Annotated in this window: 51 protein-coding genes (1 of these 51 running past the window's edge); 11 read left to right on the forward strand and 40 right to left on the reverse strand. The window is 63.6% G+C overall.

Annotated features, from left to right (window positions below):
• The 8 genes from AWB80_RS35825 to AWB80_RS35860 all read right to left on the reverse strand — a co-directional run.
• A partial coding sequence (locus tag AWB80_RS35825) for an adenine nucleotide alpha hydrolase family protein (RefSeq protein ID WP_482764100.1) occupies positions 1-239 on the reverse strand: 239 nt, incomplete at its 3' end.
• A gap of 22 nt (positions 240-261) precedes the next feature.
• A complete protein-coding gene (locus AWB80_RS35830; protein WP_061179375.1) occupies positions 262-1,011 on the reverse strand; it encodes an electron transfer flavoprotein subunit beta/FixA family protein in 750 nt (249 codons plus the stop codon).
• A 30-nt stretch (positions 1,012-1,041) separates the two neighbouring features.
• A complete protein-coding gene (locus AWB80_RS35835) occupies positions 1,042-2,001 on the reverse strand; it encodes an ABC transporter permease (RefSeq protein WP_061179376.1) in 960 nt (319 codons plus the stop codon).
• Positions 2,002-2,008: 7 nt separating this feature from the next.
• Positions 2,009-3,508, reverse strand: coding sequence for a sugar ABC transporter ATP-binding protein (locus tag AWB80_RS35840; protein ID WP_061179377.1), 1,500 nt, complete (start codon positions 3,506-3,508; stop codon positions 2,009-2,011).
• A 16-nt stretch (positions 3,509-3,524) separates the two neighbouring features.
• Positions 3,525-4,544, reverse strand: coding sequence for an ABC transporter permease (locus AWB80_RS35845; RefSeq protein WP_087131856.1), 1,020 nt, complete (start codon positions 4,542-4,544; stop codon positions 3,525-3,527).
• Complete coding sequence (locus tag AWB80_RS35850; RefSeq protein ID WP_061179378.1) at positions 4,541-5,620, reverse strand: sugar ABC transporter substrate-binding protein; 1,080 nt, start codon at positions 5,618-5,620, stop codon at positions 4,541-4,543. The genes AWB80_RS35845 and AWB80_RS35850 overlap by 4 nt, the downstream gene beginning before the upstream one ends.
• Before the next feature lie 81 nt (positions 5,621-5,701).
• Positions 5,702-7,375 (reverse strand): GMC family oxidoreductase, encoded by a 1,674-nt coding sequence (locus AWB80_RS35855; RefSeq protein ID WP_061179379.1) that lies wholly within the window; start codon positions 7,373-7,375, stop codon positions 5,702-5,704.
• 71 nt (positions 7,376-7,446) lie between these two features.
• On the reverse strand, positions 7,447-8,955 hold the full coding sequence (locus AWB80_RS35860) for an aldehyde dehydrogenase family protein (RefSeq protein ID WP_087131862.1): 1,509 nt from the start codon (positions 8,953-8,955) through the stop codon (positions 7,447-7,449).
• A 169-nt stretch (positions 8,956-9,124) separates the two neighbouring features.
• Here AWB80_RS35860 and AWB80_RS35865 point away from each other — a divergent pair, with 169 nt between their 5' ends.
• Positions 9,125-9,808, forward strand: coding sequence for a TetR/AcrR family transcriptional regulator (locus AWB80_RS35865; protein WP_061179380.1), 684 nt, complete (start codon positions 9,125-9,127; stop codon positions 9,806-9,808).
• 25 nt (positions 9,809-9,833) lie between these two features.
• Here AWB80_RS35865 and AWB80_RS35870 read toward each other — a convergent pair whose 3' ends face one another.
• Positions 9,834-11,354 carry an acyl CoA:acetate/3-ketoacid CoA transferase gene (locus AWB80_RS35870; protein WP_061179416.1) on the reverse strand — a complete coding sequence of 507 codons (1,521 nt, stop codon included), beginning with the start codon at positions 11,352-11,354 and terminating at the stop codon, positions 9,834-9,836.
• Between the two features lie 214 nt (positions 11,355-11,568).
• Between AWB80_RS35870 and AWB80_RS35875 the strand changes: the two genes are divergently transcribed.
• The 6 genes from AWB80_RS35875 to AWB80_RS35900 are packed head-to-tail and all read left to right on the forward strand — an operon-like array spanning position 11,569 to position 16,800.
• Positions 11,569-12,714 (forward strand): acyl-CoA dehydrogenase family protein, encoded by a 1,146-nt coding sequence (locus tag AWB80_RS35875; protein ID WP_061179381.1) that lies wholly within the window; start codon positions 11,569-11,571, stop codon positions 12,712-12,714.
• Complete coding sequence (locus AWB80_RS35880; protein ID WP_061179382.1) at positions 12,711-13,490, forward strand: 3-ketoacyl-ACP reductase; 780 nt, start codon at positions 12,711-12,713, stop codon at positions 13,488-13,490. The genes AWB80_RS35875 and AWB80_RS35880 overlap by 4 nt, the downstream gene beginning before the upstream one ends.
• Before the next feature lie 7 nt (positions 13,491-13,497).
• Entirely contained in the window at positions 13,498-14,667 is a 1,170-nt protein-coding gene (locus AWB80_RS35885) for a dihydrodipicolinate synthase family protein (protein ID WP_061179418.1), read from the forward strand.
• A 2-nt stretch (positions 14,668-14,669) separates the two neighbouring features.
• Complete coding sequence (locus AWB80_RS35890; RefSeq protein ID WP_061179417.1) at positions 14,670-15,521, forward strand: sugar phosphate isomerase/epimerase family protein; 852 nt, start codon at positions 14,670-14,672, stop codon at positions 15,519-15,521.
• A gap of 18 nt (positions 15,522-15,539) precedes the next feature.
• Entirely contained in the window at positions 15,540-16,523 is a 984-nt protein-coding gene (locus AWB80_RS35895; RefSeq protein WP_061179383.1) for a Gfo/Idh/MocA family protein, read from the forward strand.
• Between the two features lie 28 nt (positions 16,524-16,551).
• Positions 16,552-16,800 (forward strand): hypothetical protein, encoded by a 249-nt coding sequence (locus tag AWB80_RS35900; protein WP_061179419.1) that lies wholly within the window; start codon positions 16,552-16,554, stop codon positions 16,798-16,800.
• Here AWB80_RS35900 and AWB80_RS35905 read toward each other — a convergent pair.
• The 10 genes from AWB80_RS35905 to oxlT form a co-directional block, all read right to left on the reverse strand.
• Positions 16,770-17,228: a ribonuclease gene (locus AWB80_RS35905; RefSeq protein ID WP_061179384.1), complete on the reverse strand. Its 459-nt coding sequence runs from the start codon at positions 17,226-17,228 to the stop codon at positions 16,770-16,772. The two genes, AWB80_RS35900 and AWB80_RS35905, sit on opposite strands and share 31 nt — an antisense overlap.
• 163 nt (positions 17,229-17,391) lie before the next feature.
• Positions 17,392-19,977 carry a bifunctional aconitate hydratase 2/2-methylisocitrate dehydratase gene (gene acnB / locus AWB80_RS35910; RefSeq protein WP_061179385.1) on the reverse strand — a complete coding sequence of 862 codons (2,586 nt, stop codon included), beginning with the start codon at positions 19,975-19,977 and terminating at the stop codon, positions 17,392-17,394.
• A 208-nt stretch (positions 19,978-20,185) separates the two neighbouring features.
• Positions 20,186-21,202 (reverse strand): 2-dehydropantoate 2-reductase, encoded by a 1,017-nt coding sequence (locus AWB80_RS35915; protein ID WP_061179386.1) that lies wholly within the window; start codon positions 21,200-21,202, stop codon positions 20,186-20,188.
• A 6-nt stretch (positions 21,203-21,208) separates the two neighbouring features.
• Complete coding sequence (gene pntB / locus AWB80_RS35920) at positions 21,209-22,606, reverse strand: Re/Si-specific NAD(P)(+) transhydrogenase subunit beta (RefSeq protein ID WP_061179387.1); 1,398 nt, start codon at positions 22,604-22,606, stop codon at positions 21,209-21,211.
• 10 nt (positions 22,607-22,616) lie between these two features.
• Complete coding sequence (locus AWB80_RS35925) at positions 22,617-24,176, reverse strand: Re/Si-specific NAD(P)(+) transhydrogenase subunit alpha (protein WP_061179388.1); 1,560 nt, start codon at positions 24,174-24,176, stop codon at positions 22,617-22,619.
• Positions 24,177-24,233: 57 nt separating this feature from the next.
• Positions 24,234-25,043 (reverse strand): fumarylacetoacetate hydrolase family protein, encoded by an 810-nt coding sequence (locus AWB80_RS35930; RefSeq protein WP_061179389.1) that lies wholly within the window; start codon positions 25,041-25,043, stop codon positions 24,234-24,236.
• A 244-nt stretch (positions 25,044-25,287) separates the two neighbouring features.
• Positions 25,288-25,719, reverse strand: a complete 432-nt coding sequence (locus AWB80_RS35935) for a PAS domain-containing protein (RefSeq protein WP_061179390.1) — start codon at positions 25,717-25,719, stop codon at positions 25,288-25,290.
• A gap of 143 nt (positions 25,720-25,862) precedes the next feature.
• The gene (gene frc, locus AWB80_RS35940) at positions 25,863-27,116 is read right to left on the reverse strand and encodes a formyl-CoA transferase (protein ID WP_061179391.1); all 1,254 of its coding nucleotides are present in this window, start codon (positions 27,114-27,116) and stop codon (positions 25,863-25,865) included.
• Between the two features lie 28 nt (positions 27,117-27,144).
• Positions 27,145-28,887 carry an oxalyl-CoA decarboxylase gene (gene oxc / locus AWB80_RS35945; protein WP_061179392.1) on the reverse strand — a complete coding sequence of 581 codons (1,743 nt, stop codon included), beginning with the start codon at positions 28,885-28,887 and terminating at the stop codon, positions 27,145-27,147.
• 161 nt (positions 28,888-29,048) lie between these two features.
• Complete coding sequence (gene oxlT, locus AWB80_RS35950; protein ID WP_061179393.1) at positions 29,049-30,401, reverse strand: oxalate/formate MFS antiporter; 1,353 nt, start codon at positions 30,399-30,401, stop codon at positions 29,049-29,051.
• Positions 30,402-30,752: 351 nt separating this feature from the next.
• On the opposite strand from oxlT, the gene AWB80_RS35955 reads away from it, so the two are divergent.
• Positions 30,753-31,187, forward strand: coding sequence for a hypothetical protein (locus tag AWB80_RS35955; RefSeq protein ID WP_061179394.1), 435 nt, complete (start codon positions 30,753-30,755; stop codon positions 31,185-31,187).
• A gap of 65 nt (positions 31,188-31,252) precedes the next feature.
• Here AWB80_RS35955 and AWB80_RS35960 read toward each other — a convergent pair whose 3' ends face one another.
• Genes AWB80_RS35960 through hpsN form a run of 4 tightly spaced genes read right to left on the reverse strand, consistent with a single transcriptional unit; the run spans position 31,253 to position 35,807 of the window.
• Positions 31,253-32,263 (reverse strand): alcohol dehydrogenase catalytic domain-containing protein, encoded by a 1,011-nt coding sequence (locus AWB80_RS35960; RefSeq protein ID WP_061179395.1) that lies wholly within the window; start codon positions 32,261-32,263, stop codon positions 31,253-31,255.
• A gap of 21 nt (positions 32,264-32,284) precedes the next feature.
• The gene (locus AWB80_RS35965; RefSeq protein WP_087131858.1) at positions 32,285-33,676 is read right to left on the reverse strand and encodes an MFS transporter; all 1,392 of its coding nucleotides are present in this window, start codon (positions 33,674-33,676) and stop codon (positions 32,285-32,287) included.
• A gap of 21 nt (positions 33,677-33,697) precedes the next feature.
• Positions 33,698-34,465 carry an SDR family NAD(P)-dependent oxidoreductase gene (locus tag AWB80_RS35970; protein ID WP_061179396.1) on the reverse strand — a complete coding sequence of 256 codons (768 nt, stop codon included), beginning with the start codon at positions 34,463-34,465 and terminating at the stop codon, positions 33,698-33,700.
• Positions 34,466-34,493: 28 nt separating this feature from the next.
• On the reverse strand, positions 34,494-35,807 hold the full coding sequence (gene hpsN / locus AWB80_RS35975; RefSeq protein WP_061179397.1) for a sulfopropanediol 3-dehydrogenase: 1,314 nt from the start codon (positions 35,805-35,807) through the stop codon (positions 34,494-34,496).
• Between the two features lie 244 nt (positions 35,808-36,051).
• Between hpsN and AWB80_RS35980 the strand changes: the two genes are divergently transcribed.
• A complete protein-coding gene (locus tag AWB80_RS35980; protein WP_061179421.1) occupies positions 36,052-37,089 on the forward strand; it encodes a LacI family DNA-binding transcriptional regulator in 1,038 nt (345 codons plus the stop codon).
• Between the two features lie 13 nt (positions 37,090-37,102).
• Here the strand turns inward: AWB80_RS35980 and AWB80_RS35985 are convergent, their stop codons facing one another.
• From AWB80_RS35985 to AWB80_RS36005, 5 genes are all read right to left on the reverse strand, one after another.
• Entirely contained in the window at positions 37,103-38,377 is a 1,275-nt protein-coding gene (locus tag AWB80_RS35985; protein ID WP_087131859.1) for a cation:dicarboxylate symporter family transporter, read from the reverse strand.
• A 71-nt stretch (positions 38,378-38,448) separates the two neighbouring features.
• Complete coding sequence (locus AWB80_RS35990) at positions 38,449-39,483, reverse strand: Ldh family oxidoreductase (RefSeq protein ID WP_061179399.1); 1,035 nt, start codon at positions 39,481-39,483, stop codon at positions 38,449-38,451.
• A complete protein-coding gene (dctA, locus tag AWB80_RS35995) occupies positions 39,480-40,781 on the reverse strand; it encodes a C4-dicarboxylate transporter DctA (RefSeq protein ID WP_244206917.1) in 1,302 nt (433 codons plus the stop codon). The genes AWB80_RS35990 and dctA overlap by 4 nt, the downstream gene beginning before the upstream one ends.
• Positions 40,782-40,977: 196 nt before the next feature.
• A complete protein-coding gene (locus tag AWB80_RS36000; protein WP_061179400.1) occupies positions 40,978-42,153 on the reverse strand; it encodes a UxaA family hydrolase in 1,176 nt (391 codons plus the stop codon).
• A 48-nt stretch (positions 42,154-42,201) separates the two neighbouring features.
• Complete coding sequence (locus AWB80_RS36005) at positions 42,202-42,471, reverse strand: UxaA family hydrolase (protein WP_061179423.1); 270 nt, start codon at positions 42,469-42,471, stop codon at positions 42,202-42,204.
• A gap of 246 nt (positions 42,472-42,717) precedes the next feature.
• Between AWB80_RS36005 and AWB80_RS36010 the strand changes: the two genes are divergently transcribed.
• The gene (locus AWB80_RS36010) at positions 42,718-43,476 is read left to right on the forward strand and encodes a GntR family transcriptional regulator (RefSeq protein WP_061179401.1); all 759 of its coding nucleotides are present in this window, start codon (positions 42,718-42,720) and stop codon (positions 43,474-43,476) included.
• 19 nt (positions 43,477-43,495) lie between these two features.
• On the opposite strand, the gene AWB80_RS36015 is transcribed toward AWB80_RS36010, so the two are convergent.
• From AWB80_RS36015 to AWB80_RS45475, 9 genes are all read right to left on the reverse strand, one after another.
• The gene (locus AWB80_RS36015) at positions 43,496-44,641 is read right to left on the reverse strand and encodes a lactonase family protein (RefSeq protein WP_061179402.1); all 1,146 of its coding nucleotides are present in this window, start codon (positions 44,639-44,641) and stop codon (positions 43,496-43,498) included.
• Between the two features lie 109 nt (positions 44,642-44,750).
• Positions 44,751-45,698: a helix-turn-helix domain-containing protein gene (locus AWB80_RS36020; RefSeq protein ID WP_061179403.1), complete on the reverse strand. Its 948-nt coding sequence runs from the start codon at positions 45,696-45,698 to the stop codon at positions 44,751-44,753.
• A gap of 174 nt (positions 45,699-45,872) precedes the next feature.
• Positions 45,873-46,898, reverse strand: a complete 1,026-nt coding sequence (locus AWB80_RS36025; protein ID WP_061179404.1) for a porin — start codon at positions 46,896-46,898, stop codon at positions 45,873-45,875.
• An 89-nt stretch (positions 46,899-46,987) separates the two neighbouring features.
• Complete coding sequence (locus AWB80_RS36030; protein ID WP_061179405.1) at positions 46,988-48,289, reverse strand: MFS transporter; 1,302 nt, start codon at positions 48,287-48,289, stop codon at positions 46,988-46,990.
• A gap of 34 nt (positions 48,290-48,323) precedes the next feature.
• Positions 48,324-49,298 (reverse strand): hypothetical protein, encoded by a 975-nt coding sequence (locus tag AWB80_RS36035; protein WP_143328199.1) that lies wholly within the window; start codon positions 49,296-49,298, stop codon positions 48,324-48,326.
• A gap of 292 nt (positions 49,299-49,590) precedes the next feature.
• A complete protein-coding gene (locus AWB80_RS36040) occupies positions 49,591-51,534 on the reverse strand; it encodes a PD40 domain-containing protein (protein WP_087131861.1) in 1,944 nt (647 codons plus the stop codon).
• Positions 51,531-52,517: a DODA-type extradiol aromatic ring-opening family dioxygenase gene (locus AWB80_RS36045; RefSeq protein WP_061179407.1), complete on the reverse strand. Its 987-nt coding sequence runs from the start codon at positions 52,515-52,517 to the stop codon at positions 51,531-51,533. The genes AWB80_RS36040 and AWB80_RS36045 overlap by 4 nt, the downstream gene beginning before the upstream one ends.
• 47 nt (positions 52,518-52,564) lie before the next feature.
• Positions 52,565-53,164, reverse strand: a complete 600-nt coding sequence (locus tag AWB80_RS45470) for an MFS transporter (protein WP_341866857.1) — start codon at positions 53,162-53,164, stop codon at positions 52,565-52,567.
• A 23-nt stretch (positions 53,165-53,187) separates the two neighbouring features.
• Entirely contained in the window at positions 53,188-53,844 is a 657-nt protein-coding gene (locus tag AWB80_RS45475; RefSeq protein WP_341866858.1) for an MFS transporter, read from the reverse strand.
• A gap of 271 nt (positions 53,845-54,115) precedes the next feature.
• On the opposite strand from AWB80_RS45475, the gene AWB80_RS36055 reads away from it, so the two are divergent.
• Positions 54,116-55,141 (forward strand): porin, encoded by a 1,026-nt coding sequence (locus AWB80_RS36055; protein ID WP_061179408.1) that lies wholly within the window; start codon positions 54,116-54,118, stop codon positions 55,139-55,141.
• On the opposite strand, the gene AWB80_RS36060 is transcribed toward AWB80_RS36055, so the two are convergent.
• The 3 genes in view from AWB80_RS36060 to AWB80_RS36070 are tightly spaced (at most 19 nt apart) and all read right to left on the reverse strand, a layout consistent with a single transcriptional unit that may run on beyond the window.
• Positions 55,138-56,376, reverse strand: coding sequence for a M20 family metallo-hydrolase (locus AWB80_RS36060; protein ID WP_061179409.1), 1,239 nt, complete (start codon positions 56,374-56,376; stop codon positions 55,138-55,140). The two genes, AWB80_RS36055 and AWB80_RS36060, sit on opposite strands and share 4 nt — an antisense overlap.
• Positions 56,373-57,254 carry an alpha/beta fold hydrolase gene (locus AWB80_RS36065; protein ID WP_061179410.1) on the reverse strand — a complete coding sequence of 294 codons (882 nt, stop codon included), beginning with the start codon at positions 57,252-57,254 and terminating at the stop codon, positions 56,373-56,375. The genes AWB80_RS36060 and AWB80_RS36065 overlap by 4 nt, the downstream gene beginning before the upstream one ends.
• A gap of 19 nt (positions 57,255-57,273) precedes the next feature.
• On the reverse strand, positions 57,274-57,671 hold the 3' portion of the coding sequence (locus AWB80_RS36070) for a pyridoxal phosphate-dependent aminotransferase (RefSeq protein WP_061179411.1). Its footprint extends 736 nt past the window's final position; only the last 398 of its 1,134 coding nucleotides appear in the window; its start codon lies beyond the right edge, outside the window; its stop codon occupies positions 57,274-57,276.

A 57,671-nucleotide genomic window follows, 5' to 3' on the forward strand; every position in this document is an offset into this window, starting at 1 on the left:
ATGTTCAGCACCGTCGCATCGATGTTTTCCGCGAGGCCTTCGGCGAGTTGGGGCGCATCGGCGAGCAGCACTTTGCTGACGCCCGCGATCTTCGCTGCCGCATCCGCCGCGCCTTGCGCGTTCGAACCTGCAACCAGCACATGCACATCGCCGCCGATCTTCGCGGCCGCTGCCACCGTGTTCAGCGTCGATGCCTTGATCGACGCGTTGTCGTGTTCCGCAATTACCAGAATCGTCATGTTGTCTCCGCGTGTGTGGCGATCAAAGCACCTTGGCTTCGGTCTTGAGCTTCTCGACCAGCGTCTTCACGTCCGGCACCGTGATGCCCGCGCTGCGCTTAGGCGGCTCGACCACTTTCAGCGTCTTCAGACGCGGCGCGACATCGACACCCAGATCGGCGGGCTTCACCGTCGTCAAAGGCTTCTTCTTCGCCTTCATGATGTTCGGCAGCGTCACATAGCGCGGCTCGTTCAGGCGCAGGTCCGTCGTCACGACTGCGGGCAGCTTCAGCGACAGCGTTTCCGCTCCGCCGTCGACTTCACGCGAAACGGTTGCCTTGCCATCCGCGACCACGACCTTCGATGCGAACGTCGCTTGCGGCAAGCCCGCCAGCGCCGCGAGCATCTGACCGGTCTGATTCGAATCGTCGTCGATGGCTTGCTTGCCGAGGATGACCAGTTCCGGCTTCTCCTGATCGACGAGCGCCTTCAGGATCTTCGCCACCGCCAGCGGCTGCAGTTCATCGGCGGATTCGACGAGAATCGCGCGATCCGCGCCGATGGCCAGCGCCGTGCGCAACGTCTCCTGACACTGCGTCACGCCGCACGATACGGCGATCACTTCCGTCGCAACACCTGCTTCCCTCAGACGCACCGCCTCTTCCACGGCGATTTCGTCGAACGGGTTCATCGACATCTTCACGTTGGCGATATCGACACCCGTGTTATCCGATTTCACTCGGACCTTCACGTTGTAATCCACCACTCTTTTCACCGGCACCAGAATTTTCATGACCCAACCTTCCCTCGACGAAATCAATACTCACTTGATGATCAACACCTTCGAACGATCGAACGCCACCGTGACAGCGACGATCAGAATCAGCCCGAACACGATCTGCTGCGCGAACACGCTGATGCCGACGAAGGTCATCCCCACGCGCGCCACCGACACCAGCAGCGCACCGACCAGCGTCCGGCCGATGCCACCCGCGCCGCCCGTCAGCGCCGTGCCGCCGACGATCACGGCCGCAATGGCTGGCAAAAGGAATTGATCGGCGAGCGTGGGCGAACCGCTTCCCAGCCGCCCCGCCATCACCACGCCCGCGAGCCCGGCAAAGAACGACGACGTGCCGAACACGAGGCACTTCGTGACCGACACGCGCACGCCCGATGCGATCGCCGCCGGCTCGCCCGCGCCGATCGCATCGGTACGCCGGCCGAACACCGTCGAGCGATGCAGGAACACGCAGAACAGAAACACCGCAACGCCGAGCAGGATTTCATGCGGTACGCCGAACGAGGTGCCCGTCGTCCAGCCGAGCGACGCATTGCGCATCTCGTCGCTGATGCCGATGGAGCGCGTGCCGGACAGCGTCAGCGCCGCCGCCGATGCAATTCCGCCGACCGCGAGCGTCGCGATGAACGAGGGAATGCGCAACACGGTCTGGATCACGCCGCTCAACAGCCCGATGCCGAACGATGCCGCAAGCGCAACGACCGCCGCCATCGCGCCATAGCGCGGCAGCAACATCGCGACGATCACGCTCGACAGCGACGCCACCGCCTGCAACGAAAGATCGATGCTGCCGAGCAGAACGACGAAGGTCGTGCCCGCCGCCATGATGAACAGGGTCGAGCTATCGGCGAGCAGGCCGAGTTGCGTCGATGGCGCGAAAAAGCCCGGCTGCGCGATCTCGATCAGGACATAGAGCACGATGAGTGCGAGAAACGGCGCGTTGTCGCGCAACTTTGCCGCGAGGGGTGCGTTCAGTTGTGGCATGTTGACCTCAGACCATGTGTTCGACGATTTCGACCTGCGAAGGCTTATGGCCGACTTCGCACGGCAGGATCTTTTCGGCGCGGCCATCGCGCATCACCATCACGCGATGACTGAGGCCGAGAATCTCTTCCAGCGTGTCGCCGGTCAGCACCACCGCCACGCCTTCCGCCGTCAGTTCGCGGATGAGTTGATAGACCTCTTCTTTCGCGCCGACATCGAGTCCGCGCGTCGGATGATCGAGCACGAGAATCCGGCTGCCCGCGAAGCGCCATTTCGCCAGCACCACCTTCTGCTGATTGCCGCCCGAGAGATTGCGGCAGGAAGCATCGGCGCCCGGTGTCTTGATGTGCAGGCGTTCAATCCACTCGTTGGCGAACGCGCGCTCGCTCGCCTTCTTCACGATGCCGCCACGGCTGACCGCGCCAAGACGCGGCAGCGTGAGGTTCTGCGCGACGCTCATCTGCGTGACGAGACCTTCGACCTTGCGTTCGCGCGGCACGTAGCCGATACCCAGCGCGACGGCATGGTTCGCCTGCGGCTTCAGACGCGTGGCGCCGACCAGCACTTCGCCGCGATCGAGCTTTTCGAGTCCGGCGATGACGCGGCACAGTTCCTCGCGCCCCGACCCGACCACGCCCGCGACGCCGAAGACTTCGCCGCAGCGGACATCGAAGGACACGTCGTCGAGCACATGACCGAGCGATGCGTGACGCACCGACAGCGCCACTTCCTCTCGACACGGCTTCTGAAGGTTTTCGCGGTAGTACTCGCCATGCAGCGAGCGGCCCACCATCAGTTCATGCAGCTTCGTCACCGACGCCGTGCCCGACGCCATCTCCGACACGACCTTGCCATCCTTCATCACATACACGCGATCGGAGAGCGACAGCAATTCATCGAGCCGATGCGAGACGAACACGAACGAGGCGCGCGATCTCAGCTCACGCACCAGCCCGAAGAGAATCTCGATCTCGCCCGCTTCGAGCACGGAGGTCGGCTCGTCGAGCAGGATGATCGGCGTGCCGCCGGTGCGGCTCGCGAGCGACAGCGCACGCGCGAGTTCGACCATCTGCCGCTGACCGAAGGACATGTCTTCGCAGAGCGTCAGCGGATCGATGTCCAGACGCACGGTCGCCAGTTCCTTTCTCGCCGCCTGCTTGAGCTTCTTCCAGTTCATGCGGCCGAAGCTGACGAACGCCTCCTCGCGGCCGAGGAAAAGGTTCTCGGCAACGGTCAGGTTCGGCAGGATCGACTGCTCCTGATACACCATCGCGATGCCTTTGGAGGTTGCATCGCGCGGATTGCGGATCGCAAGCGGCTTGCCGTTGAGCGTGATATCGCCCGCATCCTGGCGATACGCACCCGTCAGCAGCTTCATCAACGTGGACTTGCCCGCACCGTTCTCGCCGATCAGGCCGACGATCTCATTGGGCCGCACGTCGATCGATACGTCGTCCAGCGCGAGCACGCCTGGAAAGCGCTTGGTGACATTCCTGAGTGACAGCATGTTGATCTCCTCACGCTTACTTGACGATGCGGCGGCGCGAGCGATTCAGCGCGAGCGTCACCGCCGCGATGATCAGCACGCCCTGAATGCCCTGCTGCACATACGGCGGAACGCCGAGCAGCACCATGCCGTTGCCGAGCACGATGACGATGAGCGTGCCGATCAGCGTGTTCATCGGGCTGCCGTTGCCGCCCGCGAGCGACGTTCCGCCGACCACGATCGCGGTGATGGCGACGAACAACTGCCCATCGGCGATGCGCGCGTGGCCCTGTCCGTATTGCGCCACCGCGAGAATGCCCGCGACGCCATAGAACGCACCGGCCAGCGCGAACACCGCGATACGCACGCGCGACACGCGCACGCCGCTCAGACGCGCGAGGTCCTCGCCGCCGCCGATTGCGAGCGTATGGCGGCCGAGCAGCGTGTGTTGATAAACAAACCACGCGATTCCCAGCATCAGCACCGCGATCCACACCGACAGAGGCAGGCCGAAATAGCGCGTGATCGAGATCGCGCGCAGCATCGGATCGCTGACGCGGATCGTGTTCCCGGACAGCCACGCGGTCCCGATGCCCGTCGCCACGAAGCCGATGGACAGCGTCGTGATGAACGAGGGAATCCGCAGGAACACATGCAGCGCGCCATTGGCGAAACCCAGCAGCACGCCCGCCGCGATCGCCACGGCGAGCACCCATAACCCGTAGTGGTTGTCGTTGTACGAGTTCTCGACGAGCATCGACACCGCAATCGCCGCCACGGCGACGATGCCTTCCGCGGACAGATCGATGCTGCCGAGCTGAATCACGAACGCGGCGCCCAGTGCGATCGTCAACGGAATCGCCGCGCCTACCGCGATGCGCGACAGGTTCATCGGATCGAAGAAGTCGTGGTTCAGCGCGCCGATGCAAAGACCGAGCGCCACCAGCACCAGAACGGGTGCGAATCGTCGCAGCAAGGCGCGCGTCGATACCTTCGGAGTCCCGGTTGTTGTTATGCGTACGGCCTGCCGGGTGGGCGCTACGGTCAGCTTGTTCATCGATACACCACCGGACCCGAAACGCGGGCATAGAGGTTGTTCCAGTCACCGCCGGGTGCGGCGGCACGCTTGATCACGTCCTGCACGTTCGCCTTGGTCACGAACGTGGCCTTGCAATAGGATTCGCGCCGATCCTTCGGCAGGGCCGCCACGTCGATCTTCTTGTCCTTCGCTTGCAGGCCCATCGACAGGCCGATGCCGCCGAGCCAGTACGGGTCCCAGTCGACCGATGCGATCAGCTCGCCCGCCTTGATCGCAGCGAGCCCGGGCGGCGTGCCGTCCATGCCTGTCACCGGCATCTGGCCGGCCAGCCCTTCCGCGCGCAACGCCTCGATCGCGCCGAGCGCCATGTCGTCGTTCGCGGCCCATACGCCCTTGATCTTCGCGTTGAAGCGCGTCATCCAGGCCTGCATGATCGGGAACGCCTTCTGCGAGTTCCAGTCGGCGACCTGGAAGTCGAGCAACTGGATGTCGGGAAACTTCTTGAGCGCGGCATCGAGACCCGCCTTGCGCTCGATCGCGGGGACATTGCTGAAGATGCCGCCGAGCGCGACGACGCCGCCCTTGCCACCCATCGCCTTGAAGAGTTGCGTCGCGGCTTCCTCGCCGTAGGCGACGCCATCGTAGGAAAGATGCGCAACGTAATTCGGGTTGTGGTCCCACGGATGCAGATCTTTCGGCTTGTTCCAGATCGTCGTCACGAACGCGCCCGCCTTCGAGCAGGCTTCGACGATCACGCGCGCATCGGCGGAATCGTTGGGATCGACGTTGAGCACGAGATTGCCGTTGGTTCGTTGCAGCAGCGCGCGAATATCCGCGATGCCTTTCTCGGAACTGCCTTCGGTCGTGAGCGGCACATAAGGCAGACCCACGCTCGCGGCAAAGCTCTGCGCGCCCTTGTTGAACGCGGCGTGGTACGGATTGGTCAGCGAGCGAAACGAACAGGCCAGCGTCGTCTTGTCCGCGCCGAGCGACAGGCACGAGAGGCCGCCGCCGGCCGCCGCGAACGCCGCACCGGCGCCGAGCTTCATGAAATCCCGGCGCGAAAAGACCGCGCGTTGATCTTGATTCGACATGATGTCTCCTACCAACGAAATAAATATACGGATAGTTATTTACCGCCTGAAGGATCCGGTGAAGCCGGACCCTTCGGGCGCCTACGCCACGGTCGCGCTGGCGTCGCGCATCGAGCGGCCAGCGTGCGCCGCCAGTTGACCCGTCACCGGCATCGGCGCCGCGACCAGTCCGCGAATCAGGTCGGAGGCCTTCTCCGCGATCATCAGCGTCGGCGCATTCGTGTTGGAGCTGACGATGCGCGGCATCACCGATGAATCCGCCACCCGCAAGCCTTCGATGCCATGCACGCGCAATTGCGGATCGACCACCGACATCTCGTCGATCCCCATCTTGCAGGTGCCGACCGGGTGATAGCCCGTGCGCCCGTACTGCTTCGCGTATTCCTCGTATTGCGCCTGCGTGCGCACCGTGCCGCCCGGAAAGTGCTCGCTCCTGATGTACTTGCTGAACGCCTTCTGGCTCATGATTTCGCGGCTCTGACGGATGCCTTCGACCGCCACCTTGAGATCGTAAGGATCACGAATGTAGGCGGGATCGATGACCGGCGCGTCGGCGGGATCGGCGCTGTTGAGCGTCACGCTGCCGCGGCTTCTCGGGCGCAGGAAGTACGAGTTAAGCGTGCAGCCCGAACCGGAAGGCACCGGCGGCACGCCCGCTTCCACGCCGGCGCCGGGCAGGAAGTGGAACTGCAGATCAGGCGTCGGCACATCGCTGCCGGAGTACCAGAACGCGCCGCCTTCCGCGATGTTCGACGTCACCGGTCCCTTGTTGAACATTTTGTATTCGAGGCCGGCGAGCAGCATCATGTGCTTCTTCGCGTACTTGTCGAGACTGTACGGGCCGTTGAGCTCGTACACGATATCGATGTCGAAGTGATCCTGCAGATTCGCGCCGACGCCATCGAGCGCGTGCAAGGGTTTGATGCCCGCACGCTCGAGATCCGCTGCGCGCCCGATGCCCGAGAGCATCAGTATCTTCGGCGAGCCGATCGCGCCGGCCGTCACGATCACTTCGCGCTCGGCGCGCGCCACGATCACATTCGAGCGCGCGTTCTGATCGGCATATTCGACGCCCACCGCGCGCCCGTTCTCGATCACGATGCGCGCTACGAGACAGTTCGTCTTCACGGTGAGATTGCTGCGCGAGCGCGCCTGTTGCAAATAACCGACCGCCGCGCTGCAGCGCCGTCCGCCGCGTTGCGTGACCTGATACACGCCGACGCCTTCCTGCTGTGCGCCGTTGAAATCGCTGTTGTACGGCAGGCCCGCTTCCTGACCGGCGAGCACGAAAGCCTTGGTCAGTTCGTTGACGCTGATCAGATCGGACACACCGAGCGGTCCGCCAACGCCGTGATATTCGTTGCACAGGCGCTCATTGTCTTCCATGCGGCGCAGATAGGGCAGCACGCCGTCGCGAAAGCCCCAGCCAGTGCAGCCTTCGCGTTCCCAGCCGTCGTAGTCGGCGGGCTGACCGCGCGTATAGACCATCGCGTTGATGGAACCGCCGCCGCCGAGCACACGCCCCTGCGCGAACGGAATCTCGCGCCGTTGCGTTTCCGCCGCCGCCACCGTGCGATAACCCCAGGTCAGCGGGCCGCCGGTCATCTTGAAGAAGCCGACCGGCATATGGATGTAGGGGTCGGTATCAGCGGGACCCGCTTCGAGCAGTAGCACACGGCTGCTTGCGTCTTCGCTCAGACGCGCCGCCAGTGCACAGCCCGCCGCGCCACCGCCCACGATCACATAGTCATACATTGCTGTCTCCGATTCCTTGTTTGCCACGAGTCGCGCGTGGCCTTTGCGCGTCGCTCTCTCCGGAACGTGCCCTACGCGATCCAGCGCGGCCGCTTGCCGAGCTGGACATGTACGGACTTGATTTCCGTGTATTCCTCGACGCCATAGCGCCCCGTCTCGCGACCGATGCCCGATTGCTTGAATCCGCCGATGGGCATTTCCGGACCGCCGGTGATCGTGCAATTGACCCAGATGCGGCCCGCCTGCACGTCGCGCAAGCTCTTGAACGCGCCTTGCAGATCGCGCGTCCAGATGCTTGCGGCGAGACCGTACGGCACGCCGTTCGCGAGTCCGATGGCTTCATCGAAGCTGTCGAAGGGCATGACCGACAGAACCGGCCCGAAAATCTCGTCCTGCGCGAGCGCGCTGCCGGGCTGCACGTTGCGAAACACCGTCGGCTGGATGAAGAAGCGTTCGCCTTCGCTCCTCGTGTCGCCGCCGCATACGAGTTGCGCGCCGTCCCGCGTGCCCGCATCGATGAAGCCGCGAATCTTGTCGAACTGACGCGCCTCGACGATCGCCCCGACATGATTGGACGCATCGAGCGGATCGCCCGTGCGCACGCGGGCGAGCACCGCGCGGATACGCTCGACGAGTTCGGCTTCCACCGACCGGTGCACGACGAGCCGGCTACCCGACACGCAGCACTGACCCGCATTGAACGCGATGCCGAACGCGATGGCGTCGGCGGCGTCGTCGAGATCGGCATCGGCGAAGACGATCTGCGGATTCTTGCCGCCGAGTTCGAGCCCGACCTTCTTCATGTTGCCGCCCGCCGCTGCGAGCACCGCGCGGCCCACTTGCGTCGAACCGGTGAACGAGATCATGTCGACGTCCATGTGCTCGGCGAGCGCCTGGCCGACCACCGAACCGAGACCCGTGACCACGTTCACCACCCCATCGGGCAGACCGGCTTCGGTGAGGAGCGCGGCGAGTTTGAGTGTCGTGGTCGAGGTCAGCTCGGCAGGCTTCACGACCACCGTGCATCCCGCGGCGAGCGCGAACGGCAGACGTTCGGAAAGAATGAAGAACGGAAAATTCCATGGCGTGACGATGCCCACGACACCCACCGGCTGCCGCAGCACCAGCCCGAGCATGTCGGGGCCGAGCGTGTCGTGCGAATCGCCATGCACCACGCGCGCAAGCCCCGCCGCGTATTCCCAGATGCCCGCGGCCGCCGTGACTTCGCCGCGCGACTGGCCGATCGGCTTGCCGCTTTCGAGCGTTTCCAGATACGCCAGCGTCTCCACGTTGTCGCGGATCAGGCGCGCCGCTTTCAGCAGGACCGTCGCGCGCTGTTCGCCGGAAAGCCGTGACCAGCGGCCGTCGTCGAACGCGCGGCGGGCGGCGGCCACCGCTGCGTCGAGATCGCCGGCTGACGCGCGCAGCGTAGCCGTGACGCCCACGCCGTGCCCCGGACTCTTGCGCGTCACCCATTCGGCGGATGAACCCGTATGGTCTTTTCCGTCGATGAACATCGGCGTGCGCAACGGTTCGTCGGGAAGATGCAGCGAGGCTGCGAGTTTGCTCAGGTCACTCATATCCGTCTCCATTCAACATTCTCATGGTGCGTTCGACATCCACGCCGCCCCGCGTCAACGGAACGCATTCTGCACCATCCGGTTACTTCCGTACAAGCCGATTTTTGGTTTATAGTCGCTAACATCCTGATCGCCTGCCGGCATTCCAATTTTTCTTTCGACGACGCACATGACCCTCGCCACCACCACGCAGAAACGCGCATCCAAGACCGCCGAGGCCGACGTCACGCGTCAGCCCAGACAACGGGACCCGGAGGTGACGAAGGCCCGCATCCTCGAAGCCGCGAAAAAGGAATTCGCCAAGCTCGGCATGGCGGGCGCGCGAGTCGAAGCCATCGCGACACGCGCGAAGGCCAACAAGCGGATGATCTATCACTACTTCGGCAGCAAGGAGGAACTGTTCGTCGCGGTCCTCGAAGACGTCTACGCCGACATCCGCTTTGCCGAGCAGAAGCTCGATCTCGACCATCTCTCCCCCGAGGACGCGATCGTCGCGCTCACCACGCACACCTGGAACTACTACCTGAAGAACCCCGAATTCATGACGCTCGTGAACAGCGAGAACCTGCATCGTGCGCGGCATGTCAAGAAGTCCGCGCGCTTCAAGGAACTGCATCAGGGTTTCATTTCGATGCTCCAGCGCATCCTCGACCGCGGCGTCGCAGCAGGCGTGTTCCGTAGCGGCGTCGATGCGCGGCAACTGCACATCACCATGGCCGCGATCGGCTATTACTACCTCACGAACCGCTTCACGAGCGGTGTGATCTTCGACATCGACTTCATGGACAAGGCGGCGCTCAAGAGCCGCCTCGACTTCAACATCGAGACCATCCTGCGGCTCGTACGGCCGTGAAGCTTGCGCGCGCAGTGGCGTCATCTCACGCCACCTTCTCTTGCGATGCCGACATCCGCGCGAACAACGCTTCATCGACGAGCGGACGGAACGCCATGCGCGCGAGCACGTCACGCTCGATATCGACGCCATCCGCAACCTCGATCAGACGCACGCCTTCGGCTTCGAGTCGAAACACCGCGCGCTCGGTCACGTAAAGCACTTCCTGAGCGCTGCGCAACGCCTGCTCGCCGCTGAACGTGATGTGCTGCACGCGTTCGACGAGCTTCGGCACGCTGCCCGGCGACACGATGTTCAAACGCGTCCCTACCTGTTCGACTGCCAGCCCCTTCGCCTCGAAACTGCCGCAGAAAACGATCTTGCGCGCGCCCTGCGTGATGTCGATGAAACCGCCCGGCCCGACCACCGTCGAACCGAGCTTCGACACGTTGATATTGCCCGCGCCATCCATCTCGCCCATGCCGAGGAAGGAAACATCGACGCCGCCGCCGCTGTAGAAATCGAACTGGTCGACGCTCGACAGGATCGCGTGTGCATTGCGCGCCGTGCCGAACATGGGGCCATCGAGCATGGCGCCGTTGTGGATGCCCTGCTCCACCGATCCCCAGAACGTGCCCATGCGCCCCTGCTCCGCAAGCAACGCCGGAATGCCGCCCGGAATGCCGAAACCGAAATTCGCCGACTGTCCCTCATGCAGTTCGAGCGCGGCGCGCGCCGCGATGATGCGGCGGATGCCCGTCGGCGCTTCGTAGAACCCGTCGCCGATGGCGCACTGCGCTTCGCCGCTCAGCGCCGGATCGTAGTCCGACACCACGCATTGCACCTGCCCGGGTGTCTCGACGAGCGTATCGACGAGAATGCCCGGAATGCGTACGAGGCGCGCCGGCACATAGCCGTCAGGCTCGCGCTCCTTCACCTGCACGATGACGCGGCCCGCGCTGTTGTGCGCGGCCAGCGCGGCGGCGTAGACATCGAGGTCGGCCGGTTCGCGTCGCAGGGTGACATTGCCGCTTTCATCGGCGGATGAGCCGCGCACGATCGCGAAATCGACCTTGAACGGCTTGTAGCGCAGGTACTCACGGCCGTCGAGTTCGATCAGCTCCACCAGGTCTTCGCTGGCGCGTTCGTTGATCTTGCCGCCATCGATACGCGGATCGACAAAGGTTCGCAGTCCCACATGCGTGACGAGTCCCGGCCGGCCCGCGCCGATCTCGCGCAGCAGCGTGGAGATGACGCCCGCCGGAAAGCTGTACGCCTCGAACGCATTCTCGCGGGCGAGCTTCTGCATCGCGGGCGCCCAGCTCCAGTGGCCGCCGATCACGCGCCTGACCATGCCCGCATGCGCGAACCGGCCCAGCCCGCTGCCCTTGGCGTCGCCGATACCGAGCGCGTGGACGATGGTCAGGTCGCGCGGATGCCCGGTTTCGAGAAAGCGCCGTTCGAGCTGCGCGAGCACGGCGTCCGCTTCGAGCAGCCCGCCGCCGGAACCCGCGAGCGCGATCGTCGCGCCATCGAAAATCTGCCCGACCGCAGCGGCAGCGTCCATCCACTTGTTCACTGAAAGCTCCTTTGAGAATCCGCCGCGAAAGCCATTGACAGCGGCCATTCGTTGGTCTTAAATAACCCACCAGATGGTTACTTGTTGCGAATGTTGGCACACGAAACCTCTGAATTCAAGCGGTATTTCGACGGTCTGCGGGTATACCTTCAAGACAAGTCCTGCCGCAAATATCTGGTCTGACGAATGGCATGGAGACAGCATGAGACTCTCGGAAACACACGAGCAAATCCGCGACACCACGCGGCGTTTTGCGCAGGAAGTCATCCGGCCCCTGGCCGAGGAACTGGATCGCGAAGAGCGCTTTCCGGCGGAGATCTACAAGCAGATGGGCGAGCTCGGGCTATTCGGCATCACCGTGCCGGAGGCATTCGGCGGCGCCGGGATGGATGTCACGGCGTATGCGCTCGTGATGGAGGAGTTGTCGCGCGGTTACGCGTCGGTGGCGGACCAGTGCGGCCTGCTCGAACTCGTCGGCACCTTGCTGAGCGTGCACGGCAGCGATGCGCAGCGCGCAAGGTATCTCGAATCGCTGCTGCGCGCGGAGCTGCGCCCGGCTTACTGCATCACCGAATCCGACGCGGGGACGGACGTCTCCGGCATCCGGACCACCGCCACGCGTACGGCCGATGGCTGGGAACTCAGCGGCGCGAAGCTGTGGATTCATAACGCGCCGGTCGCGGACCTCGCCTTCGTGCTGGCGCGCACCGACCCGGCGGCGGGCAAGCGCGGCATGAGCATCTTCATCGTCGACTGTCATTTGCCAGGTGTATCGAAGGGGCCGAAGGAGCACAAGATGGGGCAGCGCGCGTCGCAGGTCGGGGAGCTTCATTTCGATCGCGTGAAGCTTGCCGAAGACGCGCTGCTCGGACAGGAAGGCCGCGGCTTTCACATGATGATGAGCGCGCTCGACAAAGGCCGCGTGGGCATTGCCGCGCTGGCGGTCGGCATTGCGCAGGCGGGTCTCGAAGCCGCGCTCGACTACGCGCAGACCCGCAAGCAGTTCGGCACGCATATCGCCGAGTTTCAGGGCGTGCAGTGGATGCTCGCCGACATGGCGAAGGATATCCAGGCCGCGCGCCTGCTGGTGCACGATGCCGCCGCGCGTCTCGAAGCCGGTGAGCGTGCGAGCATCGCATGTTCGATGGCGAAATGCTTCGCGGGCGATACAGCGGTCAAGCACAGCGCGAATGCCGTGCAGATCTTCGGCGGCAGTGGCTACATTCGCGGCTATGAAGTGGAACGCCTCTATCGCGATGCGAAGATCACGCAGATCTACGAAGGCACGAACCAGATTCAGCGCACGATCATCGCGCGCGATCTGATCGCCAACGGAGCATCGTTATGAGCGCGCGCCCCGTTGCGCTCGTCACGGGCAGCCGGCGCGGCATCGGGCGGGCGATTGCAATCGAACTCGGCCGCGCGGGATTCGATGTCGCGCTCACCGACGCCGTGGCCTCCGATGAACTCGATCAGGCCGCCGCCGAAGTCGCACGGACCGGCGCGCGGGCGATCGCCGTCGTCTCCGATCTCGCCGATATCGCCTCGCATCACGCCACGCTGCTCGATGTCGAAACGCGTCTCGGCGGTCCGATCGATTGCCTCGTGAATAACGCGGGCGTGTCGGTAATGTCGCGCGGCGATCTGCTCGACGTGACGCCCGAGAGCTTCGACCGCTGTATCGCGATCAATACGCGCGGGACCTTCTTTCTGACGCAGGCGTTCGCGCGGCACTTTCTGTCGCGTACGCGCAAGAGCGTGGCGGCACATCCGAGCGTCATCACGATCACCTCGTCGAATGCGGTCGCCGCTTCGCCATTGCGCAGCGAGTATTGCGTGTCGAAGGCGGGGTCATCGATGGCCACGACGCTGTTTTCGCTGCGTCTCGCGGAGCACGGCATCGGCGTCTATGAAGTGCAGCCCGGTCTGATCGAGACCGAGATGACCGCGCCTTCCCGCGCGCGCTATGACGCGCAGATGGAGCAAGGTCTCACCGCCATCAGGCGCTGGGGCACGCCACTGGAAGTCGCGACCGCCGTGCGCACGCTCGCGACCGGTGGCTTGCCCTATAGCGTAGGACAGGCGATCCGCGTCGATGGCGGCTTACTCGTCAACAAATACTGACATGCACATGACCTCAACGCTCAAGCTGCCGACTACCCTCGGCACGATGGAAAGTTATCGCCTGCAAGGCACGCCGCTCGATGTGCGAACGCCCGCTCGCGCGTTCAACCGCATCACCTATTCGGCCGCGCACGTCGTGGCCGATCCGCTGCGCGCCGCTGAACTCGGCGCGCCGCCCGCCATCGACTGGGAGCGCACGCTCGAATATCGGCGCTATCTGCTCAGGCAAGGTCTCGGCATCGCCGAGGCGATGGACACCGCGCAACGCGGCATGGGTCTTCCGTGGCATAGCGCGCTGGAACTCATCACGCGCACCATCGAAGGCACGCGCGATATTCCCGGCGCATTGATTGCGTCGGGCTGCGGCACGGATCACGTCGCGCTGTCATCGATCACGAACTGCGATCAGGTGATCCGCGCCTACGCCGAACAACTCGAAGCCGTGCAGCGCGTGGGCGGACGCGTCATCCTGATGGCAAGCCGGGCGCTTGCGCGGGTCGCGCGCTCGCCGGATGACTATCGGCGGGTCTATCGTGAAGTCCTGGCAATGTGCGATCGGCCGGTGATCCTGCACTGGCTCGGCGAGATGTTCGATCCCGAACTGGCGGGTTACTGGGGCGAAGCGGCTTATGAGCGCGCCGCGCAAGTGTGTCTCGACGTGATCGGCGACAGCGTCGATCGTGTCGACGGCATCAAGATATCCCTGCTCGACGACGCCAAGGAAATTGCGTTCCGCCGTCGGCTGCCGCACACGGTGAAGATGTACACCGGCGACGATTTCAACTATCCGGACCTGATAGCGGGCGACGCCGCCGGTTATTCGCATGCGCTGCTCGGCATCTTCGATGCGATTGCGCCGGCCGCGTCGCAGGCACTCGACGCGCTCGCCGGCGATGACCTCGATACGTTCCATGCGCTGCTTGCGCCGACGGTTCCGCTGTCGCGTCACATCTTCCGGGCGCCGACGCAGTACTACAAGACCGGCGTCGTGTTCCTCGCCTATCTGAACGGCTTTCAGGATCACTTCTTCATGCTCGGCGGCCATCATGGCATGCGCCCGCCCGCCTATCTCGCGGATGTTTTCCGTCTTGCCGACCAGGCAGGTCTGCTGCGCGATCCCGACGGTGCCATCGGCCGCGTTCGCAAGGTCATGACGGCGCTTGGTTGCGGCGAGTGATCATGAGAAACCTGCAGGGAAGACTCGATCTTTGCTCCGTCAACACCGCGACGCTCGGCCATCGCGAGCCGCTGAGCGTGACGATCGACCGCATTGCGGCGGCAGGATTCGGCGGCATCGCACCGTGGCGTCATGAAGTGGAGAACGCGAATGTGGCCGAACTCGCGAGGCAGCTCCGCGCTGTCGGCCTGAGCGTCACGGGCTATTGCCGTTCGACGTATCTGCCAGCGACCAGCCGTGAGCAATTCGCCGCGAACATCGACGCGAACAAGGCGGCCCTGCGCGATGCCGCGACCCTTGGTGCGCGCTGCTTCGTCATGGTGGTCGGTGGCTTGCCCGAGGGCAGCCGAGATCTGGACGGCGCGCGCGCTCAGGTCATCGACGGGATCGGCGAACTGCTTCAGACGGCGCGCGATTGTGGCGTGCCGCTCGCGCTCGAACCGCTTCATCCGATGTACGCAGCGGACCGCGCCGTCATCAACACGCTTGCGCAGGCGCTGGACATTTGCGCCGAACTCGATCCTGAGCACGCCGGCAATCTCGGCGTCGCGCTCGATGTCTATCACTGCTGGTGGGACCCGGCGCTGCGCGCATCGATCGCGCGAGCGGGACAGGACGAACGCCTGCTCGCGTTTCATGTGTGCGACTGGCTGCGCGAAACACGCGATCTCTTGCTGGATCGCGGCATGATGGGCGACGGTGTCGTCGATCTCTCCGGCATTCGAAGGAGCGTCGAGCACGCCGGTTATGACGGACTGGTCGAAGTCGAGATTTTCTCGAAAGAAAACTGGTGGCGCCGCGATCCGGATGACGTGCTGCGCATCTGCGCGGAACGCCTGCAGAACGTATGCTGAAACGATGAGAGGAACATCATGACGCGTGACAAGGTTCGTTGGGGCGTGCTTGGCGCCGCCCGAATCGCCGACAATTTCGTGGTGCCCGCCATCCAGCGATCGGCCAACGGTCGCGTGGTGTGCGTCGCCGCGCGCGATCGCGAGCGCGCTGCCGCTTTCGCCGCGCGGCACGGTATCGCAGCCGCACATGCGAGTTACGACGAAGTCATCGCAAGCGACCAGATCGATGCCGTCTACATCCCTCTGCCGACGGCCAGTCACTTCGAGTGGTGCAGAAAGGCGCTGCTCGCGGGCAAACATGTCCTGTGCGAAAAACCCATCGCGATGACGGCCTCGCAGGTTCGTGAGTTGATCGCGCTGCGGGACGCGACGGGCCTGATCTGCGGCGAGGCGTTCATGGTTGCGCACCATCCGCAGTGGGCGTTCGTGAAGGAGCGCATCGCAGACGGGACACTTGGCCAACTGAAACGCGTGGAAGGGTCCTTCACTTATTTCAACGATGATCCTCGCGCACTCAAAAATGATCTGGCGCTGGGCGGCGGCGGGGTGCGCGACATCGGCGTCTATCCCGTCGTCACGACGCGCATCGCGACGGGCCTCGAACCTGTCGAGGTCAACGCGAGCATTACCATCGATCCGCGCTACGGCACGGACACGCTGGCGGTCTGCGATCTGAAGTTTCCCGGCTTCGACCTTCACTTCTACTGCGGCACGCAACTCGCGCGCCGCCAGCATATGATCTTCCACGGCTCGAAAGGCTGGCTTTCACTGGATGCGCCGTTCAACCCCGGCGTATACGCCGGCGCGTGCGTTCATATTCGTTCGGATGACACGGGAAAGGTCGAAACGGTCGAGTTTGGAAACGTCGATCAGTATCAGTCGATGGTGGAAAACTTCAGTGCGGCGGTGCTCGGGCCGGACAAATCGATTGCATTTGCGCTCGAGAATTCGCTGGGCAACCAGCTTGTCATCGACGAGGTCCTGTCTCATGCCGACCGTTAGCGCGACCGCAGGCAGGAAAGCAACGTCGATGACCGATGTGCAGCAACTTCGGGAAACCCGCGCGCTGGCGGCCGCCTGCGCCAACGCGGATGACGCATCCTTATGGCGATGGTTTTCGGCCTTGATGGACGGTGGAGAAATTCGCTGGTGCCGCGCGGCCGAAGGCTGGCTCGTCAGCGTCAATCATCGGCATGTGGCGACCGCCGCATCCTTCGATGAGGCCATTCGCAGCGCCAAGGCGCATGTTCATTCCGCGATGCGCTTGAAACTGGCGTAGTAATCCTCGGTGTAGTAGCAGTCGCCCGTCTGCCGGCGCGGTCCGCCGCACACGATGCGGCGCTGCCCGCGATCCGTCGAACCGGGCGTGCGAACCGTATATGCGTGGTAATAGCCGCGCGGATGCTGCGGCAGCAGTGTCGAGCTGTTGCGGAACAGGACGCCGTCCTCGCCAAACGGGTACGGGCCGCCCGCTTTGATCAGACGCAGCGTTTCGGTTGCCTCCGCCGGCAACTTCGCCCGGGTGACTGTGGCGAGCACGCCCGACGCGGCGGGTGGCTCGCTCGCGGCCTGGCTCAGCTGGCCCGCCGCCTGACTCGCGGCGGATGCGCCCGTGTCCTGAGCAGCAGTAGGCGATTTGTTCTTGTCGCATCCGCCGAGGAGAGCGCTCAAGACGAAGATGCAGGTGAAAACGCGTGCCGGTTTCACGAGATGGTTGTCTCCACGTTGACCTGCATCCGACGATCACGAACGATTCAGGGTATCGCTAATGGCAAGGCGAATCAACGTTTCGACGCCGACAAAAAAATGGCGCCGCAGGCATTCAGCTTGCGGCGCCATCGCATGACGATGTTGAGAACCGACAGCGTCCTTACATCTTCACGGTATCGGCCACTTCCTTGAAGTCTTCGATGCGGTCGAAGTTCATGTACTGGTAAATCTTGTCGCTGTTGGCGTCGAGCACGCCGATGTCGGCCATGTATTCGGCCTTGCTCGGAATCTTGCCCAGCCGCGAGCAGATCGCCGCCAGTTCCGCCGAGCCGAGGTACACGTTCGTGTTCTTGCCCAGGCGGTTCGGGAAGTTGCGGGTCGAGGTCGACATGACCGTCGCGCCTTCGCGCACCTGTGCCTGGTTGCCCATGCACAGCGAGCAGCCCGGCATTTCGGTACGCGCGCCGGCCGTGCCGAACACGCCGTAGTGGCCTTCCTCGGTCAGCTGCTTCTGATCCATCTTCGTCGGCGGAGCGACCCACAGCTTGACGGGGATGTCGCGCTTGCCTTCCAGCAGCTTCGACGCGGCACGGAAGTGACCGATGTTGGTCATGCACGAACCGATGAACACTTCGTCGATCTTGGCGCCGGCCACGTCCGACAGCGTCTTCACGTCGTCCGGATCATTCGGGCAGGCCACGATCGGCTCGTGAATATCAGCGAGGTCGATCTCGATGACGGCTGCGTACTCGGCGTCTGCATCCGGCGACAGCAATTGCGGGTCGGCGAGCCACTGTTCCATCGCCTCGATGCGGCGCTGCAGGCTGCGCGGATCCTGATAGCCCTGGGCGATCATCCACTTCAGCAGCGTGACGTTGCTGTTGAGATATTCGATGATCGGTTCCTTGTTCAGATGGACCGTGCATCCGGCGGCCGAACGCTCGGCCGAAGCATCCGACAATTCGAACGCTTGCTCGACCTTCAGGTCGGGCAGGCCTTCGATTTCGAGCACGCGGCCCGAGAAGATGTTCTTCTTGCCTTGCTTGGCAACCGTCAGCATGCCCTGCTTGATCGCGTACAGCGGGATTGCGTTGACCAGATCGCGCAGGGTCACGCCCGGCTGCATCTTGCCCTTGAAGCGGACCAGCACCGATTCAGGCATGTCCAGCGGCATGGTGCCCGTGGCGGCCGCGAAGGCGACCAGGCCCGAACCCGCCGGAAAGCTGATGCCGATCGGGAAGCGCGTGTGCGAGTCGCCGCCGGTGCCGACGGTGTCGGGCAGCAGCATGCGGTTCAGCCACGAGTGGATCACGCCGTCGCCCGGGCGCAGCGCGATGCCGCCACGGGTGCTGATGAAGTTCGGCAGGGTCTGGTGGGTCTTCACGTCCACCGGCTTCGGATAAGCGGCCGTATGGCAGAACGACTGCATGACGAGATCGGCCGAGAAGCCCAGGCACGCCAGGTCCTTCAGTTCGTCGCGGGTCATCGGGCCGGTGGTGTCCTGCGAGCCGACCGAGGTCATCTTCGGTTCGCAGTACGTGCCCGGACGCACGCCCTGACCTTCCGGCAGGCCGCAGGCGCGGCCGACCATCTTCTGGGCCAGCGAGAAGCCACGGCCGTTGTCGGCGGGTTGCTGCGGCAGGCGGAACAGGGTCGATGCAGGCAGGCCCAGCGCTTCGCGCGCCTTCGCGGTCAGCCCGCGGCCGATGATCAGCGGAATGCGGCCGCCGGCGCGCACTTCGTCGAACAACACGTCGGACTTGACCTGGAATTCGGCGATCACTTCGCCGTTCTTCAGCGCGCGGCCTTCGTACGGGCGCAGTTCGACCACGTCGCCCATTTCCATCTTCGAGACATCGAGTTCGATCGGCAGGGCGCCCGCGTCTTCCATGGTGTTGTAGAAGATCGGGGCGATCTTGCCGCCCAGGCACACGCCGCCGAAGCGCTTGTTCGGGATGAACGGAATGTCCTCGCCCGTGAACCACAGCACCGAATTGGTGGCCGACTTGCGCGAGGAACCGGTGCCGACCACATCGCCTACATACGCGACCAGGTGACCCTTTTCCTTCAGCGACTCGATGAACGCGACAGGCCCACGCTTGCCGTCTTCTTCCGGCGTGATGCCGGGACGGGCGTTCTTCAGCATCGCCAGCGCGTGCAGCGGAATATCCGGGCGCGTGGTGGCGTCCGGGGCCGGCGACAGGTCGTCGGTGTTGGTTTCGCCCGTCACCTTGAAGACGGTGATGGTCAGGCTTTGCGGCACTTCCGGACGGCTCGTGAACCATTCGGCGTCCGCCCAGCTTTGCAGCACGGCGCGCGCGTTGGCGTTGCCCGCGTCGGCCAGTTCCTTCACGTCGTGGAACTGGTCGAACATCAGGAGGGTTTTCTTGAGCGCTTCGGCGGCCACGGCGCCGACTTCGGCGTCGGACAGCAGCTCGATCAGCGGCTCGATGTTGTAACCGCCGAGCATGGTGCCGAGCAGTTCGGTGGCGCGGGCGCGCGTAATCAGTGCGCAGGCCGTCTGACCCTTGGCCACGGCGGCGAGAAAGCCGGCCTTGACGCGGGCGGCTTCGTCCACGCCCGCGGGCACGCGGTTGGTGATCAGGTCGAGCAGCGTCTGCTCTTCACCGGCGGGCGGATTCGCCAGCAGTTCCACCAGCTCGGCGGTTTGCTGAGCCGACAGCGGCAGGGAAGGAATACCGAGCGCGGCGCGCGCGGCTGTATGGGCGCGAAAGTTTTCGAGCATGGTGACCGTTCGTATTGCGTTTCAGGGGCTTTCCAAACGTGCCGAGGGTGTTCTGGCACTGCTTCGGCCGCCATTTTAATCGCAATACTGCACCGCGTCAAATGTCTTATGTCTTATGTCTTATATAAGAGTTGATGGCGAAAAGTTTGCCCAGTGATGATGGGCAGTCGATGTTCCCGTGCGCCGCCCCGTAGGCGGCGCACGTCTGTCAGGCCGTTTCCACTACGGGCGTCGGATTTTCGGCTGGCCGGGCCGTGTGCTCAGCTACCTGTCCCCGCAGCTTGATGAGCGCCAGCACGGTATCGATCGTCGGTGTCGGCTGGCCGACGAGTCGCCCCATCTCCTGGACGACGGTGAGGAGCGGATCGATCTCCATCGGCCGGTTGGCTTCGAGATCCTGGAGCATCGACGTCTTATGCGCACCGACCGCGCCCGCGCCGTCGATACGCCTTTCGACGTCGACCCGAAACTGCACGCCAAACTGATCGGCGATTGCCTTGGCCTCCAGCATCATGGCCTTCGACACGGCGCGCGTAGCCGGGTTGCTCGTGATGACATCGAGGGTTGCATGCGTCAATGCGCTGATCGGGTTGAAGCAGAGATTGCCCCAGAGCTTCAGCCAGATTTCATCGCGGATACGCTCGCGGATGGGCGCATCCAGACCCGCTGCGCTCATGATTTCATGCAGCTTCTGAACGCGCTCGCTGCGCTCTCCATCGGGTTCGCCGATGGGGAATTTCTTTCCATACACATGGCGGATCACGCCCGGCGCGACGACTTCCGCCGCCGGGTACACCACGCATCCGATCGCGCGCTCCGGTCCGAGCGCGCTCCATTGCGTTCCATCGGGATCGACGCTGTCGAGCGTGGTGCCTTCCAGTTTTCCGCCGTGTTTATAAAAGTACCAATAGGGAATCCCGTTGACGGCCGTGACGATCGCCGTGTCCGGCCCGAGCAGGGTCCGTATCTGGCCGACGACACCCGGCACCGAATGCGCCTTCAACGCGACGATCACGTAATCCTGCTGGCCCAGCTCGCGCGGGTCCGATGCGCATCGGACCTTGACGACACGTTCCTCGCCCTCGATTTGCAGCCGTACGCCTTTTTCCTGCATGGCAGCGAGGTGCGGACCGCGTGCAACGAAACTCACGTCGCCACCGGCGAGCGCCAGTTGCGCGCCGAGATATGCGCCGATTGCACCGGCGCCATAGACACAGATCTTCATGGTCACTCACGCTCCAAGATGATTGAGCAGCGCATCGACACTGCCTTTCGCATCGCCGAACAGCATGCGCGTGTTTTCCTTGTAGAAAAGCGGGTTGTCGACACCCGCATAGCCCGCCGCCATGCTTCGCTTGGACACGACCACGGTGCGCGCCTTCCACACTTCGAGCACCGGCATGCCGGCAATCGGACTGGCCGGATCTTCGAGCGCGCCGGGATTCACGATATCGTTCGCCCCGATCACGAGCACGACATCCGTGCTGGAAAAGTCCTCGTTGATTTCATCCATTTCGAGGACGATGTCATACGGCACCTTCGCCTCCGCCAGCAATACGTTCATGTGCCCCGGCAAGCGGCCCGCCACCGGATGAATGCCGAAGCGCACCTTCACGCCCTTGCTGCGCAGGTTCTTCGTGATCTCGCTGATGGTCGCCTGAGCCTGTGCAACAGCCATGCCGTAGCCCGGCACGATGACGACTTCCGACGCATCGCGCAACAACGCGCCGACTTCATCGACCGTGACCGGCGCGACTTCTCCCTCGATCGCCTTTCCTGCCGTTGACGTCACCGTGCCGAAGCCGCCCAGAATCACGGAGAGAAATTTGCGGTTCATCGCGCGGCACATGATGTAGCTCAGAATCGCCCCGCTGGAGCCGACCAGCGCGCCGGTCACGATCAACAGATCGTTGCTGAGCATGAAGCCGGTCGCGGCGGCAGCCCAGCCCGAGTAGCTGTTCAGCATCGACACGACCACCGGCATGTCCGCGCCGCCGATCGCCATTACCAGATGCACGCCGAGCAGCGCGGCGATCGCGGTCATCGTGAGCAGCGCGCTGATGCCGACATCCGCGTCGGGCGCAGTGAGGAACACATAGCCGAGCGCAAGACACGCGAACACGCCGACGAGATTCAGCGTGTGCCGCATCGGCAGCAGCAAGGGCTTGCCGCCGACGATGCCCTGCAGCTTGAGAAATGCGGCGATGGATCCCGTGAATGTCACCGCGCCGATGAACACGCCGAGATAGATCTCGACTTCGTGCACCGATTGCGCCACGCTGTCCGGCTCCGCGCCGGACCCCGGCGACAGATAGCTCGCGATGGCGACCAGCACCGCCGCCAGCCCCACGAAGCTATGCAATGCCGCGACGAGTTGCGGCATCTGCGTCATCTCGACGCGTCGTGCGAGCAGCGCGCCGCCCGCCACGCCGATCGCCATCAGCACGATGACGACCGGCAGCGCCGCGCCACCGTTGAGCCATAGCGTCGTGACGATCGCGATGGCCATGCCGGCGACGCCGCAGAGATTGCCGCGCCGCGCCGTCGCCGGATGACTGAGCCCGCGCAGGCTCAGGATGAACAGCACGCTCGCCACCAGATAGGCGATGCTTCCGATTCCAGTTTGCATGTCGATCTCCTTAGCGCTGGAACATGTTCAACATGCGTTGAGTGACGAGAAAGCCGCCAGCGATATTGATGGTCGCGATCAGAATCGCCAGGCCGGAAAGAATCGCGACCAGGTTATTCGGCGTGCCGACCTGCAACAGCGCGCCCGTCACGATGATGCCGCTGACCGCGTTGGTCACGCTCATCAGCGGTGTGTGCAGTGCGGGCGTCACGTTCCATACGACCTGATAGCCGACGAAGATCGCCAGCACGAACACGGTGAAGTGTGCGACGAACTCAGGCGGAGCAACGGCGCCCAATGCCGCGAGCAATACGGCTGCAACAACGAGCCCGGCCACGCCGATCCATCCCGCGCGGCGCTTCTGTTCGACCGTCGCGGCAATCGTCGTGGCGGGCTTCGCGGCGGCGGTAGGCGCAACCGCAGGCGCGGCCTTCCTCGGCATCGGCCACCGCACCTGGCCGCGCAGCACCACGGCCACGCCGCCGATTACTTCGTCATCCGTATCGATCACGATTTCGCCGTTCTTCTGCGGCGTCAGATCGGTCAGAAGATGCCGCAGATTCGTGCCGTACAACTGGCTCGATTGCGTCGCCATGCGCGATGGCAGATCCGTATAACCGACGATCGTGACGCCCTCCACGGATGCCGCATAGCCCGGCTGCGTCAGCTCGCAATTGCCGCCCTGCTCCGCCGCCATATCGACGATCACGCTGCCCTGGCGCATGCTGCGTACCATATCGGCGGTGATCAGTCTGGGCGCGGGCTTGCCCGGAATTAGCGCGGTCGTCACGATGATGTCGACCTCCTTCGCCTGCGCGGCGAACAGCGCCATTTCCGCGGCGATGAATTCCGCGCTCATCTCTTTCGCGTAGCCGCCGCTGCCGCTGCCGTCTTCCACATAATCGAGTTCGAGAAACTCCGCGCCCATGCTCTCGACCTGCTGCCGCACTTCGGGCCGCGTGTCGAATGCACGGACGATCGCGCCGAGACTGCGCGCCGCGCCGATCGCCGCGAGTCCCGCCACGCCCGCGCCGATCACCATCACTTTCGCCGGGGCGATCTTGCCTGCCGCCGTGATCTGTCCCATGAAGCCACGGCCGAACTGGTGCGCAGCTTCGATGACCGCGCGATAGCCCGCCATATTGGCCATCGAACTCAATGCATCGAGCTTTTGCGCGCGCGAGATGCGCGGCACGCAGTCCATCGCGAGCGCGGTGACGTTGCGTGCGGCGAGACGCGCCAGCAGCGTTTCGTTCTGCGCCGGCCAGACAAAGCTGATCAGCGTCGATCCTTCGCGCAACCACACGACTTCATCGGCCGCAGGTTCGATGGAAGGCGCGCGCACTTTCACGACGATATCCGCGCCCGCATAGAGCGACGGCGCGTCCTGCGCGATATGCGCACCGGCGGCGCGATAGGCGTCATCGGAAAATGCGGCAAGTTCACCCGCGCCGGTCTCGACGGTCACTTCGAAACCGAGCTTCAGCAGATGTCCGACTACTTCGGGCGTCAAGGCGACGCGACGTTCCCCGGGATAACGCTCCCGTGGCACTGCAATCATCATTGGCATGACTAAATTCCCAATCGACGGTTTGAAATTCTGAGTGGCGCGCGCCTGAGAGAAGCCTTAGCGTGCTTCAACCGTCGCGAGTACTTCCGACACGTGGTTCGTCAGTCTGCCGATGCCTTCGATCGAAACCTCGACCGTCGCGCCATCGCGCATCGAACCCACGCCGAGCGACGTGCCGCACGCGATCACGTCGCCTGGCAGCAAGGTCATGTCGCGGGAAATGCGGCTCACCTGTTCCAGCGGTGAAAACGCCATGTCGGCCAGCGGATAGTTTTGACGTTCGACGCCGTCGAGCGTGGTGACGACGTGGGTGTTTTCCCAGTCGAGTCCGGTCGCGATCGCCGGTCCGATGCAACCGAACGTGTCATAGCCTTTCGCGCGACACCATTGCGCAAAGTTCGCGTCTTCGAACAAGAGATCCGCGGCGGTGACATCGTTGACGCACGTATAGCCGAACACGTAAGCAGCGGCTTCTTCGACGCTTACATTGCTGCACCGTTTGCCGATCACGATCCCGAGCTCGCCTTCGTAGACGATCTTGCCGTCGTATGCGGCGGGACGCTGAATCGTGTCGCCGGGCCCGGCGAGCGTCGTCGACGGTTTGATCAGAAACAGCGGATGTTTGGGCAGCGGCTTGCCGAGCTTCGCGGAGAGCGCATGAAAGTTGTTCCATAACGCGACGATCCGGCTCGGCACGCACGGACTCGTCAGCGAAACGTCTTCGAGGCCGAATGTGCGTCCTGTCCGACTTGGCGAGGCGAACATGTCGCCTTCGTATTCGATCACGCGCCCCTCGTCGAGCAGGCCAAAACCGGCGCGGCCGTTATTCTTGCCCGTCGTGTGCGTATAGCGGATCCACAAGCTCATTTTGTTTTCTCCCGATGTCGCAAGACCTTTCGCGCTGCACGCGCGCAGCCGCCTGCGCCCCGCGTCAGCAAAGCTGGCGCAAGGTACGAATAGTTGTCGATTTCTGGTCGGTCAGCCGCGAACGCGGGCGTCGTCGAAGCGGCCGGTGGGATGGGTGGCCGCTTCCTCCTCTACAGCTTCGTCCGTGCGCTTGGTGGTGCGCAGACGCGAGCTGCTGTTTTATGTTCTTTGTATCGATGAATTCTCAAGCGGGGGTCTTTGCCTCCAGCTCGGCGATCCTCTTGCGCAGCGCACGATCTTCCTGAAAGCGCGCGGTTTCATCGCGAATGATCGCGACAATGCCGGTCACTTCACCTTGCGGCGAGCGCAACAGCGCGACCGTGAACGCTATCGACATCGCGCGTCCGGCTTTATCGACGGCGGGCACCTTGAGCAGATCGTGGCCATAACGCGTCTCGCCGGTCGCCATCGTCTTCTGGTAGCCGTCCCAATGACGGCCGCGCAGACGTTCCGGAATGATCAGATCCAGCGACTGTCCCATTGCTTCGCTTTCGGTAAAGCCGAACATGCGTTCCGCAGCCGGATTCCATAGCGTGATCGCACCGCTCGCATCCGAAATGATCACGGCATCGCCAATTGCATTGACGAGCTGTTCGTAGTCGATGGTGTCGGTCATGATGTCGTCCGGATCGTGGGGTAACGATGCAGCTTACGCTTGAAAGCGATCTAGTATTTATCGAGGGGACGCTGCCGTTCTACCGTCTTCCTGTCAAGACGGCAGAGGGCAGCGATCACCCTTTACCTGCCAATATAACCGCGTCAGACGGCCCGGATTTCCTGCATGCGCGCAACCTGCTCCGCGCTATAGCCAAGCTCGAGCAGCACTTCCTCGGTGTGCTCGCCCAGCAGCGGCGAGCCCGTGATTTCCGGCTTCAGATCCGAGAACTTGATCGGGCTGCCGACCGTGAGGTACTTGCCGCGCACCTTGTGATCCACTTCGACGATCGAGCCGCTCGCGCGCAACGATTCATCGTTCGCGAGTTCTTTCATCGTCAGCACCGGCGCGCACGGAATATCGAACTTGCGCAGGATATCGACGGCTTCGAACTTGGTCTTGTCGGCGAGCCATGCTTCGATCGTATTGAAAATTTCGAAGATGTGCGGCTGGCGCGCTTCGGCCGTCATGTAGTTCGGGTCCTGAATCCATTCCGGCTTGCCGATCGCGCGGCAGATCGGCGCCCACGCGTGACCCTGAATCGTGAAGTAGATATACGCGTTCGGGTCGGTTTCCCAGCCCTTGCACTTGAGCACCCAGCCCGGCTGTCCGCCGCCGCCCGCATTGCCGCCGCGCGGCACCACATCGCTGAACGTGCCGTGCGGATATTGCGGATACTCTTCCAGATAGCCGACGCGATCCAGGCGCTGCTGATCGCGCAGCTTCACGCGGCACAGGTTGAGCACGCTATCCTGCATCGACACGGCGACTTTCTGCCCCTTGCCCGTTTGCTGACGGCCGATGATCGCCGTGAGAATGCCGATCGCCAGATGCATGCCGGTGTTGCTGTCGCCGAGCGCGGCTGCGCTGATGGTCGGCGGACCGTCCCAGAAGCCCGTCGTCGAGGCCGCGCCACCCGCGCATTGCGCGACGTTTTCATAGACCTTCAGATCGTCGTAATGGTGGCCGTCGCTGAAGCCCTTGACGGATGCCACGATGAGCTTCTTGTTCAGTTCGTGGATGTTTTCCCACGAGAAGCCCATGCGGTCGAGCGCGCCCGGACCGAAGTTCTCGACCAGCACGTCCGATTCGCGGATCAGCTTGGTCAGCACTTCCTTGCCTTCGTCCGTCTTCGTATCGAGCGTCAAGGAGCGCTTGTTGCTGTTGAGCATCGTGAAATACAGCGCGTCGGCGTCCGGAATGTCGCGCAACTGGTTGCGCGTGACGTCACCCGAACCGGGACGTTCGACCTTGATCACATCCGCACCGAACCAGGCCAGCATCTGAGTGCATGCGGGACCGGCTTGCACGTGCGTGAAGTCGATGATCTTGATGCCTTTGAGTGGTTTGTCGCTCAATTGAAATCTCCTGGGTGGCTGGTCTTGATTACTTTTTCATCGCCGCGGTTTGCGGGTTCAGATTCGTCAGGCGACCGCTCTCCGTGCCGGCCGTTTCATCGATCACTGCGTTGATCAGCGTCGGCTTGCCCGACTTGATCGCTTCCTCGAGTGCATGCGTGAGCTCTTCGGGCGTCGTCGCGTGGAAGCCGATGCCGCCGAATGCCTCGATCATCTTGTCGTAACGCGCATTCTTCACGAACACGGTCGGCGCGACGTCCTTGCCACCGGTCGGATTCACATCGGTGCCGCGATACACGCCGTTGTTGTTGAAGACGATGGTGCAGACCGGCAAGTCGTATCGGCAGATGGTTTCGAGTTCCATGCCGCTGAAGCCGAACGCGCTGTCGCCTTCGATCGCGACGACCTGCTTGCCGCTCGTCACCGCCGCGCCGATCGCGAAGCCCATGCCGATGCCCATGATTCCCCACGTGCCCGAATCGAAGCGCTTGCGCGGCTCATACATGTCGATGATGCTGCGCGCATAGTCGAGCGTGTTCGCACCTTCGTTGACGACGTTGATGTCCGGGCGCGTCTTCAGCACGTCGCGAATGGCGCGCAGCGCGCTGTGAAAATTCATCGGCGACGGATTCTTCGCGAGCGTGGCCGCCATCTTTTCGAGGTTCTTGTTCTTGCGCTCGTTGATCGCGCCCGTCCATTCGCCCGACGGCTTCGGGAAGCCCGCATCGATGCCCGCGACGAGCGCCGACACACACGAACCGATGTCGCCGATCACCGGCGCCGCGATCGCGACGTTGCTGTCGATCTCGGTCGGCGAGATGTCGATCTGCACGAACTGCTTGGGCGCCGCCCCCCAGGTCTTGCCCTTGCCGTGCGCGAGCAGCCAGTTCAGACGCGCGCCGATCAGCACGACGCAGTCCGCTTCCTGCAGCACGAAGGAACGCGCCGCCGACGCCGATTGCGCATGCGTGTCGGGCAGCAGGCCCTTCGCCATCGACATCGGCAGATACGGAATGCCGCTCTTCTCGACCAGTTCGCGAATCTGCGCATCGGCTTGCGCGTAGGCCGCGCCCTTGCCCAGCAGAATCAGCGGACGCTTCGCGCTCTTGATCACGTCGAGTGCGCGCTTCACCGAATCCGGCGACGGCAACTGACGCGGCGCGGCATCGACCACCTTGATCAGCGATTGCTGGCCCTTGAGCGCGTCCATCGTCTGTGCGAGCAGCTTGGCGGGCAGATCGAGATACACGCCGCCCGGACGGCCCGACACGGCTGCGCGAATCGCCCGCGCAATGCCGATGCCGATGTCCTCCGCATGCAGCACGCGATAGGCCGCCTTGGCATACGGCTTCGCCGCGTTCAGCTGGTCCATCTCTTCGTAGTCGCCCTGCTGCAGATCGACGATCTCGCGCTCGCTGGAGCCGCTGATCAGGATCATCGGGAAGCAGTTGGTGGTGGCGTTGGCGAGCGCGGTCAGGCCGTTCAGGAAGCCCGGCGCCGACACGGTCAGGCAGATGCCCGGCTTCTGCGTCATGTAGCCGGCGATCGCGGCCGCGTTGCCCGCATGCTGCTCATGACGGAAACCGATGAAGCGCATGCCTTCCGCCTGCGCGAGGCGCGCCAGGTCGGTGATCGGAATGCCGACGAGGCCGAAGATCGTGTCGATGTCGTTGAGCTTCAGCGCATCGATGACCAGGTGGAAACCGTCAGTCGTCTGCTGCACTTTTTCTTCAGCGACTGCCTGCGCGCTTTCCTCGAGTACGTCTGCCATTTTGTCTCCTCCTGATGGATGGTTATCGTGGTGATATACTAGATATCAGATACTGAATTTGTCAAAGCCTATTTTTCGTTTTTTTTGGGCCAACCCTTCTTGAAACCGAGGCCGCGGACGTCCGTCACGCGGCCTTTGCGTTTCTACGTGTCAACGGGTCTTCATCGAGCCGACGACTTGCTCGGCGCTTCCGTCCAGTCAGACGGGAACGACATGCCAAGCGGCGGTGGCGAAGCGGTCTGCGTGATCGTGTTTTCTATCCAGCGGCGGCGCATTGGCGCGAGTACGAACTTGGCGCATACGCCCGCTGCTATCGACGTGATCGCGGTCGTGATGAACACCGTGTTCCACGAGCCGAACGACGCCAGCACGGAAGCCACCGGCACCATCATCGAGGCCGTCCCTTTGGCCGTGTACAGCGTGCCCGCGTTGGCGGCGGCGTACTTGCTGCCGAAGGTGTCGGCGCAGGTCGCCGGGAATATCGAAAAGATCTCGCCCCAGCACAGGAACGTCAGCGCCGCGAACACCATGAACATGTAGGGGTTCTGGCCGAACTGCATCAGCCCGAGCAGCGCGACGCCCTCGCCCAGAAAGATGATGAACATGGTGTTTTCCCGGCCGATCTTGTCCGAGATGAAGCCGCATAGCGGGCGCGTGAAACCGTTGCACAGGTTGTCGATGGACAGCGTCATCGCGAGCAGCGGCAAGGTCGCGCCGAACAGGCTCACCGGCATGCTGGCGAAGCCGTATTCCTTGGCGATCGGTCCGAACTGCGCCGTGGCGATCACGCCGCCCGCCGCCACCGCGACGAACATCGCATACAGTACCCAGAAGATGGGCGCACGCACCATCTGCCCGGTCGTGTAGTCGATCTTGGTCGACACGATGCGTTTGGCCGGCGCCAGGTTCGCGGGCGGCTTCGGCCGCACGAGCAACAGCGCGAGCACGAAGATCACCGCGCCTTGCAGACTGCCGAAGAACATGAACGCGCTTTCGTAGCCGGAGCTCTGGATCATGTTGGAGATCGGGATCACGGTCACGGCCGCGCCCGCGCCGAAGCCTGCCGCCGTCAGCCCTGCCGCGAGGCCGCGCTTGTCCGGAAACCACTTCAGCGCGGTGCCGACGCACGTGCCGTACACGCAACCCGCACCGATACCCGCGACCACGGCGGCGATGTATAGATGCATGAGCGTGGTGGCATGCGCGTCGATGATCCAGCCGATCCCCGCGCAGATCGCGCCGCCCATCACCACGGGCCGCGGTCCGAACTTGTCGACGAGCCAGCCCTCGACGGGCACGAGCCACGTCTCCGTGACGATGAAGATCGTGAACGCGGTCTGAATCGCCGCCTGCCCCCAATGGTGCTTCGCGTCCATCGGCATCACGAACAAGGTCCACGCGTACTGGAAGTTGGCGACGAGCCCCATGCAGGCGATGCCGATCGCCAGCTGCACCCACCTGTTATGACGAAGTCCGTGCGGTTGCCCGGTCATCGCCGTATCTGCGCTTGCCATGTCTGTCTCCGTTATGTGTCAGTGCGCTCGTGCGGCGCCTATGTACTTCAGAAACCGACGCGGTGCGTCGGTGGCGAGTCTGTCGGATCGATGGCCGGTCGTCGCGGCAGGCGCGATCGAACGCGGAAAGGAACACGAGTGCATCGTGCTCGCGAAAAACGATAAGGAAAAGTTAGAAAAAATTTAGTTATCGATTCACGATCGTGAATGGATCAGGGAGCGGCGTTGGTTCGCGGTGAACGGTAGCGATCTCTTTTGTTACACCTCTTACCGCTAGCAGCGGACGGCGTTACGAAAACCTTTCAGCGCTACGGGTATACTCGCGCCGTCTCAAAAACAAACATCCGAACAATGTCCAAGCAAATCATTCAGTTTGTTGCAATCGCAGCGCTCGCAGCGTCGGCGTCGATGCCGGCCATGGCGGGCGACATGAACAACGCGCTCGGCGGCGGGCTCGGCGGCGTCGCCGGGGCGGCGCTGGGCGGCGCGGTAGGCGGCAGCACGGGCGCGGTGCTCGGCGGTGCAGTGGGCGGGGGTGCGGGCGGTGCGGTCACGTCGAACCGTCGCGAGCGCACGGGCGCGATCATCGGCGGCGCGCTGGGCGGCGGCGCGGGCACGGCGGCAGGCAATGCGATGGGCGGCCGTGGCGGCGGCCTGGTCGGCGCGGCGCTGGGCGGCGGCGCGGGTGCCGCGCTGGGCGGCAATGTCTCGCGCTCGAATTCCTACGCGGACGACTACAGCCGCGGTCATCACGGCAAGCATCACAAGCGTCATCGTCACGACTGAGCGCGCAACGGCCCCGGCGCGATTGCGTTCGCGCCCGGGCCGGCAGAACTCGAAGTCCGGGAACCTTAAGCCAGGTCTGGAATGAGCAGAACCTTGCTCGATTTCGCCAGGCCCGCATGCAGATCGGCAAATGCTTGCGGACCTTGCGCGAGCGACCTTTGCTCCAGCCACGCCAGCGAACCGAAGGCCCCTTCGTGCAACGCGGCGACGGTCGCGCGCAGATCGGCCATCGTGTACGTGTAGGTGCCGAGCAGGGTGATTTCCGCGAGCGTGAGCTTGCGCATGTCGATCTCGCTCGCCCAGTCCTGCAAACCGATGTGCATCATCACGCCGCCCGACTTCACCGCCGCGAGTGCGCTCGCGCGCGTGACCTTGGCACCCACGGCATCGATCACGAAATCGAAGTGGTTCTGCGGCGCTTCCTGCGCCAGCGGATCGAGCGTACTGCAACCGGCTTCGCGCTCGCATGAGGCGCGACGCGCGGCGTGGGTTTCGGCCACCGTCACGTTGCGGCATCCATACGCACGCAGCAGCAACGCGCAGAACAGGCCGATCGCGCCGCCGCCGATCACGAGCGCGCGGCACTCGGGCAGAGGCCGCAGCAACGCGCGCATCGTCAGATTCACCGCATGCAACGCGGTCGCGGCGGGCTCGGTGGCGGCGGCGATGTGCGCGGGCATGTCCGCCGGAATCTCGACCAGACTCGCTGCCGGTATCGACATATAGTCGGCGAACGCGCCGGGACGCGTCATGCCCACCATCGTGCGATTCGCGCACAGGTTATCGCGGCCCTGCACGCAGTACTCGCACGTTCCGCAGGTGATGAGCGGGTTGCCGGTCACGCGCATCCCTTCCCGCCACTTCGCATCGCGACTCTGCGCGATGGTGCCCGCGAATTCGTGTCCGAGCACGAGACCCGGCTTGCGACGCGGATCGTGACCGTGATACGCGTGCATGTCGGAGCCGCAGATGCCGACCGCGTCGATCTTCAGCACGACCTCGCCCGCTTCGGGAATCGGCTCGGGGCGATCGAGGAGCTGCATCTCGTTCGGCTGGGTGTAGACAAGGGCTTTCATCGAAAAGGTTTCCCGTTGGTGTTATCGATGGCTGGCGAGTTCGCGTGCGCGCAGGCGCTCGCACGAAGGCGACTTGCGATGCCGCGCGAGCCACGCACAACACGACGCGCTAAGAAGGCCCGCAGCCAGCACGTAGAGGCACAGGTACCAGGGCTTGCCGGACTGGATTCCGGTCAGCCATGTCGCCGCGACGGGCGTGAGGCCTCCCGCGAACACGCCTGCGAACTGATAGACGAACGAGATGCCGCTATAGCGCACATCCGGCTCGAACGCTTCGGAAAAGAGCGAGGACATCGTGCCGAACACGGCAGCATGAAACACGCCGAACGGTACGATGATCGCGATCCACACCGGCAGCGCCGAGCCGTTCGCGCCCGCCATCAGCATGAACGCAGGAAACGCCGAGAGTCCCGCCAGCAACGCGCCCGTGCCGTACACGAGCGGCTGCCCGACCTTGTCGGACACGCGCCCCCAGAACGGGATGAAGAACGTCATCACGAGCGCGCCGAATACCACGCCGAGCAGCGCGGTGGTGCGCGCGAAGTGCAGGGTGTCGGTGAGATAGTGAATCGAGAACACGCCGAACACATTGAAGAACACGCCGTCGATCACGCGCGCGCCCATGCATGCGAGCACCGTGCGCGGATAGCGGCGAAACACGTCCATGATCGGCAGCGTGGCCTTGTGAGCTTTCTTCGCCTTCTTGAAGTCGTCGGTCTCGGCGACATGCTTGCGCATATAGAAAGTCACGATGACGAGCACGCCGCTCGCGAGGAAAGCCAGCCGCCAGCCCCACGTCAGGAACTGCGTCTCGTCGAGCGTGAACGACAGCACCGCGATGACGCCCGAGGCGAGCACGAGGCCGAGCGACATGCCAACTTGCGGCAGGCTCGCGTAGAAGCCGCGCTTTTCGACGGGCGCGGATTCATACGTCATCAGGACCGCGCCGCCCCACTCGCCGCCGAGCCCGATACCCTGCACGATGCGGCAGGCAAGCAGCAACAGCGGCGCGGCAATGCCGATGCTCGCATACGGCGGCAAGAGGCCGATCAGGACGGTCGCGCCACCCATCAGCAGCAGCGTGAGCATCAGCATCTTCTTTCTGCCGAGCCGGTCGCCGAAGTGACCGAAGATCACGCCGCCCACCGGCCGCGCGACGAAGCCGAGCGCGAACGTGCCGTAAGCGAGCATGGTCGAAATCACGGCGTCTGCCTGGGGGAAATACAGCTTGTTCAGCACGACGCCCGCCACCACACCATAAAGGAAGAAGTCGTACCATTCGATCACCGCGCCGAGCACGCTCGACACCGTGACCGCCCGCAGATTCTCCGAACCGCTGCGCGCGACGTCTTCAGCGGACGAAGGCGCGCCCGTGCCGACGTGCCCGCGTCCCTGACTGTCCTGAATCAGCATGTTTGTCTCCACCAACGTGGATCAGCGTGCGGTGTAACCGCCGTCGATCATGATTGTTTGACCGCTAATGTAAGCGGACGCGTCGCTTGCGAGAAACACGGCGAGCCCGTCGATGTCCTCCAGAGTGCCGTTGCGACCGAGACAGGTTTGTTCCGCGTGCCTCGCGGCGAGCGCTTCGTCGGCGAATACGGATGCCGTGAGCGCCGTCGGAAAAAAGCCCGGACCGATTGCATTGCAGGTGATGCCGTGACGCCCCCATTCCTGAGCGATGGCGCGCGTGAGCTGCACCACGCCGCCCTTCGCCGCACCGTATGGCGCGCTGTTCGAAAACGCCCGATACGACTGCAGCGAAGCGACGTTGATGATTCTTCCCCAGCGCCGTTCCTTCATTCGCGGCGCGAGCGCCTGGGTCAGAAAGAACGGCGCACCGAGATGCAGCGCGAGTTGCGTCTGCCATGCCTCGGGCGTGACCTCGGAAAACGGCTGGCGCAGGTTCACGCCGGCGGCGTTCACCAGTATGTCGATGCGCCCGTTCGCCGCGAGCGCCTGCCCGGCGCATTGACGCGCCGCTTCCGGACTGCCGATATCCCCGGCGATGAAATCCGCCTTGATGCCCTGCGCGGCGAGACCGTCCGCCGCGTCGCGCAGCGCGCTTTCGCGCCTTGCGGCAAGCACCACGCGCGCGCCCGCGTGTCCGAGCGCGCGCGCCATCGCGAGGCCGATGCCGGCGTTGCCGCCGGTCACGAGCGCGATGCGTCCTTCGAGACTGAACAGCTTTGCATGATTCATCGGTCGCTCCGTCGAGTGCGTTGTGCGTTCAAACCTGAACCGTCTCGCCCTTTTCGAACTGCTCGTCGGGAAAGTATTTCTTCAGGCGGTCGTCGGCCGTTCTCGCATGCGCCTCCATGCCTTCGAGACGCGAGATGCGCGCCGTGACTTCGCCGATCCGTCTGGCCGCATCGCGCGTCATGCGCTGCCACGTCAGCGTCTTCACGAACTTGTGCACGGAAAGCCCGCCGGAATAGCGCGCCGCGCCCTTGGTCGGCAGGACGTGGTTCGGGCCGCTGGTCTTGTCGCCGAACGCGACCGTGGTTTCCTCGCCCAGGAACAGCGAGCCGTAACACGTGAGCGTGTCGAGCCACCAGTCCAGATCGGCGGCGTGCACTTCGAGATGCTCGGAGGCGTAGCGGTCCGATATCTCGACCACTTCCTCGCGCGTGTCGCAGAGGATCACTTCGCCATAATCGCGCCATGCGGCGGCGGCGGCGTCGCGGGCGGTCGGCGGCAGGTCGTCGATCAGGCGCGGCACCAGCGCCATCACTTCGGCGGCGAGCGCCTTCGAGGTCGTGAAAAGCCACGCGGGCGACTCGTGGCCGTGTTCGGCCTGGCCGACCAGATCGCTCGCGACGATCGCCGGATCGGCGGTCTCGTCGGCGATGACGGCGACTTCCGACGGACCCGCGAACACGTCGATGCCGACCTTGCCGAACAACGCGCGCTTCGCTTCCGCGACGAACTTGTTGCCCGGACCGACGACGACATCCGCCGGTTTGCCGGTGAAGAGACCATACGCCATCGAAGCGATCGCCTGGACGCCGCCGAGCGTCATCACGACATCCGCGCCCGCCGCCTTGAACGCGTACAGCACGTACGGATGAATACCGCCGCCGCGAAACGGGCTGGAGCAGGCAATCACCGTTTTCACGCCGGCTGCCTTCGCCGTCGCAACGCCCATGTACGCCGACGCGATATGCGCGTAACGCCCGGCCGGCGCATAGCAGCCGACGACGTTCACCGGAACCACACGCTGACCCGCCGTCACGCCCGGATGCAGCTCGACCGAGAAATCTTCGATCGAGCGACGCTGCGCGAGCGCGAAGTCACGCACTTGCTTCACCGCGAAGTCGATGTCGTCGCGAATATGCTGCGGCACTTCGCACGCGCGCCGCTCGATTTCCTCGGGCGACACGATGATCTCGCCGTCCCAGCGATCGAGCTTCGCCGCGTAAGCGCGCACGGCGGCTTCGCCGTCGGCCTCGATCTCCGCCAGCATCTCCGTGACGACCCGCTGGGCGGTGGCGGTTTCGGTTTCCGGGGTCTTGGCGGCCTTCTTGATATACAACACCGTCATGGTCTGCTCCTGAGTTCGAACACTTCGATCTTAAAATGCAAGCGCTTGCATCTTTGCCTTAAAAATAAGCCGATACTGAACTCGGCTGATGTGTTCCTGCAGCGCTAAATGCAAGCGCTTGCATTTATAATAAAGCGACTTCTCTGCGATGACATCGGGACTGTTACCTAGAGGCATCCTCTATTTCGCCACATTGCTCGACATTCATACAATGACGACTTCGAACGAACATGCAAGCCCGTCCATGAGCAACGACGAAAGGCCCAGACTCGCCGATGTCGCGGCGCTCGCGGGCGTCTCCACGGCAACCGTGTCGCGCGCGCTGTCCAATCCCGACGTGGTGAAAGGACCGACCCGCGAACGCATTCTGCAAGCGGTTGCGCGGTTGGGCTACGTTCCCGACGGCGCGGCACGGGCGCTGGCGCTCGGCCGGGCGCGCATGGTCGGCGCGATCGTTCCGACACTCGACAACGCCATCTTCGCGCGCGCGGTGCAAGGTCTGCAAAGCACGCTCTCCGGCGCGGGCTACCAGTTGCTGATCTCATCGCACGAATACAGTCTTGCCGCCGAGACGGAAAGCGCGCGCGCGCTGCTCGAACGCGCGGTCGATGCGCTCGTGCTCGTCGGCGCGGATCACGCCCATGAAACATGGGAACTCGTTCGCGCAAGCCGCATTCCGGTGCTCATCACCTGGACCAACGCCGTCGACGCCAGCGAATTCCTCACGGCTTCCACGCCGCTCATCGGCTTCGATAACCGCCTCGTCGGGAAGCTCGCGGCGGAGCATCTGCTGTCGCTCGGGCATCGGACATTCGGCATGATCTCCGGCCTCACGCGCCAGAACGACCGCGCGCGGCATCGCGTCGATGGCTTTCGCACGACGCTTGCGGACGCGGGCTTGCGCCTGCCGGAAGCCAATGTCGTCGAGCAGCCGTTCGGCTTCGATGGCGGACGCGCGGGTCTGAAGCATCTGATGCAGCTTCGCCCTCGCCCGAGCGCCGTCTTTTGCGGCAACGACGTCCTCGCGCTCGGCGCACTGTTCGAGGCGCAATCGATGAAGATCGACGTGCCGCGCGAACTATCGATCGTCGGCTGCGACAACCTGCCGATTTCCTCGCAGATCACGCCGGGTCTTTCCACCGTGCTGTTGCCGACCTACGAACTCGGCCAACGCACCGCACTCACCTTGCTCGACTGGCTCACGTCGGAGCGCGTCCCCGCGAATCTCTGCCTGCCGATCGAACTTGTCGTGCGCGGCACGAGCGGGCCGCCGCCGGCCTGACCGGCCGCGACATTCACGCCGCGTTCGACGCCTTCGGCCGCATGCCGAGCGTCTCGCGCATGCAGACGTCGTCGCGCTGGCGTTCCCAATGCGCGACGGCCACCGTGGCGACCGCGTTGCCGATCATGTTAGTCGTCGCGCGAACTTCGGCGATGAACCGGTCGACGCCCAGCACGAGCGCCGCGCCTTCGATCGGAATGTGCTTGAACGCCGCGAGCGTCGCCAGCAAACAGATGAAGCTCGCGCCGGCCACGCCCGCCATGCCCTTGGACGTCAGCATCGAAATGCCGACGAGCACCGCCTGCTCGGCCACCGACAGTTGAATGCCGAAGGCCTGCGCAATGAACACCGCGCAAATGACCTGCGCCACGCACGTTCCGGCCAGATTGAAGGTGTAGCCCATCGGCATGACGATGCCGACCACGCCCGTCGGACATCCGAGCGCTTCGAGCTTCTTGACGAGCTGCGGAAACGCCGCTTCCGATGAAACCGTCGCGATGACGAGCAGGATCTCGCCGCGGATGTACTTGAGCAGCCGCCACAGGCTGACGTCGCACATCAGGCAGATGCCGCCCAGCACCAGCACGATATACGCGAGCGTCGCGACATAGACCGTGACCAGCAGCATCATCAACGAGTTCATGGTGGCGAAGCCGAACTTCCCGACGGCATAGGCCATCGCGCCGAATGCGCCGATCGGCGCGACACGCATGACGATGCGCACGATGCCGAAGAGCGCGTGACTGATCGCCTCGAAGAACTTGTACGCTGGCTCGCCTGCCTTGCCCGCATGAGAAAGACCGATCGCGAAAAGGGTCGAGAAGAGCACGACTTGCAGCATGTCCGAATGCGCGAAGGCCGACACCGCGCTATCGGGAATGATGTTCAGAAAAAATTCGGTGATGCCGCCCGACGCATGCATCGAGCGTTCGTATCCGCTCAGCACGCTCGCATCGATCGATGCCGGTGTGAGGTTGAGGCTCGCGCCGGGCTGGATATAGTTCACGGCCCACAGACCCATGAGCAGCGCGATGGTCGTGGTCAGTTCGAACAGGATGATCGACCGTCCGCCGATGCGCCCCAGCGCGCCCGCGCCGCCCATCTCCTTCGCGCCGAGCACGATGGTCACGAAAATCAGCGGCGCGGTGACCATCTTGACCAGTTTGATGAACGCCGTGCTCAACGGCGCGACGCTCTGCCCGAAGTGGGGAAAGTAATGGCCGAGCAGCGCGCCTGCCACGATTGCGATGAGCACCTGAACGTAAATCTGACGAAAGATTTTTCGCATGCTTGTCTCCGCGGCATCGGTGCCGGTTTCTTATAGCGCTGGAAGAAGGTAAAGCGGGAACGTCGATTACTTCATATTGTGTCGGTTCTTTCCTTCGCCAGCGCTCGAAGCTGGCTCAGCAAGGCACGATTCATCACGATTCCCGTACGCTCGCTGCGCGCTGCAATGTCCTGGCGCCGGTAACCGGGCAATCTCACGTCCGGATCGGCCAGCATCAATTCAACGAGCGTCTCGATCCTGCGCTGATACAGCTGCGTGCCCGCGAGCGCTTCGGGATCGATCAGCCAGAAGAGATGGCCCACGCCCGAGCGCGGTCCGTCTTCCGTGAGAAACGAGCCGGCTTCCGCGCCGAATTGCGCGCCCGACAACGCCGCCGCGAGCAATTCGACGACGAGCGCGAGCATCGCGCCCTTCGCGCCGCCGAACGGCAGCATCATGCCGTCGAGCGCGGCCCGCGCGCTGGTCGTGGGCTTTCCGTCCGCCGCGGTGGCCCATCCTTGGGGAATGGGTTGGTCGTCGCGCGCCGCGACCATGATCCTGCCGCGCGCCACTTGCGACATCGACAGATCGATCATGAGCGGCGCGCCATTTGCGCGCGGGAACACGGCGGCGATCGGGTTGGTGCCGAACAGCGGACGCGTTCCGCCCCACGCGGGCATCGCGCCCGGCGAGTTGCTGAACGCGAGCCCGACGAGGCCCGCCGCGCCGGCCGCTTCCAAGTGATACGCACCCGCGCCGAAGTGATGACTGCGCGTGACGCTCGCGGCCGCCGTGCCGAAGGTCCGCGCGCGCTCGATGCCCGTCGCGATCGCCAGTTCGCATGCGCCGAAGGCGAGTCCGTCGCAGGCATCGACGAGAAACGCCGCGCCCTTGTCGCGCACGATGCACGGCACCGCGTTTGCATCGACGCGACCGTTGCGCAACTGCGCGAGATACATCGGCAACCGGCTCACGCCGTGCGAGGACAGGCCGCGCGCATCCGCATACACGAGCGCCTGCGCGGTCGCCTGCGCCGTTGCGGGCGTCGCGCCCGCTTCGAGCAAGGCCTGGCGGGCCAGCGTGTGCAGATCCTTCACCGAAACGGTGACGTCGTCGGATGCGCTCATTTGTGCATGTCCCGCGCGGGTTCGATCATCAGGCGCGCTTCTTCATCGTTCGCGGCGCGCGGGTTCGCGAGCATCGCGCGCGCCGTCTCGACATCGAACACGCCTTCCCAGCGCGCGACCACCAGTGTCGCGACCGCATTGCCGATCATGTTGACGAGCGCGCGAATCTCGTTGAGCACGCGATCGATGCCGATGATGAGGGTGATCCCAGCGACCGGAATGATGTTGTGCGACGACAGCGTGGCGGTCAGCGCAACCAGCGCCGCGCCCGCTACACCGGCTCCGCCCTTCGATGTCACCAGCAAAATCGCGAGCAGGCCGAGCTGCTGCATCAGCGAGAGATGCGTGTTGGTTGCCTGCGCGATGAAGAGCGAGGTCATCGTCAGATAGATGGCGGCGCCGTCGAGGTTGAACGAATAGCCGGTCGGCAGCACGAGTCCGACGACCGATTTCGGGCAGCCCAGCCGTTCGAGCTTTTCCATCAGACGCGGCAGCACGGATTCGGTGGTCGACGTGCCGAGCACGATCAGCAGTTCCTCGCGCAGATAGCGCAAGAGTGGCCACAGCCCCACGCCCGCCCAGCGGCATGCGGTGCCGAGCACGAGCGCGACGAAGATGATGCTGGTCGCGTAGAAGCACAGAATCAACAGGCCCAGTTGCTGCAAGGTACCGATGCCGTATTTGCCGACCGTGAACGCGATCGCGCCGAACGCGCCGAGCGGTGCGAGCCGCATGATCATTTCGACGATGCGCATCAACGCGTCGCCGAGTTGCTCGATGCACTGCGAGAGAAACTTGCTGCGCTCGGACATCAGCGACAACGCCACCCCGAACAGCACTGAAAACAGCAGCACCTGAAGCAGATCGCCGCGCGCGAACGCGCCCACGACCGAGTTCGGCACGATCTCCTCGAGCATGCTTCGGTGCTCGGCGGTATGCACTTCGGTGACGAAATGCGAGACCGCGCCGGGATCGAGCGTCTTCGGATCGATGTCGAGACCCGCGCCCGGATGCATCACGTTAGCGACGATCATGCCGATCACGAGCGCGAGCGTCGTGACCACCTCGAAATAGAGAATCGTCTTGAAGCCGACGCGCCCGACCTGCTTCAGGCTCTCCATGCGAGCAATGCCGACCGACACCGTGCAGAAGATCAGGAGCGTGATGAGCATCTTGATGAGGCGGATGAACGTATCGCCGAGCGGCTTGAACTGCACGCCCAGCGCCGGCGCGAAATAGCCGACGAGAATGCCGGCTGCCAGGCCGATCAGGACCTGGACATAGAGATGCTTGAGCATGCGCAAGATGGTGTCTCCTCCACTCGCTGCTGCCAGATGACGACCGGGGCGCGATATCGGTTCGCGCCGCTTCTCGGACGGCTTGCGAACCGGCGCGCGCCGGATGGGGACCTCTCTCTGATTGCTCTTGCTGCTTCGATATTTCTCGCGCGTGCGGCGCAACCAGGCCGCCGCACGCGATGCCGCGCTTTGCGCCTTACGCGCTCTCGAACAGACGCGTCAGCACGAACTCGCGGTGACCGAGCGTTTCCGCCGAAGTCCAGCGGCCATTCGCGGTGGCGAGCATGCATTCGAGCAGCTTGTCGCCGGTTTGATCGAGGTTCTGCTCGCGTTGCAGGATGCCGGAGACGTCTACGTCGATGTGCTCGCCCATCGTGCGCACCGTGCGCGGATTCGCGCAGATCTTGATCACCGGCACGATCGCGTTGCCGATCACGTTGCCCTGGCCGGTCGGGAAGAAGTGCACCGCGAAGCCCGAAGCCGCGCACAGCGTGACCATTTCCGCCGCCGCCGACGACGAATCCATGAACCACAGACCCGAATGCGTCGGCTCCTCGGCCTTGTCGAGCACGCCGTCGACCATGCACTTCTTGCCGATCTTCTGGATGTTGCCGAGCGCCTTCTCTTCGATGGTCGTCAGGCCGCCGGCGATGTTGCCCTTGGTCGGCTGCGATTCCGAAAGATCGTCGGTCTTCCAGCGATTGATCATGTCCTGATAGCGGTCGAACATGAACTGAAAGCGCTCGCGCACGCCGTCGTTCGCGCAGCGCGCGGCGACGATCTGTTCGCCGCCCGTCAGTTCCGAGGTCTCGCCGAAGACGAGCGTATTGCCGAGGCCATAAAGCTTGTCGAACGCGTTACCGACCGTGGGATTCGCGCCGCAACCCGAGGTCGTGTCCGATTCGCCGCACTTGGTCGAGACCCACAGTTCGCTGATCGGGCATTCCTCGCGCTCTAGCGTGGTCGCGTACTGCACCATTTCCTTGGCCGCTTTCGATGCGCGCATGATCGTGTCGTGATCGCCGTGCAGCTCGATGCCGAAGCCCATCACCGGCTTGCCGGATTTCGCGATGCCGTCGACCACGCGCTTGGTCCAGCCTTCCTCGATGCCGATCACGACGACCGCCGCGACGTTCGGGTTGCTGCCCGCGCCGATCAGCGTGCGGAAATGCAGATCCAGGTCCGCGCCGAATTGCAGGCGGCCATACGGATGCGGAATGGCCATAGTGCCTTTGATGGCGCTTTCGACGGCCATCGCCGCTGCGTTGGACAGATCGTCCACCGGCAGGATGATGACGTGGTTGCGCACGCCGACGCGGCCGTTCTCACGGCGATAACCACGGAAGGTAGTGTCCAGTTGAAGCACGCTCATGATGTCTCTCTCGATGTGGGGTGGAAGTAGCCGGCTGCGATGCAGGGCTTACCAGCGCTTCGTCTTGATGTTGTGCACGTGGGCGTGCTCGCCCGCCGTGATGGGCGCGACCACCTTGCCGATATCCACGCCGTACTTGAACACCGTGTCGCCTACCGACATATCCTTGAGCGCCACCTTGTGACCGATGGGAATGTCCTGCTTGGCTGCCACCGTGACGATTTCATCTTCGTCCATGATCCAGGCGTTCAGTTGCGAGCCCGCCTTGATGCCCTCGACGACCGCCACGCCCACGGTGTCCTTCGCCTCGTGCAGCACGATATGGATCGTTCTGCGCTCGCCGCTTGCCGCCTGCTTCGTTGCACTGCCTGCTCCCGCCGCCGCGTAACTCATGTGCTCCTCCGTCATGGTTGGTCAATCGGCCAGGCCATCCGCCTCACGCCCGCCGTTGAATGAATACTAGGCGTCCATCTCATCCATGTCAACTAACTCATCTATATGTGTTACATCTTTTCGATGAGCGGGTAGAATGAGCGCCATATAAAGCAGAGCGAGGGAGGCGTGATGAGCACAGTCACCGCCATGCCGACCAGTCCTGGCGGCACGCGTTACAAGGAAGTCAAGGAAGCCATGCTTGCTGCACTGACCGTGCAGGAATGGAAGGGCGGCGAAGTCATTCCGTCCGAGAAAAAGCTGGCGGAACGGTTCGGCGTGTCGATCGGCACGCTGAGGAAAGCCATTGACGAGCTGTGCGCCGAAAACATCCTGATCCGTCATCAGGGGCTCGGCACCTTCGTGGCGATGCATCGGCGCGACCGCCACTTTTTCCGCTACTTTCGCGTCACGCGGCGCGACGGCGAGCGCACCTATCCCGTCGTCACGCTGATCGACTTCCGCAGGGTGAAGGCGTCGCCGGCCATTGCGGCCCGGCTCGGCATCGATGATGGCGCGCGGCTATATTCCTTCGTGAACGCGCTCGCGCTCCACGAGAAAGTCATCATGATCGACCACATCATGCTGCCCGAGACGCTCTTCCCCGGACTCACCGAAAGCACGCTGCGCAGCCGGCAGGACACGCTCTACAACTTCTATCAGGACGCATTCGGCATCAACGTGGCCGGCACCGACGAGCGTCTGCGCGTCGGGCGCGTAAGCGAATCCGAAAGCGCGATCCTGCAACTCGATGCCGGATCGGCAGTGATGGAAGTCGAACGCGTTGCCTACTCGATCAACCAGAAACCGGTCGAGTACAGACTCACGCATATCAACACGGAAGAATACGATTTCGTGGCAAGCACGATGAAGAATGGCGCGGTGACTTGAGGCAGCGCGGTCGTCGCCGTCAGCGCACGAAGGCGATGCTCACTGCATTGCGCACGGGCGCTGAGTTGCGCGTGCTCTTCAGCAGACCAGAGAGCGGATCGACACCCAGTACGGTCACGGTGCCGCTCGCCTGATTCGCGATCAACAGCCATTTCCCTGACGGATCGATACCGAAGCCCCACGGCTTGACGCCGTTCGAGCTTGCACGCTGTATTTCCGACAACGCACCGCTCGCGACATCGACGCGATAAACGACGATCTCGTTCGCGCCACGATCGGCGGCATAGACAAAACGCCCGTCGCGGCTGACCGCGATTTCCGCGCCGCTCTTCGCGCCCGTGTATCCGGCGCTCGAAACGGGCAGCGACTGCACGAGCCTCAGGCGCCCTTGCGATGCATCCCAGCGAAGCACCATCACATCGGCGGACAGTTCGGTGATGAGATAAGCGAAGCGCCCGTCCGCGCCGAACACGATATGACGAGGACCGCTGCCGAAGGGCGCGACGAAAGCGCGCGACGGGTTCGCATCGTCCTTCGACAGCGCATGCGTCGCGCGATCGAAGCGATAGACGAACACGCGGTCCGCGCCGAGATCGGGCACGAGAACGTAGCGCCCGGAAGGATCGACGACGGCGCTGTGCGCATGCGCGCTCATCTGCCGCCTGTTCGGGCCGGAACCGCTTTCGATGATCGTGGATGCCGTCTCGCCCAGGCTGCCGTCCTCGTGAACCGCGATGCTCGACACGGAGCCGCTGTTGTAATTGGCGGCGAGGAGCGTGTTGGACGCGGCATCGAACGTGAGATGGGTCGTGCCGACGCCTTGCGTCGCGACGGTGTCGAGTCGGCGCAATTCGCCCGTCTCCCGGTTCACATTGAACGCGCTCACGCTGCCCGGCCTGTCGCTCCGGTCATCGACGGCATAGAGCACCGGAAGGCTCGGATGCGTCAGCAGCCACGTGGGCCTGATGTCGACGTTCGCCGGTGCGGTGGCCGTCAGCTCGCCGCTCGCCGGATCGAGCCGCAGCCCTTCGATGCGATTGCCCTGCGTGCCCACATAGACGTATTCGGGCGGCGCATCCTGCGCGGGCATCGCGGCGCTCGCGTATATCGCCGCTGCAAGCAGCAGCATGAGGATCGGCAAGGTGCGTCGGAAGAGCTGCATCATGATCGAATGGCGAATGACGTTGTTGCAAGCCTATTCGATCCAGCGCGGCGAGTCCCTGTAAAAAACCCCGATTCGCCGGGACTTTTCTCACCTCGCATGCCGGGCCGCGCTAGCGCGACGAAGACTTCTTCTGCGGTTGCTGCTGCCGCGCCGCCGCGCGAAACTGGCTCGGCGCCTGTCCCACTTCGCGGCGGAAAAAACGCGTGAAATACGCGGCATCCGCGAAGCCGAGCCCGAACGCGATCTGTTCCACCGACTGGTCGCCGAAGATGAGATTGCGCTTCGCCTCCGTGATGATGCGCGCATGGATCATCTTGGTCGGGCTCTGCTCCGACGCCGACGCGCACGCCGCGCGCAACTGCACCAGCGAGATCGCCATCCTCGACGCATACTCCTGCAAGGGCAGGTTCTCGCGGAAATGTTCGTCGATCAGTTTGCGAAAGCGTTCCACCACGCGGATATCGTGACGCGTGCCGGATTCGCCGCCGGTCTCGTCGAAATTCGTTTCACGCACGAGCTTGAGCAGCAGCATGGTGAGCAGCGCTTCGGTGCCGACGACATGACCGGTGGCGTCGGATTCGACTTCCTGTCCGAGGCTTCTGATGAGCGTGTGCACGTCGAGACCCGCCTCTTCCGAATCGACCAGCGAGATCACGCGCGGCGTCGACCACAGCGCGATGAACTCGTGCAGTCGCGCATTGACCTGCGCCAGATACGACACTTCGATGGTCACGACCCAGCGGTCGGCGTCGTACTCGTAGTTCAGACCGTGGACACATTCGGTGGGCAGCAACAGCGCGCACGGGCCTTCGAAGGGCACGTTGCGGCCTTCGAGGTTCATCACGCCGCGCCCGCTGCGCACGAAAATGACCTGCCCGTACTCGGGATGCGCGTGCGGTTCGGTACGCCAGCGCCCGCGTTCGGTGACATGGCCGACATGCACGAACCACTGCTTTTCCTCGGGCTGCTCGACATAGAGGCGAACCTTCGGAACCGTGGTGAGCTGCGACCTGCCGCCCGTGCGGGGCGGATATTTTGGCGAGGCACCCTGTGTCATGACGTCTCCTCGACGGTCGGCGCTGCGCTGGCCGCCGTCATCGTTCCAGGCTTGCGCGGCAGCTTGTGGCGCTGCTTTGCGCGGAGTCCCTTGCGGGACTCATCGAGGAAAAGATCATAACCTCGCTGAAGCGCAGCGGAAACCGCCAAGATTTTTCAATATGTTTCCACCCGATCAGAATCGATGCACCATGCCGACGATCATCCCGCGCGAATCCGTGCCCGGCGCGACCGCGAGGCCCGTATAACCCGTGCCGTTGAGCGTGAATTTCGCCTGATTGCGGTTCTGGAGAAAGCCCGCCGAGCCGTAGAGCGTCGTGCGCTTCGAGAGCGAATACGAATAGGTCACACCGATCTGCTGGGCGTTGTTGCCTTGCCCGAGGCGATCATGTGCATAACCGTACATGAGCGAGAGCTGATCGGCCGGAGTGAACGAATACGATCCTGATACTTCATACACGTCGCGCTTGACGGTGTCGTCCGTCTGTCTTTCCGTGTGATAGGCGAGATAGAAACGCGCCGCTCCGACTTCGACCGATGCGCCCGCGTTGAACAGCTTGAGAATCGACGTGCCCGTCGCATTCGCTGCCTGCTCGTAGCCGGCGCCCAGCCGGAACGGCCCGTTCACATAGCGGACAGCCGCGTTATAGAACTGGATGCCGTTGACGGGCTGGGTCGTCGCGTCGCGCAGGGCAATCATGAATTGCGCGGTCAGGCCGTAGAACGTCGGCGTGAACCAGGAGATCGCGTTGTTTTCGCGGATCGTGAGACTGTTGAAGCTGTTCATCGGCGAGCCGATGCTCATCACGGCGACGGGGTCCAGCTCGGGGTTGATGAAGATGTACTGCGGCGTGTTCTGCAAGCCGATGCGCATCTCGCCGAATGCGCCCGATACGCCGAGCCACGCCTGCCGGTTGAAGGCGGCCGACGCATTCGCGGCGGCACCCGTCACGCCCGAAAAGCCTTGCTCCAACTGGAAATTGATCTTTATTCCGCCGCCGATATCTTCGCTGCCCTTCAGCCCATAACGGCTCGCGAATAATCCACCCGATACGGCGCGCACCACCGAACCGCCCGTCGTGTTCCGATATTCGATGCCATTATCGATAATGCCGTACAGCGTCACCGCCGATTGCGCATGCGCAAGATTGAACGCGCAGGCAAACGCCACGCCGGTCAGCGTGAAAATCAGCTTCTTCATTTTGTCTCCTGTTTTGCTTGTTTTTTTCAGGCAGCACGAAGCCGCACGCTGGCTTGCGCGCTCAGGCTCTAAAGGACTTTCTGTTTCGGTTAATCGGGCTGGCGGCTCAATCCATCGTGCGGACGTGCAAGGGCGATCTCATCGACCTTCGGCGCCCATTCGCGTCTGAGCATGACGACGGTGTTCGTCGCGCCGATCAGCAGGAACGCGAAGATCGCCATCATCGGCAACGTGTAGTCGCCACCGACATGCAGCAGCCATCCCGACAGACTCGCCGACACGCCGCCGCCGAGGCTCGTCGCGACTTGCTGGAGCCCGGTATTCAGACCAACCGCCTGCTTCGGAATGAGCGTCAGCTTGCATAGCGCCAGATTGTTCGCCGTCACGAGACCGAGCAGCGTGAGCGACATCACGTTCCAGAACAGCGCCATCTGCGATGAAGGCGTGTACGCGCCGAGCAACACCGTCGTGCCGCCGATGAACCCCGCCACGATGAAGCACTTGCGCACGAACACCGCATCGTTGCCGCGCGCGATCAGCAGGTCCGCCGCCCAGCCCGCGAGCGCGGCGACGATCGCGATACCCGCGAAACTGAAGAACGTATAGAGTCCCGAATCGCCGAGCGACAACCCGCGTTGCTCGACAAGATAAGCGGGCATCCACGTCATGCAGTAGAAGGCGAAATAGCTGTAGCAGAAATTGTTGACGAGACCGCCCCATACGACAGGACTCGCGAGCAGATTCCTGAGCGGCACCGACGCCGCGCGCTGCTTCGCTTCCGCGAGTTCTTGCCGGCTCGGAAAATCGTTCTTCACCATCCGCAGCCACGGCATGAGCCAGATCAGGCCGACGAGTCCCGTCGCGATGAACATGACTTGCCACGAATACGCGACGATGATCCACGCCGCGATCGGCGCGCCGAGCGCGGGCCCCATCTTGCCGCCGATCGAGAAGATGCCGAGCGCCGTGCCCTTGCGCGTCTCCTCGAAGTTGTTGGCGAGATAGCGATACGTTGCGGGCACCACCACCGACTCCGCCACGCCGATGAGCAAGCGCATCACGATCAGCGCGGAGAGCGTCGAGACGAGCCCCGTGGCGGCCGCGGCGAGGCACCACAGGACGAAGCACACGGAATACGGCCATTTGACGCCATAGCGATCGACGAGCCAGCCCATCGGCATCTGAAACACGCCGTACGACCAGAACACCGCCGAATTGAGCCAGCCGCGCTCCACGCTCGTCAACGCGAATTCGCGCACGAAGCTGCGGTCGGCGAGCGCCGCCGACAGGCTCGTGCGATCGACGAAGGAGATCAGCAGTCCGAGGGCGAGCAGGATCAGCACACCCCAGGGGTTCTCACGCCTGATCCGCTCCGGTCGACCGATATCCATCGCCTGCCCTGCCCGTTCGCTCACGATGCGCCGCTCAGAAGTGAATCTCGGCCATCACCATCGGCGCAGAGGTGATGGTGCCGTGCGCCGCGTTCGACGGCGTGCCGTACATGTTATGCCAGTACTCGTAACCCAGGCCCGCATACACCGTGCGCGGATGCCCCGCGAACGAACCGAGATCCGCGAGCAGCGAGACGCGCGTGAGGAATTCCGTCTTCGTCTCGACACCGAAGCCGTCCTTGCCCTTGGGTCCCGTCACGCTCGCGAAGCCGCGCAGAATGAACGGCACCGGACCGGCTCTGAACGGGAACAGCCACGAGCTCTCGACGTGCCACGCGGTATGGAAATGCACGTCCACGCCAACGATGCCGTTGTGATTGCTCTCCGTTCTCAGGCCCGTCGTGAGGTTCCAGAAGCCGTGCGGCACGGTGAATTCGATGGTCGGTCCGAGCACGAGCATCCGCGCGCGTTCGGCGTACGCATCGTTCTTGGCGCCGAATTCATAACCCACCGTCAGACCATAATCGCGGATGAAGCCGAAGCCCACCGACCGCCCGAGAATCTTGCCCGTGCTCAGCTCGACGCGTCCGACGCTATAGACTTCCTGCGCGCCGCCCGACGAGGGGCCGCCCGCTTCCGGATTCGCCGCATTCGACACGAGATAATCGACATTGAACGCATAGCTGCCGAAGCGGAAGCCGCCCGTCGTCGTGAGGGAGCCGATGTTCTGCGCCACCTTGCTCGCGATGCCGGGGTAATGAAAGTCCCTGCCGTACCGATAGCCGATGTACGTATCGTTCCAGGTGACGGGCGGCTCGCCCAGGTCTTCACCTGACTTCAGGCTGGGCGCGGAAAGCGGCGCGGTGGGATTGACCTGAGTCTGCTTCGCCTGAGGCGGCTCGGACGCGCCCGGCGCCGTATAGACCTCGGCGTTGGCGTAAGTGCTCATGCCACACAGGAGCGCTGCGCCGATGAGCGGCATGCCCAGGGCTGTCGAAAATTTCTGCATGTCTCCGTCCATTTTTTTAATCTGCCCCGTCTGATTCGCGTGACGTCCGGGGCATCGAAGTGAATCCGGCGTGTGCTGGTTTGCTAAGGGTCTGACGGCGCCTTTCTGCTTTGCTTTTGATTGAGGCGTTGAGTCATGGTATTGAAATAGACGCCGCGAGCCTTTACACAAAAGTGAGATTCGCTGGCATTTTTTTTAGCAGCGCGCAGGAATTTCGCTGGCGCGATTGCGCAAAAAAAAGAGGCGTCGTGCCTGAGCACGACGCCTCAACACGGCAAGGCAATTCAGAGATTCAGTTATTCGGCACGTACAGCGGCATCGCCTCTTCCCAGAGCGTATCGGTGACGGCGTGCGGCTCGCTGCCGTCCGCGTTCATCACCCAGTTCTGGCCATCGGGCTGGAAGCTGTTGTCGTACAGCGCGAGTTCGTCGCGAAAGCCGTAGCTGCCCGAGCTATAGGCAATGCGGCCGTCATACGTCCACACCGCATGCCCCTGATTCGAGCCGTCCGACGTGAGACGCTTGAGGTCCGTGCCGTCCGGCCTGATAGTGAACACGTCGTAGTTGAACTTGTTCGGATCGTCCGGATTCACCTGCTTGCGCGTAAAGACGATCTTCGTGCCGTCCGGCGACCAGCCCGGCAGATTGTCCTGCTCGCTGGTGAGGACGGTGCTGGCGCGCGTGTCCAGATCCAGAATGCGCAAGCCCTGAAGCGTCTTGTTCGACACGCGATAGACGATCTTCTTCCCATCCGGCGAATAGCTGGGAAAGCCCGCGTTCATCGCGCCATCGGTGAGGATCTCGGGATGTCCGTTCATGCTGCCATCGGCCTTGATGCGCGCAATGCGCCCCGGCCCCGCGCCGCGCGTGAAGAACCAGTCGCCGATGCCGAACGCGACCCACTGCCGGTCCGGCGACCAGGTCGGCTGGAACGCACCGGCCAGACCCTTCCTGACCATGTCCGCATCGAGGCCGCTCGTCGATGAATCATAGATGCGCCGGTATCCCGAAAAGTCCGTATCGATCACCGCGATCGACGAACCGATCGCCTTTTCCGTGTACACGAGCTGTTTGTGATCGAGCGAAATCTGCGGGAACACGTCGATGTACTTGTACGTCCATGCGGGATCGAAGCTGAACATCGGCGTGCCGTTCGGGTGCGCCGGACGGAACGTCACCTTCTCGTAGACCATCTTCCTGCCGTCCGCCGAGTAGCGCGGCGAGCGTAATCCCGTATTGCCGGTCGCGCGGAACGCGCCCGCCGTCGTGTAGAGCCCTTCGGTATCGCCGCCCTTGACGTGATACGCCACGTTGGTCGCATCGAGGTATTGCGGGAATACCTTGAAGCCTGGCGTCGATGTCAGCGTGGTCGTGGCGAGACTCGACAGATCGACCGATACGACCTGTGAACTCACCGCGTTGATGCCTTCCGGCCGATGCGCGCCCCAGGTCGATTCAACGGGCGTCTCATAGAACACGACATGCGTGCCGTCCGGCGACCACGACGGCGAGCCGTCGTCGAAGCCGGGATGACTCGCGATCTTCTTCCATCCGGAACCATCGGGCCGAATGATGTAGATGCTCGATTCCTGCGTGCGCTCCCATCCGACCGGCAGGTTGTGCCCGCGCCACTCGGAGCCGATATCCGATGACAACGCCAGCCACTTGCCATCCGGCGACCACGACGGACGGAAGTAGCTGTGCGGCTTCGACGCATCGAATGGAATCGCGCTGGTGACGTTCTTCAGCGCGCCGGTCGCGATGTTCAGCGTCCACACGTTGGCCGTGCCGAAGCCCGCCTCGCCCTTGCGCGACGACACGAACGCGATCACGTTCGGATCGGCCGGAGAGAACACGGCGGCGTCATCCACGGCGAGATGGTCCGTCAGCCGCTGCAAACCCGTGCCGTCGATTTTCACGCGGTACAGGTTCGATTCGCCGAGCCCGTCGCGCTCGGACGTGAACACGATCCACTGGCCGTCCTTCGAGAACGACGCGTGATAGTCGAAGCCGGGCGCCGGCAGGAGCTTGTGCTCGTCGCTGCCGTCCGCGTTGGCGATATACAACTCGGACGTCACCGGCCCGACGCGGTTGAGCAGCATCGTGCCCTTCGATGCCGGCGCGCCCCAGGTCACGCTACACGCACCGCCGATGACGAGACCCGCCACGAGCCTCCTGAAACACGAACTCGAATCCACTACATGCCTCCAGTCGTTATTCGCAGACGCGCCGCTCATTCGGCGGCTTTCCAGTACATGAAGCCCATGCCTTCGCCGGTGCCGGCAGGCGTGCGCCAGCACGGCACGTAATCCACCAGGGTCATCTGCGCGCGGGTTTCCTGCACCGCTTTCATCACGCTCACATAGAGCTTGATTTCCGAGGTGCCGGATTGATACGAGCGGTCGTCCACCGCGGCGAGACCGTCGTAGTCGTAATCGGCCAGCATCTTCATGATGCGGTGATCGAACTCTTCGTCGTTGACGAAGTGCGACAGGCCGCCCGATGCGAAGATTCCCACGCGCACATCCTCGGGCCACGCGGCGATCGCATCGCGCAGCACGCGGCCGAACTCGATGCAGCGCGACATCGACGGCTGCGTCGGCGGATAGAAGCAGTTCATGATGACGGGCACGTGCGGCGGCGGCGCGTCGCCCATGATCTGGTGATACACGAAGCTGTACGCGTGCGGCACGACGGGATACTCGGGCAGTGGCTTCATCCACATGTTGTCGGGCCACGCGAACAGATCGGTCAGATCGAAGTTCTCGCGCTGAAAATATTCGATGAGATAGGTCGCCAGCTTCGGATGGCACTGATGCACGACGTGATGATCCGGCGCGTACACCGAACGTTGCGGCGGCCCGTTGTGCACATCCGCGCCGCTATAGATCGCGATGGACGGAGAGAAGTCCGTGAAGATCTCCTTCTGATCCTTGCCGAGAATGATCGCGACATCGATCTTCGCTTCGCGGTACGCGTCGGCCATCTTGTCGAGCGCGACGCGGCAGCGCGCCGCCCGCGCGGTACGTTCCTCGATGGTCAGAAACTTTTCGAACGCCGCCTCGCGATGCGCTTCCAGCTCGGGGTAAGTCCATGTCCGGTTGCGGAACCACAGTTCCTTGTTGTTGCGGTCGCGCTCGCCGTTGATGAGCCAGTCCTCCGGAGCCTGACCCAGCATGCCGCTGTGCGGCACCGCCATCCCGAATACGATCTTCGCCATGTTCCGTGTTTCTCTTTGAAGGTGATGTGTGCAATGACTTCGTGTGTTCACGCGCGTCGTAATTCGCCTTGCGATTCCGCGACCCTGGGCGCCCATTCGGGGCGATAGAGCACCATCGTCGCGAACGCGCCGACCACCAGAAAGCCGAGGATGACCATCATCGGCAGGTCGTAGCTGCCGCTCGTGTGCAACAGCCAGCCGGACAGACTCGCCGCCACGCCGCCCGCGAGACTCGTCGCGACCTGCTGCACGCCGGTCACGAGCCCGATGGCCTGCTTCGGAATCAGCGTGAGGCGCGACAGCACGAGGTTGTTCGCGGTGACGAGGCCGAGCAGCGAGAGCGACAGCACGTTCCAGAACAGCGCCATGTTCAGCGAGTTGGCGTACGCGCCGAGCAGCACCGTGCAGCCGCCCGCGAAGCCCGTCACGGTGAAGGCCTTGCGCACGAGGATCGGATCGCGGCCGCTCGCGATGACGCGATCCGCCGCCCATCCCGCGAGCGCCGCGACGATCGCAATGCCCGCGAAACTGAAGAACGTGAAGAGCCCGGAGCGCGAGATCGACAGATTGCGCTGCTCGACCAGATACGCCGGCATCCAGGTCATGCAGTAGAAGGTGAAGTAGCCGTAGCAGAAGTTGGTGATCATGCCGCCCCACACCACGGGGCTCGTCAGGATGCTGCCGAGGCTGACCGAACGCGCGCTGCGATCCGAGAGCGCGATTTCCGATTCGACGGGAAGTCGCTGCGCACGAACGTGAGCCAGGGCACGAGCCACAGTAGCCCGACCAGACCGGTCGCGATGAACATCACCTGCCACGAGTAATGCACGATGAACCACGCGCCCACCGGTGCGCCGAGCGCGGGGCCGAACTTGTTGCCCATTGCGAGAATGCCGACGGCGAGACCGTTCTGGCTTTCGTCGAAGTTGTTGCGGATCCATCGGTAGCTGGCCGGAATCACGATCGCTTCCGCCATCCCGATGACGAGCCGCAATACGACGATGCTGGCGAGCGCGGTCACCGCGCCCATCAGCGCGGTGGCGACGCACCACAGCGCGAAGCTCAGCGCGTACGGCCACTTCACGCCGTAGCGATCAGCGACCCAGCCCATCGGCACCTGAAACGCGCCGTACGACCAGAAGAACGCCGCGTTGATCCAGCCGCGGTCCACGTCGTTCAGCGCGAAGTGCCGGATGAAATCCGCGTCCGCCAGCGTCGACGAGATACTCGTGCGATCGACGAAGGAAATCAGCACGCCGAGCGCGAGCAGCGCGAGCACGGCCCATCGCTGCGTGAGTCCCGGTCGTGCGTGGTTGCTTGTCTCCATCTGCTCTGTCTCTTTTGTTTGATTGAATCTCGATGGAGCAAGAATATTGAAAAGCGCCGCGCAAGTCCCTACACAAAACTGAGTTTCGATGGCACTTTTTTCGAAGCCGCTTTGAAAAAAACCCCAGTTTGAAAAGTCCCGGCGAATCGCGCTTTTGTGCAGGGACGCATCCATCACGCTCCCCTATTCTGCTTTCACTTCCTGAACGCGACGGCCGATATCGCAAGGTTTCGTCGACGATAAATAAATATGGGACGAACCCGGAGACAGAATGAGAAAGCTGGTTGTCTTGTTGCTGGTTATTTTCTTTGCAGGCGGATTCGATAATGCGCACGCGCAATCGCTGATTACCCTATACGGCATCGTCGATAACGGCATCGAATATCAGAACGGTGGTCAGGGATCGGCGGTCCGCGCGGTATCGAGCGGACTTTTCGCCACCGTTTATGGCCTGAAAGGTAGCGAGGATATCGGTGGCGGATATCACGTCAACTTTCAGCTCGAACAGGGTTTCTCCGGCGTGACGGGCGCGGCGACCGATTCAACCGCCGCCTGGAACCGGCTTGCATGGCTCGGCATGTCGGGGCCGTTCGGCGAGTTGCGGGTCGGGCGTCAGAAAAAGCCCGAATATCTTTTTCTCAACGGTGAAATGGATCCGACGGCCGTCAAAAGCATTGCGTCGCCGATCAATAACTTTCAGGACGTGTCGGTGCGCGCGAGCAACGCCATCGCGTATTTCACGCCGAATCTGAATGGACTGATCGCGCAGGCGATGATCTCGCTGCGCGATCAGACCACCCAGCCCAGCAATGGCCTGCGCTTCTACAACGTGGTCGCGCGTTACGTGAACGGGCCGTGGCGCGTATCGGCGGGTTATGAATCGTCGGCGAACGCGACGGGCACATCGGTGCAGAAAGTGTGGCGAGCGGCCGCCGGATACCGGGCCGGCAACCTGCGCTTCTATCTCGCGTTTCAGTCGGAACGGCAGACCGATCACAGCGAGAAACGCGATATCTACGAAGCGTCCACCTCCTGGCTGCTCAATCCCTTCAACATGGTGTCCGTCATGTACGGCTATGCGCATGACCGGACCGGACAAGGCAACGACGCGCAGCAGATCGGTCTGGTCTACGAATACTTTCTCTCGAAGGCGACCAGTCTCTACGCGGCCGCCGGTCTGATCCAGAACCACGGACAGGCGGCCTACACGCTCGACGGCACGCAGTATTCGGGCATTCCCGTCGCGCCCGGCGCGTATGCACGCGGCGTCGTCATCGGCATGACGCACAAGTTCTAACCGGACGCGAGTCTGCTCAGTACATCCGCAAGCACCTTCGCGCCCGCCGCCAGATCGGACGACGACGTGAACTCGGTCTCGCAATGCGTGAGACCGAGATGCGACGGCACGAAGATCATCGCCGACGGACACACGCCATGCAGATAGCGCGCGTCGTGGCCCGCGGTCGACAGAATGTCGCGCTGCGCAAGCTCCAGCCGCGCCGCCGCTTCGCGGACGAGCGCGCGCATCGGCTCGGGAAAGTCGAGCGACATCGCCGTCGACAGTTCCGTCACGCGCACCGCGCACACGCCCGCGTGCGCTTCGCAGATCGGCGTGATTCTGTCGCCCAGCGCCTGCAGGACGTGCGAATCCGGATGACGCAGATCGATGGAGAAATCGACCGAACTCGGCACGACGGACGGCGCGCTCGGCTTCACGTCGAAACGACCGACCGTGAATTTCACGATGTCTTCGCGGTCGCGCATTGCGTCGGCCAGCGCCTGCACCATCGCAATGGCGGCGAGCAGCGCGTCCTTGCGTTCGGCGCGCGTCGAGGTGCCCGCGTGCGCCGCTTCGCCGTCCACGCGCACCTTGAAGGTACGCTTGCCCTGAATGCCGGTGACCACGCCGATCGTCAATCCTTCACGCTCCAGATGCGGACCCTGTTCGATATGCGCCTCGACATACGCCGACGCGCGTTCCCCCAGCGCGCGCGCGGGCACATCGCGCAGGCTGTCGCGCACGCTGGCGAGCGCGTCGCTCACGCTCACGTTGTCCGTGTCGACGACGGCGAGCACGGCGTCGAGTTCGCGAGCGCCCGCGAACACAGCGGAGCCCATCATGCCCGGCGCGAAACGCGAACCTTCCTCGTTCATCCACGCGACGACATCGATCGACACGCGCGGCTTCACGCCCGACGCGACGATCGCCTCGACCGCTTCGAAGGCGGCCAGCACACCGTACACGCCATCGAACCTGCCGCCGGTCGGCTGGCTGTCCAGATGCGAGCCGGACAGCACGGGCGGCGCGCTCGTATCCGCGCCTTCGAGCCGCAGGAACAGGTTGCCGACGGCATCGACGGACGGCTTCAGTCCGAGCGCCGCGCCCCACTGCACGAGCTGGCGCTGCGCCGCCGCGTCTTCCTTCGACAACGCCTGTCGATTGACGCCGCCCTTTTCCGTCGCGCCGATACGCGCCATCGCGGCGAGCCTTTCCGTGAGCCGCTTTTCGTCGACGTACGCACTCGCGCTCATGATGTCTTCATGATCTGCGCCGGCACGGCGCGCGGGTCGCGCGGCAGCCAGCGGTTCTGCTCGACTATCGCGAGAAAATCGGCGACGTGCTGATTGAAGAGCGCCGGTTCCTCCAGATTCAGCGTGTGGCCGGTCTTCGGCATCACGACGAGACCGCTCGCGGGCACCGTGCGCTTCAGATAGATGCCCGGCTGCAGACAATGATCGTCCTCGTCGCCGACGATGACGAGCGTGGGCACCGTCATCGCTTTCAGCCGTGTTTCGAGGTCGTAGATGGAAGGACGTCGCGCCTGCACACCGCGCATGGTCAGCGCCGAGCCGCGCGCCGAATGTTCGCCGAGCATCGTCGCGAATTCGAGCCAGCCGCGCGGATCCTTCACCTGAAACGCGATGCGCGATGCCGCGAGCGAATAGGTCTTCGCGAATTGCTCCGCGCCTTGCGCCTCGAACTGTTTCGCGACTTCGAGCGACACTTCGCGGAAGGTGTCTTCGAACTCCTTTTCCGCGCCGTAGCCCGCGCCCGCGACCACGAGCGAACGCGCGCGATCCGCGTAGTCGAGCCCGAAATGCAGCGTCGCGAAACCGCCCATCGACAGACCGACGATATGCGCGCGATCGATGTCCAGTGCATCGAGCACGTCGCGGATATCGCGCGCGGCGATGGCCTGCGAATACTGATCGATATCGCCGGGCACGTCCGACGGCGCATAGCCGCGCGCCGCGAACGCGATGCATCGATAGCGTCTGCTGAAGTAGCGCATCTGCGGTTCCCAACTGCGCAGATCGCCGCCGAATTCATGCACGAACACAACCGGCGTGCCAGCGCCGGCTTCCTCGTAATACAGCTTCACATCATCCGATGTCGTCAGATACGGCATGTTCCGTCCTCGTCGGTATTCAGAATTGATTCGCGGGTTCCTTGATCGAACGCGCGCGCTCGACCATGGAAGGCAGCAGCTCGCAGAAGCGATCGGCCCACGCTTCCGGCACCGTCAGGCTCACCTTGACGAAGCGATGCCCGAACTGTTTCGTGTGGTACGCGCCCTGCCGGATCATCACGCGCTCGCTTTGAAACGCTTCGACGAGCGCTTCCGGCGTGATGCCCGCGCCGATCGTCTCGACCACGAGCAGGTTCGCCTGCGAGGGAAACACCGGCACGCTCAGGCCTTCGACGTTTTTCGCCGCTTCGACGACCGCCGCCTGATTGCGGCGCTGACGCCGGTTGATCTCCGGAAACCATTCGTTCTTGGTGCGCAATCCGGCGATGGCCGCGCGCTGCGACAACACGTTGCTGC

The organism is Caballeronia pedi, assembly GCF_001544915.2.
Lineage (GTDB): Bacteria > Pseudomonadota > Gammaproteobacteria > Burkholderiales > Burkholderiaceae > Caballeronia > Caballeronia pedi.

What these genes read in the sequence shown, in the direction of transcription:
- AWB80_RS35830 (WP_061179375.1), bottom strand. Translation starts at nt 1,011, where the DNA reads ATGAAAATTCTGGTGCCGGTGAAAAGAGTGGTGGATTACAACGTGAAG.
- AWB80_RS35835 (WP_061179376.1), bottom strand. Translation starts at nt 2,001, where the DNA reads ATGCCACAACTGAACGCACCCCTCGCGGCAAAGTTGCGCGACAACGCG.
- AWB80_RS35840 (WP_061179377.1), bottom strand. Translation starts at nt 3,508, where the DNA reads ATGCTGTCACTCAGGAATGTCACCAAGCGCTTTCCAGGCGTGCTCGCG.
- AWB80_RS35845 (WP_087131856.1), bottom strand. Translation starts at nt 4,544, where the DNA reads ATGAACAAGCTGACCGTAGCGCCCACCCGGCAGGCCGTACGCATAACA.
- AWB80_RS35850 (WP_061179378.1), bottom strand. Translation starts at nt 5,620, where the DNA reads ATGTCGAATCAAGATCAACGCGCGGTCTTTTCGCGCCGGGATTTCATG.
- AWB80_RS35855 (WP_061179379.1), bottom strand. Translation starts at nt 7,375, where the DNA reads ATGTATGACTATGTGATCGTGGGCGGTGGCGCGGCGGGCTGTGCACTG.
- AWB80_RS35860 (WP_087131862.1), bottom strand. Translation starts at nt 8,955, where the DNA reads ATGAGTGACCTGAGCAAACTCGCAGCCTCGCTGCATCTTCCCGACGAA.
- AWB80_RS35865 (WP_061179380.1), top strand. Translation starts at nt 9,125, where the DNA reads ATGACCCTCGCCACCACCACGCAGAAACGCGCATCCAAGACCGCCGAG.
- AWB80_RS35870 (WP_061179416.1), bottom strand. Translation starts at nt 11,354, where the DNA reads ATGGACGCTGCCGCTGCGGTCGGGCAGATTTTCGATGGCGCGACGATC.
- AWB80_RS35875 (WP_061179381.1), top strand. Translation starts at nt 11,569, where the DNA reads ATGAGACTCTCGGAAACACACGAGCAAATCCGCGACACCACGCGGCGT.
- AWB80_RS35880 (WP_061179382.1), top strand. Translation starts at nt 12,711, where the DNA reads ATGAGCGCGCGCCCCGTTGCGCTCGTCACGGGCAGCCGGCGCGGCATC.
- AWB80_RS35885 (WP_061179418.1), top strand. Translation starts at nt 13,498, where the DNA reads ATGACCTCAACGCTCAAGCTGCCGACTACCCTCGGCACGATGGAAAGT.
- AWB80_RS35890 (WP_061179417.1), top strand. Translation starts at nt 14,670, where the DNA reads ATGAGAAACCTGCAGGGAAGACTCGATCTTTGCTCCGTCAACACCGCG.
- AWB80_RS35895 (WP_061179383.1), top strand. Translation starts at nt 15,540, where the DNA reads ATGACGCGTGACAAGGTTCGTTGGGGCGTGCTTGGCGCCGCCCGAATC.
- AWB80_RS35900 (WP_061179419.1), top strand. Translation starts at nt 16,552, where the DNA reads ATGACCGATGTGCAGCAACTTCGGGAAACCCGCGCGCTGGCGGCCGCC.
- acnB (WP_061179385.1), bottom strand. Translation starts at nt 19,977, where the DNA reads ATGCTCGAAAACTTTCGCGCCCATACAGCCGCGCGCGCCGCGCTCGGT.
- AWB80_RS35915 (WP_061179386.1), bottom strand. Translation starts at nt 21,202, where the DNA reads ATGAAGATCTGTGTCTATGGCGCCGGTGCAATCGGCGCATATCTCGGC.
- pntB (WP_061179387.1), bottom strand. Translation starts at nt 22,606, where the DNA reads ATGCAAACTGGAATCGGAAGCATCGCCTATCTGGTGGCGAGCGTGCTG.
- AWB80_RS35925 (WP_061179388.1), bottom strand. Translation starts at nt 24,176, where the DNA reads ATGCCAATGATGATTGCAGTGCCACGGGAGCGTTATCCCGGGGAACGT.
- AWB80_RS35930 (WP_061179389.1), bottom strand. Translation starts at nt 25,043, where the DNA reads ATGAGCTTGTGGATCCGCTATACGCACACGACGGGCAAGAATAACGGC.
- AWB80_RS35935 (WP_061179390.1), bottom strand. Translation starts at nt 25,719, where the DNA reads ATGACCGACACCATCGACTACGAACAGCTCGTCAATGCAATTGGCGAT.
- oxc (WP_061179392.1), bottom strand. Translation starts at nt 28,887, where the DNA reads ATGGCAGACGTACTCGAGGAAAGCGCGCAGGCAGTCGCTGAAGAAAAA.
- oxlT (WP_061179393.1), bottom strand. Translation starts at nt 30,401, where the DNA reads ATGGCAAGCGCAGATACGGCGATGACCGGGCAACCGCACGGACTTCGT.
- AWB80_RS35955 (WP_061179394.1), top strand. Translation starts at nt 30,753, where the DNA reads ATGTCCAAGCAAATCATTCAGTTTGTTGCAATCGCAGCGCTCGCAGCG.
- AWB80_RS35960 (WP_061179395.1), bottom strand. Translation starts at nt 32,263, where the DNA reads ATGAAAGCCCTTGTCTACACCCAGCCGAACGAGATGCAGCTCCTCGAT.
- AWB80_RS35965 (WP_087131858.1), bottom strand. Translation starts at nt 33,676, where the DNA reads ATGCTGATTCAGGACAGTCAGGGACGCGGGCACGTCGGCACGGGCGCG.
- AWB80_RS35970 (WP_061179396.1), bottom strand. Translation starts at nt 34,465, where the DNA reads ATGAATCATGCAAAGCTGTTCAGTCTCGAAGGACGCATCGCGCTCGTG.
- hpsN (WP_061179397.1), bottom strand. Translation starts at nt 35,807, where the DNA reads ATGACGGTGTTGTATATCAAGAAGGCCGCCAAGACCCCGGAAACCGAA.
- AWB80_RS35980 (WP_061179421.1), top strand. Translation starts at nt 36,052, where the DNA reads ATGAGCAACGACGAAAGGCCCAGACTCGCCGATGTCGCGGCGCTCGCG.
- AWB80_RS35985 (WP_087131859.1), bottom strand. Translation starts at nt 38,377, where the DNA reads ATGCGAAAAATCTTTCGTCAGATTTACGTTCAGGTGCTCATCGCAATC.
- AWB80_RS35990 (WP_061179399.1), bottom strand. Translation starts at nt 39,483, where the DNA reads ATGAGCGCATCCGACGACGTCACCGTTTCGGTGAAGGATCTGCACACG.
- dctA (WP_244206917.1), bottom strand. Translation starts at nt 40,781, where the DNA reads ATGCTCAAGCATCTCTATGTCCAGGTCCTGATCGGCCTGGCAGCCGGC.
- AWB80_RS36000 (WP_061179400.1), bottom strand. Translation starts at nt 42,153, where the DNA reads ATGAGCGTGCTTCAACTGGACACTACCTTCCGTGGTTATCGCCGTGAG.
- AWB80_RS36010 (WP_061179401.1), top strand. Translation starts at nt 42,718, where the DNA reads ATGAGCACAGTCACCGCCATGCCGACCAGTCCTGGCGGCACGCGTTAC.
- AWB80_RS36015 (WP_061179402.1), bottom strand. Translation starts at nt 44,641, where the DNA reads ATGATGCAGCTCTTCCGACGCACCTTGCCGATCCTCATGCTGCTGCTT.
- AWB80_RS36020 (WP_061179403.1), bottom strand. Translation starts at nt 45,698, where the DNA reads ATGACACAGGGTGCCTCGCCAAAATATCCGCCCCGCACGGGCGGCAGG.
- AWB80_RS36025 (WP_061179404.1), bottom strand. Translation starts at nt 46,898, where the DNA reads ATGAAGAAGCTGATTTTCACGCTGACCGGCGTGGCGTTTGCCTGCGCG.
- AWB80_RS36030 (WP_061179405.1), bottom strand. Translation starts at nt 48,289, where the DNA reads ATGGATATCGGTCGACCGGAGCGGATCAGGCGTGAGAACCCCTGGGGT.
- AWB80_RS36035 (WP_143328199.1), bottom strand. Translation starts at nt 49,298, where the DNA reads ATGCAGAAATTTTCGACAGCCCTGGGCATGCCGCTCATCGGCGCAGCG.
- AWB80_RS36040 (WP_087131861.1), bottom strand. Translation starts at nt 51,534, where the DNA reads ATGAGCGGCGCGTCTGCGAATAACGACTGGAGGCATGTAGTGGATTCG.
- AWB80_RS36045 (WP_061179407.1), bottom strand. Translation starts at nt 52,517, where the DNA reads ATGGCGAAGATCGTATTCGGGATGGCGGTGCCGCACAGCGGCATGCTG.
- AWB80_RS45470 (WP_341866857.1), bottom strand. Translation starts at nt 53,164, where the DNA reads ATGATCACCAACTTCTGCTACGGCTACTTCACCTTCTACTGCATGACC.
- AWB80_RS45475 (WP_341866858.1), bottom strand. Translation starts at nt 53,844, where the DNA reads ATGGAGACAAGCAACCACGCACGACCGGGACTCACGCAGCGATGGGCC.
- AWB80_RS36055 (WP_061179408.1), top strand. Translation starts at nt 54,116, where the DNA reads ATGAGAAAGCTGGTTGTCTTGTTGCTGGTTATTTTCTTTGCAGGCGGA.
- AWB80_RS36060 (WP_061179409.1), bottom strand. Translation starts at nt 56,376, where the DNA reads ATGAGCGCGAGTGCGTACGTCGACGAAAAGCGGCTCACGGAAAGGCTC.
- AWB80_RS36065 (WP_061179410.1), bottom strand. Translation starts at nt 57,254, where the DNA reads ATGCCGTATCTGACGACATCGGATGATGTGAAGCTGTATTACGAGGAA.